48 protein-coding genes (1 of these 48 running past the window's edge) are annotated in these 57,671 nt (G+C 67.9%); 26 read left to right on the top strand and 22 right to left on the bottom strand.

Features of this window, described 5'->3' with window-relative positions:
• The 3 genes in view from BN976_RS28030 to BN976_RS28020 are tightly spaced (at most 43 nt apart) and all read right to left on the bottom strand, a layout consistent with a single transcriptional unit that may run on beyond the window.
• Positions 1 to 1,175, bottom strand: the 5' portion of a protein-coding gene (locus BN976_RS28030; protein WP_036376113.1) for a circularly permuted type 2 ATP-grasp protein. It extends 1,459 nt beyond the left edge of the window; only the first 1,175 of its 2,634 coding nucleotides appear in the window; the start codon lies at positions 1,173 to 1,175; its stop codon lies off the left edge, out of view.
• Positions 1,175 to 4,510, bottom strand: a complete 3,336-nt coding sequence (locus BN976_RS28025; protein WP_036376110.1) for a transglutaminase family protein — start codon at positions 4,508 to 4,510, stop codon at positions 1,175 to 1,177. Before BN976_RS28025 ends, BN976_RS28030 begins: the two co-directional genes overlap by 1 nt.
• Positions 4,511 to 4,553: 43 nt before the next feature.
• On the bottom strand, positions 4,554 to 5,483 hold the full coding sequence (locus BN976_RS28020; RefSeq protein WP_036376107.1) for a DUF389 domain-containing protein: 930 nt from the start codon (positions 5,481 to 5,483) through the stop codon (positions 4,554 to 4,556).
• A 158-nt stretch (positions 5,484 to 5,641) separates the two neighbouring features.
• On the opposite strand from BN976_RS28020, the gene BN976_RS28015 reads away from it, so the two are divergent.
• From BN976_RS28015 to BN976_RS27980, 8 genes are all read left to right on the top strand, one after another.
• A complete protein-coding gene (locus tag BN976_RS28015) occupies positions 5,642 to 6,460 on the top strand; it encodes a DeoR/GlpR family DNA-binding transcription regulator (RefSeq protein ID WP_036376276.1) in 819 nt (272 codons plus the stop codon).
• A complete protein-coding gene (locus tag BN976_RS28010; protein WP_036376104.1) occupies positions 6,457 to 7,947 on the top strand; it encodes an FGGY-family carbohydrate kinase in 1,491 nt (496 codons plus the stop codon). The genes BN976_RS28015 and BN976_RS28010 overlap by 4 nt, the downstream gene beginning before the upstream one ends.
• A 25-nt stretch (positions 7,948 to 7,972) precedes the next feature.
• The gene (locus BN976_RS28005) at positions 7,973 to 9,307 is read left to right on the top strand and encodes an ABC transporter substrate-binding protein (protein WP_036376101.1); all 1,335 of its coding nucleotides are present in this window, start codon (positions 7,973 to 7,975) and stop codon (positions 9,305 to 9,307) included.
• Positions 9,308 to 9,383: 76 nt separating this feature from the next.
• The gene (locus BN976_RS28000; RefSeq protein ID WP_036376273.1) at positions 9,384 to 10,235 is read left to right on the top strand and encodes a carbohydrate ABC transporter permease; all 852 of its coding nucleotides are present in this window, start codon (positions 9,384 to 9,386) and stop codon (positions 10,233 to 10,235) included.
• Positions 10,232 to 11,047 carry a carbohydrate ABC transporter permease gene (locus BN976_RS27995; protein ID WP_011779839.1) on the top strand — a complete coding sequence of 272 codons (816 nt, stop codon included), beginning with the start codon at positions 10,232 to 10,234 and terminating at the stop codon, positions 11,045 to 11,047. The genes BN976_RS28000 and BN976_RS27995 overlap by 4 nt, the downstream gene beginning before the upstream one ends.
• A 22-nt stretch (positions 11,048 to 11,069) precedes the next feature.
• Positions 11,070 to 12,131, top strand: coding sequence for an ABC transporter ATP-binding protein (locus BN976_RS27990; RefSeq protein WP_011779838.1), 1,062 nt, complete (start codon positions 11,070 to 11,072; stop codon positions 12,129 to 12,131).
• Between the two features lie 29 nt (positions 12,132 to 12,160).
• The gene (locus BN976_RS27985; protein WP_011779837.1) at positions 12,161 to 12,931 is read left to right on the top strand and encodes an SDR family NAD(P)-dependent oxidoreductase; all 771 of its coding nucleotides are present in this window, start codon (positions 12,161 to 12,163) and stop codon (positions 12,929 to 12,931) included.
• 49 nt (positions 12,932 to 12,980) lie between these two features.
• The gene (locus BN976_RS27980) at positions 12,981 to 13,799 is read left to right on the top strand and encodes a BtpA/SgcQ family protein (protein ID WP_036376099.1); all 819 of its coding nucleotides are present in this window, start codon (positions 12,981 to 12,983) and stop codon (positions 13,797 to 13,799) included.
• 62 nt (positions 13,800 to 13,861) lie between these two features.
• On the opposite strand, the gene BN976_RS27975 is transcribed toward BN976_RS27980, so the two are convergent.
• Positions 13,862 to 14,350, bottom strand: coding sequence for a winged helix-turn-helix transcriptional regulator (locus tag BN976_RS27975; RefSeq protein ID WP_011779835.1), 489 nt, complete (start codon positions 14,348 to 14,350; stop codon positions 13,862 to 13,864).
• A 95-nt stretch (positions 14,351 to 14,445) separates the two neighbouring features.
• On the opposite strand from BN976_RS27975, the gene BN976_RS27970 reads away from it, so the two are divergent.
• On the top strand, positions 14,446 to 15,630 hold the full coding sequence (locus BN976_RS27970) for a thiolase family protein (RefSeq protein WP_011779834.1): 1,185 nt from the start codon (positions 14,446 to 14,448) through the stop codon (positions 15,628 to 15,630).
• Between the two features lie 74 nt (positions 15,631 to 15,704).
• On the opposite strand, the gene BN976_RS27965 is transcribed toward BN976_RS27970, so the two are convergent.
• Positions 15,705 to 16,154: a nitroreductase family deazaflavin-dependent oxidoreductase gene (locus tag BN976_RS27965; RefSeq protein WP_011779833.1), complete on the bottom strand. Its 450-nt coding sequence runs from the start codon at positions 16,152 to 16,154 to the stop codon at positions 15,705 to 15,707.
• Complete coding sequence (aspS, locus tag BN976_RS27960) at positions 16,151 to 17,926, bottom strand: aspartate--tRNA ligase (RefSeq protein WP_036376270.1); 1,776 nt, start codon at positions 17,924 to 17,926, stop codon at positions 16,151 to 16,153. Before aspS ends, BN976_RS27965 begins: the two co-directional genes overlap by 4 nt.
• Before the next feature lie 126 nt (positions 17,927 to 18,052).
• On the opposite strand from aspS, the gene BN976_RS27955 reads away from it, so the two are divergent.
• On the top strand, positions 18,053 to 18,556 hold the full coding sequence (locus tag BN976_RS27955; protein WP_036376096.1) for an SRPBCC family protein: 504 nt from the start codon (positions 18,053 to 18,055) through the stop codon (positions 18,554 to 18,556).
• Positions 18,557 to 18,668: 112 nt separating this feature from the next.
• On the opposite strand, the gene BN976_RS27950 is transcribed toward BN976_RS27955, so the two are convergent.
• The 3 genes from BN976_RS27950 to BN976_RS27940 form a co-directional block, all read right to left on the bottom strand.
• Positions 18,669 to 18,968 carry a hypothetical protein gene (locus BN976_RS27950; protein ID WP_011779830.1) on the bottom strand — a complete coding sequence of 100 codons (300 nt, stop codon included), beginning with the start codon at positions 18,966 to 18,968 and terminating at the stop codon, positions 18,669 to 18,671.
• A gap of 239 nt (positions 18,969 to 19,207) precedes the next feature.
• Positions 19,208 to 20,362 carry an RNA polymerase sigma factor gene (locus BN976_RS27945; RefSeq protein WP_036376267.1) on the bottom strand — a complete coding sequence of 385 codons (1,155 nt, stop codon included), beginning with the start codon at positions 20,360 to 20,362 and terminating at the stop codon, positions 19,208 to 19,210.
• 8 nt (positions 20,363 to 20,370) lie between these two features.
• Positions 20,371 to 20,778 (bottom strand): YciI family protein, encoded by a 408-nt coding sequence (locus tag BN976_RS27940; RefSeq protein WP_011779828.1) that lies wholly within the window; start codon positions 20,776 to 20,778, stop codon positions 20,371 to 20,373.
• 120 nt (positions 20,779 to 20,898) lie between these two features.
• Here BN976_RS27940 and BN976_RS27935 point away from each other — a divergent pair, with 120 nt between their 5' ends.
• Positions 20,899 to 21,672, top strand: a complete 774-nt coding sequence (locus tag BN976_RS27935; RefSeq protein WP_011779827.1) for an enoyl-CoA hydratase/isomerase family protein — start codon at positions 20,899 to 20,901, stop codon at positions 21,670 to 21,672.
• 4 nt (positions 21,673 to 21,676) lie between these two features.
• Here BN976_RS27935 and BN976_RS27930 read toward each other — a convergent pair whose 3' ends face one another.
• The gene (locus tag BN976_RS27930) at positions 21,677 to 23,164 is read right to left on the bottom strand and encodes a carboxylesterase/lipase family protein (protein ID WP_036376093.1); all 1,488 of its coding nucleotides are present in this window, start codon (positions 23,162 to 23,164) and stop codon (positions 21,677 to 21,679) included.
• A gap of 75 nt (positions 23,165 to 23,239) precedes the next feature.
• Between BN976_RS27930 and ypfJ the strand changes: the two genes are divergently transcribed.
• From ypfJ to BN976_RS27915, 3 genes are read left to right on the top strand one after another with little or no spacing between them, the layout of a single operon-like run.
• On the top strand, positions 23,240 to 24,136 hold the full coding sequence (gene ypfJ, locus BN976_RS27925; RefSeq protein ID WP_036376264.1) for a KPN_02809 family neutral zinc metallopeptidase: 897 nt from the start codon (positions 23,240 to 23,242) through the stop codon (positions 24,134 to 24,136).
• Positions 24,129 to 25,772: a DUF885 domain-containing protein gene (locus BN976_RS27920; protein ID WP_036376090.1), complete on the top strand. Its 1,644-nt coding sequence runs from the start codon at positions 24,129 to 24,131 to the stop codon at positions 25,770 to 25,772. The genes ypfJ and BN976_RS27920 overlap by 8 nt, the downstream gene beginning before the upstream one ends.
• Positions 25,773 to 25,802: 30 nt before the next feature.
• Positions 25,803 to 26,579, top strand: coding sequence for a hypothetical protein (locus tag BN976_RS27915; protein ID WP_036376087.1), 777 nt, complete (start codon positions 25,803 to 25,805; stop codon positions 26,577 to 26,579).
• Here the strand turns inward: BN976_RS27915 and BN976_RS32185 are convergent.
• Together BN976_RS32185 and BN976_RS27905 are read right to left on the bottom strand one after the other, a co-directional pair.
• Entirely contained in the window at positions 26,576 to 28,207 is a 1,632-nt protein-coding gene (locus BN976_RS32185; protein ID WP_051558585.1) for a DUF6777 domain-containing protein, read from the bottom strand. The genes BN976_RS27915 and BN976_RS32185 overlap by 4 nt on opposite strands.
• A 68-nt stretch (positions 28,208 to 28,275) precedes the next feature.
• Positions 28,276 to 29,172, bottom strand: coding sequence for an acyl-CoA thioesterase (locus tag BN976_RS27905; RefSeq protein ID WP_011779821.1), 897 nt, complete (start codon positions 29,170 to 29,172; stop codon positions 28,276 to 28,278).
• 75 nt (positions 29,173 to 29,247) lie between these two features.
• Between BN976_RS27905 and BN976_RS27900 the strand changes: the two genes are divergently transcribed.
• The 4 genes from BN976_RS27900 to BN976_RS27885 all read left to right on the top strand — a co-directional run bounded on the left by BN976_RS27900 (position 29,248) and on the right by BN976_RS27885 (position 33,673).
• Complete coding sequence (locus BN976_RS27900) at positions 29,248 to 29,874, top strand: TetR/AcrR family transcriptional regulator (protein ID WP_036376084.1); 627 nt, start codon at positions 29,248 to 29,250, stop codon at positions 29,872 to 29,874.
• 131 nt (positions 29,875 to 30,005) lie between these two features.
• Positions 30,006 to 31,235 carry an amidohydrolase family protein gene (locus BN976_RS27895; RefSeq protein ID WP_036376081.1) on the top strand — a complete coding sequence of 410 codons (1,230 nt, stop codon included), beginning with the start codon at positions 30,006 to 30,008 and terminating at the stop codon, positions 31,233 to 31,235.
• A gap of 33 nt (positions 31,236 to 31,268) precedes the next feature.
• Positions 31,269 to 32,402: an acyl-CoA dehydrogenase family protein gene (locus BN976_RS27890; protein WP_011779818.1), complete on the top strand. Its 1,134-nt coding sequence runs from the start codon at positions 31,269 to 31,271 to the stop codon at positions 32,400 to 32,402.
• Positions 32,399 to 33,673 carry an acyl-CoA dehydrogenase family protein gene (locus BN976_RS27885; protein ID WP_036376078.1) on the top strand — a complete coding sequence of 425 codons (1,275 nt, stop codon included), beginning with the start codon at positions 32,399 to 32,401 and terminating at the stop codon, positions 33,671 to 33,673. The genes BN976_RS27890 and BN976_RS27885 overlap by 4 nt, the downstream gene beginning before the upstream one ends.
• Positions 33,674 to 33,687: 14 nt before the next feature.
• On the opposite strand, the gene BN976_RS27880 is transcribed toward BN976_RS27885, so the two are convergent.
• On the bottom strand, positions 33,688 to 34,704 hold the full coding sequence (locus BN976_RS27880; protein WP_011779816.1) for an Rv2578c family radical SAM protein: 1,017 nt from the start codon (positions 34,702 to 34,704) through the stop codon (positions 33,688 to 33,690).
• A gap of 139 nt (positions 34,705 to 34,843) precedes the next feature.
• On the opposite strand from BN976_RS27880, the gene helR reads away from it, so the two are divergent.
• Positions 34,844 to 37,048: an RNA polymerase recycling motor ATPase HelR gene (helR, locus tag BN976_RS27875; protein WP_011779815.1), complete on the top strand. Its 2,205-nt coding sequence runs from the start codon at positions 34,844 to 34,846 to the stop codon at positions 37,046 to 37,048.
• Here helR and BN976_RS27870 read toward each other — a convergent pair.
• On the bottom strand, positions 37,039 to 37,464 hold the full coding sequence (locus BN976_RS27870) for an Rv2576c family protein (protein WP_011779814.1): 426 nt from the start codon (positions 37,462 to 37,464) through the stop codon (positions 37,039 to 37,041). The two genes, helR and BN976_RS27870, sit on opposite strands and share 10 nt — an antisense overlap.
• Before the next feature lie 267 nt (positions 37,465 to 37,731).
• Here BN976_RS27870 and urtA point away from each other — a divergent pair, with 267 nt between their 5' ends.
• The 5 genes from urtA to urtE are packed head-to-tail and all read left to right on the top strand — an operon-like array spanning position 37,732 to position 42,520.
• Positions 37,732 to 38,997 carry an urea ABC transporter substrate-binding protein gene (urtA, locus tag BN976_RS27865; protein WP_036376074.1) on the top strand — a complete coding sequence of 422 codons (1,266 nt, stop codon included), beginning with the start codon at positions 37,732 to 37,734 and terminating at the stop codon, positions 38,995 to 38,997.
• 7 nt (positions 38,998 to 39,004) lie between these two features.
• The gene (gene urtB, locus BN976_RS27860; protein WP_036376071.1) at positions 39,005 to 39,889 is read left to right on the top strand and encodes an urea ABC transporter permease subunit UrtB; all 885 of its coding nucleotides are present in this window, start codon (positions 39,005 to 39,007) and stop codon (positions 39,887 to 39,889) included.
• Complete coding sequence (gene urtC / locus BN976_RS27855) at positions 39,886 to 40,998, top strand: urea ABC transporter permease subunit UrtC (RefSeq protein WP_036376068.1); 1,113 nt, start codon at positions 39,886 to 39,888, stop codon at positions 40,996 to 40,998. The genes urtB and urtC overlap by 4 nt, the downstream gene beginning before the upstream one ends.
• Positions 40,995 to 41,828 carry an urea ABC transporter ATP-binding protein UrtD gene (gene urtD, locus BN976_RS27850; RefSeq protein WP_036376065.1) on the top strand — a complete coding sequence of 278 codons (834 nt, stop codon included), beginning with the start codon at positions 40,995 to 40,997 and terminating at the stop codon, positions 41,826 to 41,828. Before urtC ends, urtD begins: the two co-directional genes overlap by 4 nt.
• The gene (gene urtE / locus BN976_RS27845) at positions 41,828 to 42,520 is read left to right on the top strand and encodes an urea ABC transporter ATP-binding subunit UrtE (protein WP_011779809.1); all 693 of its coding nucleotides are present in this window, start codon (positions 41,828 to 41,830) and stop codon (positions 42,518 to 42,520) included. The genes urtD and urtE overlap by 1 nt, the downstream gene beginning before the upstream one ends.
• Before the next feature lie 110 nt (positions 42,521 to 42,630).
• On the opposite strand, the gene BN976_RS27840 is transcribed toward urtE, so the two are convergent.
• The 3 genes from BN976_RS27840 to BN976_RS27830 form a co-directional block, all read right to left on the bottom strand.
• Entirely contained in the window at positions 42,631 to 46,197 is a 3,567-nt protein-coding gene (locus BN976_RS27840) for an Ig-like domain-containing protein (RefSeq protein ID WP_036376063.1), read from the bottom strand.
• 380 nt (positions 46,198 to 46,577) lie between these two features.
• Positions 46,578 to 47,846, bottom strand: coding sequence for a histidine--tRNA ligase (gene hisS, locus BN976_RS27835; protein WP_036376060.1), 1,269 nt, complete (start codon positions 47,844 to 47,846; stop codon positions 46,578 to 46,580).
• On the bottom strand, positions 47,843 to 48,520 hold the full coding sequence (locus tag BN976_RS27830; protein WP_036376057.1) for an MBL fold metallo-hydrolase: 678 nt from the start codon (positions 48,518 to 48,520) through the stop codon (positions 47,843 to 47,845). The genes hisS and BN976_RS27830 overlap by 4 nt, the downstream gene beginning before the upstream one ends.
• Positions 48,521 to 48,638: 118 nt before the next feature.
• Between BN976_RS27830 and BN976_RS27825 the strand changes: the two genes are divergently transcribed.
• Positions 48,639 to 49,529 (top strand): peptidylprolyl isomerase, encoded by an 891-nt coding sequence (locus tag BN976_RS27825; RefSeq protein ID WP_036376055.1) that lies wholly within the window; start codon positions 48,639 to 48,641, stop codon positions 49,527 to 49,529.
• 10 nt (positions 49,530 to 49,539) lie between these two features.
• Positions 49,540 to 50,502: a peptidylprolyl isomerase gene (locus BN976_RS27820; RefSeq protein WP_036376258.1), complete on the top strand. Its 963-nt coding sequence runs from the start codon at positions 49,540 to 49,542 to the stop codon at positions 50,500 to 50,502.
• A gap of 27 nt (positions 50,503 to 50,529) precedes the next feature.
• On the opposite strand, the gene BN976_RS27815 is transcribed toward BN976_RS27820, so the two are convergent.
• The 5 genes from BN976_RS27815 to secD form a co-directional block, all read right to left on the bottom strand.
• A complete protein-coding gene (locus tag BN976_RS27815; protein WP_011779804.1) occupies positions 50,530 to 52,896 on the bottom strand; it encodes a RelA/SpoT family protein in 2,367 nt (788 codons plus the stop codon).
• Positions 52,897 to 52,935: 39 nt separating this feature from the next.
• A complete protein-coding gene (locus BN976_RS27810; RefSeq protein ID WP_086008500.1) occupies positions 52,936 to 53,475 on the bottom strand; it encodes an adenine phosphoribosyltransferase in 540 nt (179 codons plus the stop codon).
• Positions 53,457 to 55,145 carry an ABC transporter substrate-binding protein gene (locus BN976_RS27805; RefSeq protein ID WP_051558584.1) on the bottom strand — a complete coding sequence of 563 codons (1,689 nt, stop codon included), beginning with the start codon at positions 55,143 to 55,145 and terminating at the stop codon, positions 53,457 to 53,459. The genes BN976_RS27810 and BN976_RS27805 overlap by 19 nt, the downstream gene beginning before the upstream one ends.
• Before the next feature lie 6 nt (positions 55,146 to 55,151).
• The gene (gene secF / locus BN976_RS27800) at positions 55,152 to 56,423 is read right to left on the bottom strand and encodes a protein translocase subunit SecF (protein ID WP_036376048.1); all 1,272 of its coding nucleotides are present in this window, start codon (positions 56,421 to 56,423) and stop codon (positions 55,152 to 55,154) included.
• 3 nt (positions 56,424 to 56,426) lie between these two features.
• Positions 56,427 to 57,671: protein translocase subunit SecD (gene secD / locus BN976_RS27795; RefSeq protein ID WP_036376045.1), on the bottom strand; the 1,245-nt coding region annotated here is incomplete at its 5' end.

The raw sequence follows: 57,671 nt of genomic DNA, 5'->3' as shown, positions 1-57,671 counted from the left end.
ATGTCGCTACCGCCCCAGTACAGCGGTGCGGTCGCCAGCAGCGGCGTCTCGCCGAGCAGCATCTCGGCCAACTGGGGCAGAAACCGAAGCAGCCCAGGGCTTTCCAGCACCCCACTGCCCAGGGTGTTGACCACGGTCACCGCGCCGCGGCGCAGCACCTCGACCAGCCCGACCACACCCAGCCGGGAGTCCGGCCTCAGGTCGAGCGGGTCGGCGTAATCGGCGTCGACGCGGCGCAGCACCACATCGACCCGCTTGAGGGTGCCCATCGACCGCATCCAGAGCTTGCCGTCGCGCACCACCAGGTCGGCGCTCTCGACCAGAGGCAGGCCCAACACGCTTGCCAGATACGCCTGATCGAACGCGGTCTCGGAGTGGATGCCCGGGCTCAGCACCACCACCATGGGCTCTTCGGCGGACTCCGGGGCCGCGTCCACGAGGGCGAGCCGGAGCGCCTGCGCCCACGGCGACACGGGTTGCGGGCCGATCTGCTCGTAGAGCTCGGGAATGGCGTGCGCGATCACCCGCCGGTCGGCCAGTGCGTAACCGGCGCCCGACGGGGCCTGCGTCCAGTCGGCGTTGACGACGAAGTCGCCGGAGGAACCACGGCTCACGTCGCAACCGTGCAGGAAGAGCTGGTGACGGCCGGGCACCTCGATTCCGCGCGCGGCGCGCACATACCCGGGATGGGCGAACAGCAGCTGCGGAGGCAGGACTCCGCCGGTGATCGAACGCCGTTCCCCGTACAGGTCGGCCAGGACCGCGTCGAGCAGCCGCGACCGCTGCACCAGGCCCGCTTCCAGCCGGTCCCAGTCGGCCGCGGAGATCACCAGCGGCAGCGCGTCGAGATGCCACGGCCCGGGTACCGCGTCGCCGTCGTCGGTCTGGATGTAGGTGATGCCGTCGTTGTCGACGAGGCCGCGCACCACGGCGCGTAGCCGGTCCAGCCCGTCGCGGCCCCGGTCCCGCACGCAGTCGGCCAGCTCCTGCCACGCCGGCCGCACATTTCCTGCCGCGTCCACGAATTCGTCGTAGCCGGTCGTCGGGCCGCCGAACTGCGGCTGCTCGAACAACACCTGCTGGGCCCGCATGGTGCCGTAGGGCACCAGCGGGTTGTCGACGTCGGTCGATCCGGCACCCGGGGCGGGTGTCGGAGACGGTGCAGGGTGAGCCATTACTGCAGAACGGTACGCACTCGCCGCAGATCCAAGATCCCCGGCGCTCCCACATCGGTGGACTGACGCGCCTGCTTCTCGCGGAGATCCGCCAGATCGACCCCGCCCGGCGTGAAGCCGGTCGCCTCGAAGCGCCTGCCCCGGCGCGATTCGGCCTCGACCGCGTTGACCGGCGGCCGGTCATAGGAGCGGCCGCCGGGATGGGAGACGTGGTAGGTGCAGCCCCCGCGGGAGACCCCCGTCGCGGCGTCGACGAGTTCGAAGCGCAGCGGCCCGTCCACGGTGATCGTCGGATGCAGCGCGCTGGGCGGTTGCCAGGCGCGGTACCGCACGCCACCGACCTGGACGTCGGGGTTGTCGGTGGCCAAAAGCGGCACCGGGAATCCGTTGACCACCACGACGTGGCGCTGCCGATCCGCCCCGATCAGCCGCACCTGCAGGCGTTCCACCGACGAGTCGACGTAGCGGGCGGTGCCTCCGGCGGTCGCCTCCTCCCCCAGCACATTCCACGGCTCGATGGCATCGCGCAGCTCGAGCTCGACACCCCCGAGCACCGCGGTCCCGATGCGCGGGAACCGGAACTCGGTGAACGGATCCAGCCAGCTGGTGTCGAACTCCACACCATGGGCCCGCAGATCGGCGGCAACCTCGGCGATGTCGTGAATCAGGAAGTGCGGCAACAGATACCGGCCATGCAGGTTGGCGCCGTGGCGGATCAGCGGAGCACGCAGCGGCTCCTCCCAGAACCAGGCCACCAGCGCGCGTACCAGAAGCGACTGCACCATCGCCATCTGGTGGTGCGGCGGCATCTCGAAGCCCCGCAGCTCCAGCAGCCCCAGCCGGCCCCGCGCACTGTCGGGGCTGTAGAGCTTGTCGATGCAGAACTCCGCGCGGTGGGTGTTGCCGGTGATGTCGGTGAGCAGATGCCGCAGCGCCCGGTCGGTGACCCAGGCCTTGGCACCGCCCGGCGCCTGTGCGAGCCGGGCGATCTCGGCGAAGGCGATCTCGAGCTCGTAGAGCGATTCGGGCCGGCCCTCGTCGACCCGCGGCGCCTGCGACGTGGTGCCGATGAACCGGCCGGCGAACAGGTACGACAGCGACGGGTGCCGCTGCCAGTAGGTCAGCAGCGACACCAGCAGGTCGGGTCGTCGCAGCAACGGCGAATCGGCGGGGGTGATGCCGCCAAGGGTGATGTGGTTGCCGCCGCCGGTGCCGCCGTGGGAGCCGTCGACGTCGAACGACTCGGTGGACAGCCGGGCCAGCCGGGCTTCGGCGTAGAGCGTTTCGAGTTGCTCGCGCTGCTCGGCGAAGCTTGCCGTCGGCGCGACGTTGACCTCGATGACGCCGGGGTCGGGCGTGATCGTCACCGAGCTCAGCCGGGCGTCGTTGGGTGGTCCGTATCCCTCGATCACGACCGGGCAGTCGATCGCGGCGGCCGCCGCCTCGATCCGCTCGACGAGGTCGACGAAGTGCTCCAATTCCTCGGTGGGTGGCAGGAACACATACAACACGCCGTCGCGGATCTCGCCGACCAGCGCGGTCGTCGGGACCCAGTCGGCGTCCTCGACCGTCGTCGCCATGTCCGGCGCGGCCGTCGTGACGGATCCGGCGGGTGGCAACGGAGGGCGACGTTCGATCGGGTCGGCGTCGAAGGTCGGCCGCGGCGGCTGCCAGCTGATGGAGTGCAGCGGCAACCGCAGGCCCGCCGGCGAATCCCCCTCCAACAGCACGACGCGGCCGCGGCGCAGCGTCCACTGGGCGCCGGCCCATCCGGAGTCGTCGTCGCGGCGGTGCACCGGCAACACGAACGCGGACGGTTCGGTGACGGACGCTTCCAGCCGGGCCAGCAGCTGCGCGCGGCCGTCCGCAGAGTCGACCGCCAGGTCGTCTTCGGCGTCGACCGGTGGCCCCGCGGGTTGCCGCACCGCACCGACCAGCCGGGCCAGCGGATCTTCGTAGGCCGGGCGGACGTGACCGGCGGGCAGGCCCAGCCCGTCGGCGATGACAGCGAGCAGCCGGCGGCCGGCGTCCGGAGTCGGCGTGCGGGTGTCCGACGTCTCCTGCCAGGGGTCGGCGAGAAGGGACTCGTCGGCCCACAGAGGTTCGCCGTCGGTGCGCCAGAACAGTCCGATCTGCCAGCGCGGCAACGGTTCTCCCGGATACCACTTGCCCTGGCTACGCTGCACCAGCCCCTGCGGCGCCCACACCTTCTTCAACCTGGCCGCCAGCGCGGAGGCGCGCTCGCGCTTGTGTGGGCCGTCGGCGTCGGTGGTCCATTCCGGGTCGACCTGGTTGTCGATCGACACGAACGTCGGCTCACCGCCGACCGTCAACCGCACGTCGCCCGCGGTCAGCCGCTCGTCCACGCGCCGGCCGAGCGCGTTGATCGCCGCCCACGACTCCTCGGTGTAGGGCAACGTCACCCTCGGGTCCTCGTGCACCCGGGTGACGACGTTGCTGAACTCCAGGGTGGTCTCGCACGGTTCGGTGGCACCGGTGATCGGCGCCGCCGACTCGGGATGCGGCGTCGCCGACAGTGGGATGTGGCCCTCACCGGCGAACAGCCCCGAGGTCGGGTCGAGTCCGATCCAGCCTGCGCCGGGGATGTAGACCTCGGTCCAGGCGTGCAGGTCGGTGAAGTCGGCGGCGGGCCCCGACGGGCCGTCGAGCGCCTCGATGTCGGAGGTCAGCTGGACGAGGTAGCCCGAGACGAACCGGGCCGCCAACCCGAGCTGCCGCAGGATCGACACCAGCAGCCACGCCGAGTCACGGCACGAACCGATGCCGGTGCGCAGCGTGAAATCCGGTGTCTGCACCCCGGGCTCCATCCGGACCGAATAGCCGACGTCGGCGTTGACGGCACGGTTGAGCGCGACGAGGTAGTCGATGGTGCGGGTGCCGGAGGCGACGGTGAAGTTCTTCACCCACGCCTCGACGAGGTCGCCGGGCCCCGAACCCGGCCCCTCCTCGTCGACCGGACGCAGATACGGCTTCAGATCCTCGGCCAGCGACTCGGGATAGGTGAAGCCCACCTGCTCGGCGTAGTCCTCGATGAAGAAGTCGAACGGGTTGACCACCTTCATGTCGGCGATCAATCCCACGGTGACGGTGAGGCTGCGGGTGCGTGTCGGGAACACCAGCCGGGCCAGAAAGTTGCCGAAGGCGTCCTGCTGCCAGTTGATGAAGTGATCCGCCGGTTCGACCCGCAGGGAATACGCCTCGATCGGGGTCCTGGAATGCGGCGCGGGACGCAAGCGCACGACGTGCGGATACACCTCGACGAGTCGGTCGAATGTGTAGCTGGTGCGATGCTCCAGCGCCACCTTGATCCCCATAGCGGTAGATCCCACCACACCGGACAGCGCCGTGCAGGCTGCGTCAGGTCTGCGCAGATCGCGGGATGACGTTGCCCCGCGGCCGCAACACCAGCACGAGCACCCCCGCCAACACCACGCCCACCAGGTTCACTGCGAGTTGCGCCGCCGACTGCGCCGCCACGTCCCAGTGTCCGAGAATCCCCGCGACGGCCGTGAATCCCGCCGCGGGGACGGTGGTCACCGAGATGAACACGCCGACGAGCGCAGCGGATTTCGACGACATCAGCGACAGCATGCCCGCGGCACCGGCGAGCAGCGCGACGATGAAGGAGACAGGTCCGACCTGGAAGATGAAGTCGACGTCGTGGATGTCGCCGATGGTGTCGAAGCTCAGCCAGCCCACCGCCCGACCCGCCAGGGTGAGCAGTGCGGTGATACCCATCGCGACCGGGAAGCCGATCAGCAACGCGATGGCGGCCCGCCGCGCGAGGTCACCACGCCGCTGCACCAGGGCCACCGACAGCGCGGCCAGCGGCCCGAACTCGGGCCCGAGCACCATCGCGCCGACGACCGTGACCATCGAGTCGGTGACCGCGCCGATGGCGGCCAGCAGACAGGCCAATGTCAGGAACGTCATGAACGTGACCGACAGCGTCGATTCCTCACGGGTCCTGGTGATCAGCTCGTCCCACACCAGCGCATCGGCCGGGTCACCCTCGGCTTCGTCCTCGGCCTTGTGCGCCCGGGTCGACAGCACGGTGTCCAGGGCGGTCAGCGTGATCGCACCGCGGTGCTGCACGTCCAGGTCCTTGAGCTGCTTGACGACGTCGTTGGCGCTCTCCCGCGCGATGTCGGCGGCGATCTCGTCGCCCGCAGGGTCGAGGGCGGCGCCGGGATGGATCACGAGGTGCGTCACCCCGACGTGGCGCTGCAGGACCCGCAGCACGTCGTCACGTATGTCTTCGGGGGCTATCACCCGCAAATGCAGCACCGGCGCACGTTAACCGCGCCACGCACCAGAAATGAACAATCGACCGCTAAATGTGGGCATTGCACACAGTCGTGTTATAGATTCACAGCGTTGGCGCCGAAGTTGACCAAAACCCGGCGACATTGGGACGTTTCTGTGAATTTTCAACAGACAGAGTGTTGGTGGCCGTGGATGTAAGAACCCGCAGGGACCGGATCGAACAACGTGTTCGCTCCGCCCGCGAGATCAACTTCGCCGACCTGGCGGCGGAGTTCGACGTCTCCGAGATGACGATCCGGCGTGACGTCGAGGCGCTGGAAAGCCTCGGCGTGCTCCGGCGCGTGGTCGGCGGCGCGACCGCGGTTCAGGGCAAGGACACCGAGCCGTCGTTCGCGACCCGCGTGGCCGACGCCGCCCAGGAGAAGATCCACATCGCCGACGTGGTGGCCGACCTCATCGGGGTCAACGAGACGCTGATCCTGGACTCGGGCAGCACCGCACTGGCCGTGGCGAATTCACTGAAAGGCCGCGGCCTTGGCCTGACCGTGGTGACGCCGAGCGTCCTCGCCGCGCTGGCCCTGGTCGACGAGCCGGACACCACCGTGGTGCTCACCGGCGGGGAGCTGCGCGCGGGCGAGCTGAGCCTGATCGGGCCGGGCGCCGAGGACACGCTCGCCAACTACAACTGCGACACGTACGTGATGGGTGTGGCAGGTATCGACGGCGACCGCGGGATCTCCGACTATCACCAGGCCGAGAGCCGGGTGAAGCGGACGGCCAGCAGGCGGGCCGACCGCGTGATCGTCGCCGCGGACAAGAGCAAGCTCGGCCGGGTCACCTTCGTCAGCATCGCCACGCTGTCGCAGGTCCAGACCATCGTCAGCGACGGGCCCGCGGACCACCCCGCCCTGGTCGCGGCGCGTGCTGCCGGCGTCGAAGTGATCTGTGTTGCCGGACAGGACGATTCGTCAGCCGAAGCCGCGATGGGGTCGCGATGAGCAGGTACACGATCGGCGTCGACATCGGCACCACCGGCATCAAGACGGTGCTTCTCGACACCACCGCCGGGATCGTGGCCACCGCGAACCGGGAGAACACGCTGCACTCCCCCGGCCCCGGTTTCGCCGAGGCCGACCCCGTGCAGTGGTACCGCAACGTCGTCGAGTCGATCCGCGAGGTGCTCGCCGTCAGCGGCGTGGCACCCGATCAGATCGGCGCGCTGGCCACGTCGGGCATGGTCCCCGCCGTCGTCGCCGTCGACCAGACGGGAACGCCGTTGCGGCGTGCGATACTTCAGAACGACGCTCGCGCCCACCGCGAAGTCGCCGGCCTGGCAGCGAAATTGGCCACAGTCGACCTGGTGACACTGACCGGTTCGGCGCTGACGCAGCAGTCGGTGGCACCCACCACCGTGTGGCTGCGCGACCACGAACCCGACGTCTACGCCCGCACCGCCCACTGGATCGGCTCCTACGACTGGGTGCTGTCGGCGCTGGGCGCCCCGATCCACGTCGAACAGAACTGGGCGCTGGAATCCGGACTGTTCGAGATCGACGGTGACGTCGCAACCGACGTGCTGCAGGCCGCCGCCCTGGACCCGGCCATGCTGGCCCCGGTCCGGCGTCCGGGCACCCAGGTCGGCGAACTCAGCCGCCGGGCCGCCGACGAGACCGGTCTGCGCGCCGGCACCGCACTTGTGGTCGGCGGCGCCGACCACGTGCTGTCGGCGTACGCCGCCGGGGTCAACGATCCCGGTGATGCGCTCGTGAAACTTGGTGGGGCAGGCGACATCCTGGTTGCCAGCGACACCCAGGTCGTCGACGAACGGCTGTACCTCGACGCCCACCCCGTCCCGGGTCACTGGCTGCCCAACGGCTGCATGGCCACCAGCGGCAGCCTGATCCGGTGGTTCCAGGCTTTGATAGGCGGTCCGGAAGCGGTGGAGCTGACCACGCTCGACGCCGAGGCCGCCCTGCGCTCCCCCGCCGAGGTGCTCTGCCTGCCGTACTTTCTCGGCGAGAAGAGCCCGATCCACGACCCGGACCTGCGCGGCGTCTTCGCCGGCATGCATCTCGGGCACACCAGGGCGGACATGTACCGCTCGGTACTGGAGGCCATCGCGTTCGGATTCCGGCACCACGTCGACGTGTTCGCGCAGATCGGGATACCGTTGCGCCGGGTGATGATCACCAACGGCGGCTCCAAATCCACACTGTGGAAACAGATTCACGCCGATGTCCTGGGTCAGGAGATGCATCCCGTGCGCGGCCATCCCGGCGCCTCACTCGGCGCCGCGGTGATCGCCGCGATCGGCGTGGGCGCCCTCGCCGACTGGTCGGACGCCGCGCGGTTCATCACCCTGGACGACCCGTACATCCCCGATCCGGCCCGTCGTGACATCTACGACCAGGCCTACGCCACCTGGCGTGAACTGAGCTCGGCGATGACACCGATCTCCCACGCGATCGCTCGGACCACCCGATGAAATACACGAAAGGATCACTCAGCCAATGAGAATCACGCAATGGCCCACTTCGGGGCGGAGAAGCGGGCGCCCAGGCACCGCGTTCTCCGCCGTGATGGCACTGGTCGCCGTCCTGGCCCTGGTGTTGACCGGGTGCGCAGGCAGCGGCGGGCCCGAACAAGCCGAAGCCACCGGCACCGGCGAGGTCTCCACCGACGTCTCGGGCACCGTGCGGATCCTGATGGAGAACGTGCCGGACACCGACATCGTCAAGTCCATGGTGGCCGACTTCAACAAGGAGTACCCGGGCGTCGAGATCAACATCGAGTCGCTGACGTTCGACCAGATGCGCGACAAACTGGTGTCCTCGTTCCAGTCCTCGTCGCCCACCTACGACCTGATCGTCGTCGACAACCCGTGGATGGTCGACTTCGCCAACGCGAAGTTCCTGCAGCCCCTCGATGCCCGCATCGACAGCACCCCGGACTACGACGCCGCCGACTTCTTCAAGCCGCTCACCGACATCACCACTGTCGACGGAGCCCGCTACGGTGTTCCGTTCTACAACTACGCGCTCGGATACCTTTACAACGCCGACGATCTCGCGGCCGCCAACCAGCAGGTGCCGACGACCCTTGACGAGCTGGTCAGCACCAGCAAGGCGCTCAAGAGCGGCGACCGGGCCGGCATCGCGATGCAGCCGCAGCGTGGCTACAAGATCTTCGAAGAGTGGGGCAACTGGCTGTTCGCCGCGGGCGGATCGATCTACGACGCCGACGGCAAGATCACGCTGAACACGCCGGAAGCCAAGCGGGCACTCGAGGCTTACATCGACACCTACAACACCGCCGCGCCGGCCAACAGCCTGAGCTGGGGCATGGACGAGGCGCAGCGTTCGGTGTCGGCGAACCAGGCCGCGTCGATGATCAACTACAACTGGCAGCTGCCCGCCCTCAACGAACCGGGCTCCGGGCCGGCCGCAGGCAAGATCAAGCTCGCCACCATCCCCGGCGGCAAGCAGGTGCTGGGCTCATGGAGCTGGGCGATCCCGGCCAATTCGGCCACACCCGACGCGGCATGGGCGTTCGTCTCGTGGATCACCGCCAAGCCCAACGATGTCGTGCGCACCGAGAAGGGCGGCGCGGCGATCCGGCAGAGCACACTGCAGGACCCGGCCGTGCTGGGCGGACAGTTCGGCGAGGAGTACTACCGGACCGTCGAGCAGCTGCTCGCCAACGCGGCTCCGCTGACCCAGGGGCCCAGCGGTGAGGAGATGATCCAGGCAGTCGGCACCGAGCTCAACGAAGCGGTCGCCGGCAAGAAGAGCGTCGACGACGCACTGGCCGCCGCACAGGCCGAGGCAGAGAAGATCCAAGGCTAGCCATTTCCCTGCCGTTCCCCCGAAGCCGGAAACCGACCACCCCACGAAAGGAGCGAGACCAACCGTGATGCCCTCTTTGAGATTTCAGCACGGTATGGTCGCCCCCCTCGCCGCCCTCTTCGTCGGGGTGGTCGGTTTCCCCCTCGGTTACGCCGCCTACCTGAGCGTCACCGACTACAAGCTGACCGATCGCGGGGCGCCGAACCTGGTGGGCGCCGACAACTACGTCGCGGCGTTCTCCGACGGCGCCTTCTGGGGTGCGTTCGGCACGACCGCGCTCTATGTGCTGGTGGCCGTCGGCCTCGAGCTGGTGATCGGGCTGGCCATCGCGCTCGCGCTGCAGAAGCAGCGTTGGGCAAAGGATCTCACCCGCTCGATGCTGCTGGCTCCGATGTTCATCACCCCGATCGCGGTCGGGTTGACCTTCCGGTTCCTGCTCAACGACCAACTCGGGGCGATCCCGGCGATGCTGGACGCGATCGGAATCGAGTACGACTTCTTCGGCCCCGGCCGCGCCCTGTTCACCCTCGCGTTCATCGACGTGTGGCAGTGGACGCCGTTCATGGTGCTGCTGCTGCTGGCCGGGCTGGAGTCGATTCCCAAGGAACCGCTCGACGCGGCCCGTCTGGACGGAGCGAGTGGCCTCTACGTGCTGCGGCGCGTCACGCTGCCCCTGCTGGCGCCCGTGCTCGTGGTGGCGATCCTGTTGCGATGCCTGGACGCCATGAAGGTGTTCGAGTACGTGTTCGCCACCACCCGCGGCGGTCCGGGCACCGAAACCGAGACACTGCAGTACTTCATCTACCAGACCGGTATCCAGTTCTTCCGGCTCGGCTCCGCATCCTCGATGGCGTTCATCGTGCTGGTTGTCGTGCTCGCCGTGATCGTGATCGCGTTCCGCCGGATGGAGAGGACGAAATCGCGATGACCCGTTCCTCGGTGGTCACCGTGTTGCGGGTGACCCTGCTCTGGGCTGCGGGCATCTCGGTGCTCTTCCCCATCGTCTGGATCGCGCTGGCGAGCTTGAAAACGCCAGAGCAACTCAACGATCCGTTCCTGATCGCGTTCACGCCGAACTTCGCCAGCTGGCAGAACGTGCTGAGCTCGGGAATCCTCGGGGCCGCCGGACGCAGCGCGCTGGTGGCGCTGGTCACCGTCGGCATCAGCGTGGTCGTCGGCAGCATGGGCGCCTACGCCATCGCCCGCTACCGGGCCGGCGGCACCCTCACCAGGTTCGGCATGCTCGCCGCGCAGGTGCTGCCGCCGGCCGTGCTGGTGTTCCCGTTCTTGACCATGGCCTACGCGCTGCGGCTGACCGACACGCTGATCCCGGTGATCTTCTCGCACCTCAGTTTCGTTCTGCCCGTGGTGACCTGGTTCCTGATCGGCTTCTTCGAGGCTGTGCCCCGCTCGCTGGAGGAGCAGGCCCAGGTGGACGGCCTCACCCGGTTCACGGCGTTCCGGCTGGTGGTTCTGCCGCAGGTCTATCCGGGTATCGGCGCCGCAGCCATCTTCGGTTTCACGCTGTCGTGGAACGATCTGTTCTACGGGCTCATCCTGGCTCCGGGCAAGGCGGCGATCCTGCCGGTGGCCATCGCAGGTTTCAACACATTCCGCGGGGTGCAGATCGGCTCGATGAGCGCGGCGATCCTCATCGCGGTCGTCCCCGTCGTCATCGCGAGCTTCTTCATCCAGCGCAAGCTGGTGCAGGGCATCAGCGGCGGCGCGGTGAAGTTCTAGGCACAGATAGGTTTTTCGCACTATGGCAACGGTTCGCTTCTCCGGCGTCAACAAGGCGTACGGAACCACCTCGGTCGTCAGCGATCTCGACCTCGAGCTGCCCGACGGGTCCTTCACGGTGCTCGTCGGCCCCTCCGGGTGCGGCAAGTCGACGTCGCTTCGGATGCTGGCCGGTCTGGAGACGGTCACCTCCGGCAGCATCACCATCGGCGCCCGCGATGTCACCCACCTGCAGCCCCGGGACCGCGACATCGCGATGGTGTTCCAGAACTACGCGCTCTATCCGCACCTGACGGTCGCGGAGAACATCGCGTTCCCGCTGCGCGCGACCAAGACGCCGCGTCGCGAGGCGCTCACCCGGGCGGCGACCATCGCCGAGTCGCTAGGGCTGGCGAAGCTGTTGGACCGCAAGCCCAAAGACCTCAGCGGTGGTCAGCAGCAGCGCGTCGCGATCGGCCGGGCGATCATCCGGGAGCCCTCGGTATTCCTGTTCGACGAACCGCTGAGCAACCTCGACGCCAAGTTGCGGGTCGAGACACGGACCGAACTGCTGCAGATCCAGCGGCGGCTCGGCATCACATCGGTGTACGTCACGCACGACCAGGAAGAGGCCATGACCCTGTCGGACCGCATGGTCGTGATGCGGGACGGCCGGATCGCCCAGCAGGGCACTCCCCAGGAGGTGTATGCCCGTCCCGCAGACACTTTCGTCGCGGCCTTCGTCGGCAGCCCGAAGATGAACCTGATCGACGGAGCGGTTTCCGGCACGACGTTCACGGTGGGCGACGGTTTCGCCCTGACCGTCGATCAGACGGCCGCCGGCGGACCTGTGACGCTCGGCGTCCGGCCCGACGACCTGCTGCCCACGGTCTCCGACGGCGACGGGGCGGCACGGGTGATCCTCATCGAACATCTGGGCCCCCGGGCCATCGTCACGATCGACGCCCGCGGCACCGAACTCACCAGTGTGGTGGAGACCTCCCGCCTTTCGGGCATCACCGAAGGCACGCCCGTCGACCTGGCCGTCCGCCCCGGCGCCACCCACTTCTTCGACCCCGCCACCGGCAGCCGTCTTTCCGGCTGAATGAAACAGATAGGAAACGAGAGCTACAGATGACGAGAACTGTTGTGGTGACCGGCGCGGGATCCGGTATCGGACGAGCGATCGCCAACACACTGGCGCAACGAAATTGGCGGGTGGTGGTCACCGACGTCAATGCCGCCGCCGCAAGCGAGGTCGCAGCGGCACTGCCGAATCCGCCCGCAGGCCATGAATCCGCACAACTGGACGTCACCTCCCCCGAGAACGCGGCCGCCGTGGCATCCGACGTCTCGGAGCGGCTCGGGCTCGACGCGTGGGTGAGCAACGCCGGCATCTCGTTCATGCACCGCTTCCTCGACGCCCCCATCGAGCGCTACGAGCAGACCATGGACGTGAATCTCAAGGGCGTGTTCGTGTGCGGGCAGGCCGCGGCGCGGGAGATGGTGCGCGCCGGCATTCCCGGGATGATCGTGAACACCGCCTCGATGGCGGGCAAGCAGGGCCGGGTGCCGTTCCTGTCGGACTACGTCGCCTCGAAATTCGGGGTGGTCGGGTTGACCCAGGCGATGGCCTACGAACTCGGCGAGCATGGCATCACAGTCAACTGCGTGTGCCCTGGCTTTGTCGAAACCCCCATGCAGTCAAGGGAATTGCAGTGGGAGGCCGAGCTGCGTGGCACCACCCCCGACGGTGTCCGCGCCATGATGATCGCCGACACGCCGCTGGGTCGCCTTGAGCAGGCCGACGACGTCGCCCGCGCCGTGGCCTTCCTGCTCTCCGACGACGCCCGTTTCATCACCGGCGAAGCGCTCGCCGTCAACGGCGGCGCCTACATGGACTGAGCCGGCAGGCGGCTCACCGATTCACCCGATACAGAAGAAAGGCATTTCAGTGACCACCAACTGGCTCGACGAGGTCTTCGGCGTTGCGAAACCCGTCATCGCCATGCTCCATCTGTCCGCTCTGCCCGGCGATCCCGGCTACGACTCCGCGGGCGGCATCGCGGCCGTCGTCAGCCGTGCCCGCACCGAATTGGAGGCGCTGCAGGGCGGCGGTGTCGACGGGGTCATGATCAGCAACGAGTTCAGCCTGCCGTACCTGACCAAGACCGAACCGATCACCGCGATCACGATGGCCCGGATCATCGGCGAACTGCTCCCCGACATCTCGGTGCCCTTCGGGGTCAACGTGCTGTGGGACGGCCGCGCGTCGATCGACCTGGCCGTGGCCACCGGAGCCAAGTGGGTCCGCGAGATCTTCACCGGGGTGTACGCCAGCGACTTCGGGTTGTGGGACACCAACGTGGGCGAGGTGGCCCGGCACCGGGCGCGGGTAGGCGGTGCCGACGTGAAGCTGTTGTTCAACATCGTCCCGGAGTCGGCCCAGTACCTTGCCGATCGCGACCTGGCGTCGATCACCCGCACCACCGTCTTCGCGACGCTGCCCGACGCGATCTGCGTGTCGGGCGCGACGGCGGGCGCTCCCACCGACACCGAGGCGTTGCGGATCGTGAAGGCGGCCGCGGGCGAGGTGCCGGTGTTCGTCAACACCGGAGTGCGCGCCGAGAACGTCGCAGCCCAACTCAGTGTGGCCGACGGTGCGGTAGTCGGCACCTACTTCAAGAAGGACGGGCTGTTCGCCAATGCCGTCGAGAAGTCCAGGGTGGAGGCCCTGATGGGAGCCGCCAAGGAGTTCCGCGCACAGCGGTGACGGCGTCCCGGTGCTCCCCTGCGCCACACCGGCGCCGGGGAGTACCGCGGCCGATGTTGGCGTCAGCCGGATTCCGGGCGCTTCTGCGGCACCAGTCGCATTCCGAGCTCCTCGAGTGGGACGGAATGCCCGTTGTCGCAGACAATTTCGACATGCGCGTCCGCGCCACACGGCACATGCGTCAAGCGCAGCCTGCCGTTGTTGGGCAGGTGACTGCGGCCCCATTCGAACATCGCCCACACCACGGGCATGAAGTCGACGCCGGCCTGGGTGAGCACGTACTCGTCACGCGCCCGCTGTCCGGGTTCGCGGTAGGGCTGCTTGGTCAACAAGCCCGCCTCCACCAGTTCGCTCAGCCGCGCCGACGTCGCCGCCTTGGTGATACCGACCCGCTTGGCGAAGTCATCGAAGCGCGTGGTGCCGTAATAAGCCTCACGCATGATCAGCATCGCCGACTTCTGCCCGGCAACGGCCATCGTCTTCTCGATCGGGCACTCACCAACTGCCGACCAGGCGTCGCGGTCGACCAGCGGGCCCTGCAGCACCGGCATGGGAATCCCATCCCCTTCTGAGTTGTTCTGACTATACCCAGGTGCTATATCTGGGTTCATACCAAGATACTCAGCGGTGAGCGTCAGGAGGAACAATGACCGGATATACGGATCGGGATGCCGTCATCGTGGCGGCGGTGCGAACCCCCGTCGGCAAGGGCAAAGCCAACGGCGCCCTGCATGACGTGCTCCCCGCAGACCTGCTGGCGCACAGCCTGCGCGAGGTCGTCACCCGCGCCGGGGTGGACCCCGCCGAGGTCGACGACGTCATCGCCGGTGCCGTCACCCAGGTCGGCGACCAGGCCGTCAACATCGCGCGCAACGCGCTGCTGGGCGCCGGATTCCCGGAAAGCGTGCCGGGCACCACCGTCGACCGCCAGTGCGGCAGCAGCCAGCAGGCCATCAGCTTCGCCGCCCAGGGCGTTCTGGCCGGCGCCTACGACATCGTGATCGCAGCGGGTGTGGAGTCGATGAGCCGGGTCCCGATGGGATCCTCGGTGCTGCCGGGCAGCAACCCGTTCGGCACAGGGATGGCCGAGCGCTACCCCGAGGGCCTTGTCGCCCAGGGCGTCAGCGCCGAGCTGATCGCCGCCAAGTGGAACCTGTCCCGCACGCAACTCGACGAGTTCTCGGCCGAGAGCCACCAGAAGGCGGCGCGCGCCACCAAGGACGGGCTCTTCGACCATGAGCTCGCACCCATCGCAGGCCTTTCCACCGACGAGATCATCCGCCCCGACACGACAGTCGAGACTCTGGCCGGGCTGCGGCCCGCGTTCTACAACGAGGCGATCGGCGCGCGGTTTCCACAGATCGGCTGGAACATCACCCCCGGTAACTCGTCACCGCTGTCGGACGGCAGCGCCGCGGTGCTGATCACCAGCGGTGCGGCGGCGCGGCGGCTGGGACTGCGCCCGCTGGCACGCATCCACACCACGGTCGCGGTCGGTTCCGACCCGCTGTACATGCTGACCGGCGTGATCCCGGCGACCGAGAAGGTGCTGGCACGCTCCGGGCTGTCGTTGTCGGACATCGACCTGTTCGAGGTCAACGAGGCGTTCGCGCCGGTGGTGCTGGCGTGGGCAAGAGACACCGGCGCAGATCTCGCGAGGACCAACGTCCACGGCGGCGCGATCGCGATCGGCCATCCGCTGGGTGCCAGCGGTGCGCGCATCATGACCACGCTCGTCAACGCGCTGGAGCAGCGCGACGGGCGCTACGCGCTGCAGACGATGTGCGAAGGCGGCGGCATGGCCAACGCCACCATCATCGAACGCCTGTAAACCCCTCGGCCGAAATTGCATTCCAGCAGCGAAAGATCGAGAAAACGCCTGCTGGAATGCAATTTCGGCGGTGTTCAGGCGCGGGTCAGCTCGAACAGCGGGATCGCCCGGTCGGTCTTGGCCTGGTACTCGGCGAACACCGGCGCGATCGCCACGATCTTCGGGTACGTCGCGTCGCGCTCGTCGTCGGGCAGCTCGCGGACGTCGACGTCGTAGGCGTCGGTGCCGACCTCGATGTAGGCCTTCCGGTGTGCGCGCAGGTTGTGCACCCAGGCGGGATGTTTCGGGGCGCCCGCGTAGGAGCCGACAATCAGCATTTTGTCGTCGATGGTCAGGTAGGCCAGCGGTGACAGCCGCGAGGTCCCCGACTTCGCTCCCGTGGTGTGCAGCAGCAGCAACGTGGCGCCCTCGAACGGGCCTCCGACCTTGCCGCCGTTGGCGCGGAATTCCTCGACGATGTTGCGGTTGAATTCATCCAACGCCGCGGTGTCGGCGACGAGCTTGTCCTTGTCCAGTTCGGTCATGCCTTGTCCAGCTTCTCCGGCTTGGCGTCTATTCCGGATTCCTTACGCTGCAGCGCGGTGATCGGCGCGGGAGCGTCGGTCAGCGGGTCGACGCCGCCGCCGGACTTCGGGAACGCGATCACCTCACGGATCGAGTCCAGCCCGGCGAGCAGCGCCACGATCCGATCCCAGCCGAACGCGATACCGCCGTGCGGCGGGGCGCCGAAGGTGAACGCGTCCAACAGGAATCCGAACTTGTCGCGGGCCTCGTCGTGGTCGATGCCCATCATCGCGAACACCCGTTCCTGGATGTCGCTGCGGTGGATACGGATCGACCCGCCGCCGATCTCGTTGCCGTTGCAGACGATGTCGTAGGCGTCGGCCATCGCCGATCCCGGGTCGGTGTCGAACGTGGCCTCCGACTCGGGTTTCGGCGCGGTGAAGGCGTGGTGCGCCGCCGTCCAGGCCCCGGAGCCCACGGCGACGTCCCCGGACGCGGTGGCGTCGTCGGCCGGCTCGAACAGCGGCCAGTCCACCACCCACGTGAACGCCCACGCCGACGGATCGATCAGGTCGAGACGCTTGGCCACCTCGATGCGGGTGGCACCCAGCAGCGCCCGTGCCGCCTTCGCCGAGCCTGCGGAGAAGAACACACAGTCCCCGGGGTTGGCGCCGACGTGGGCGGCCAGCCCGTCCCGCTCGGCGTCGGACAGGTTCTTGGCGACCGGGCCGCCGAGCTCGCCGTCCTCGCCGACCAGCACATAGGCCAGCCCCTTGTGACCGCGCTGCTTGGCGAACTCCTGCCACCCGTCCAGGGTGCGGCGCGGCTGCGACGCCCCACCGGGCATCACCACCGCGCCGACGTAGGGCGCCTGGAACACCCGGAACGGGGTGTCCATGAAGTAGTCGGTGCACTCCACGAGCTCCAGGCCGAACCGCATGTCGGGCTTGTCGGAACCGAATCGGCGCATCGCGTCGGCGTGGCTGATCCTCGGCAACGGCAGGGGCAGGTCGTAGCCGATCAGCGCCCAGATCGCCTTGAGAATCTGCTCGGAGACCGCGATCACATCGTCGGCGTCGACGAAGCTCATCTCCATGTCCAGCTGGGTGAACTCCGGCTGCCGGTCGGCGCGGAAGTCCTCGTCGCGGTAGCACCGCGCGATCTGGTAGTACCGCTCCATGCCGGCCACCATCAGCAGCTGCTTGAACAGCTGCGGGCTCTGCGGCAACGCGTAGAACGAACCGGGCTGCAGGCGGGCGGGCACCAGGAAGTCGCGGGCCCCCTCGGGCGTGGAGCGGGTCAGCGTGGGTGTCTCGATCTCGACGAAATCGTGCTCGGCAAGGACACTGCGTGCGGCCGCGTTCACCTTGGAGCGCAACCGGATTGCGTTGCCTGGCACCTCGCGGCGCAGATCGAGATAGCGGTACTTCAGCCGGGCTTCCTCGCCCGCGGTCTCGTCGAGTTGGAACGGCAGCGCGGCGCTCTCCCCCAGTACCGTCAGCGATGTCGCGCTGACCTCCACCTCGCCGGTGGCGATCTCCGGGTTGGCGTTGCCTTCGGGGCGTATCTCCACGACGCCGGTGACCGCGACGCAGAACTCCGAGCGCAGCCGGTGGGCCTGGGCCAGCACCTCGCCCTCCCGGAACACGACCTGCGAGGTGCCGGAAGCGTCTCGCAGGTCGATGAAGATGACGCCGCCGTGGTCGCGACGGCGCGCCACCCAGCCGGCCAGCGTCACCGTCTGACCGGCATCGGCGGGGCGCAATGAACCGGCGGTGCGGGTGCGCAGCACGAAGTACTCCTGTTCGCGGGGGATAGTCAACGGGTCAGTCTAGTGGGGACCGGTCAGCAGCCCGGCGAGCACGGTTGCCGGCTCCGTTCACCTCCGCCCGCGACCAACCACCATGACCTACTGTGTATGGTCATGCACCCGTGTGAGCGCGTCGGTCTGGACTTCGTCGACACCGCCCCGTACCGCTTCGTAAGCACCGTCGACCTGGCCATCACGCCGGAACAGCTCTTCGAGGTACTCGCCGATGAGACGTCGTGGCCGCACTGGGCCAGCGTGATCACCAAGGTCACCTGGACCAGCCCCGAACCGCGCGGTGTCGGAACCACCCGCACGGTCGACATGCGCGGCGGGATCACCGGGGCCGAGGAGTTCCTGGCGTGGGAACCGTTCACCCGCATGGCTTTCCGCTTCAACGAGTCGAGCACCGGGAGCATCTCGGCCTTCGCCGAGGACTACCACGTGGTGCCCACCGCCGGCGGCTGCCACCTCACCTGGATCATGGCGCTCAAACCCAACGGGCCGGCCGGACGGTTCGGGCTGGCCGCCGGAAAGCCCGTGATGGGGTGGCTGTTCCAGCGCTTCCTGCACAACCTGCGCCGCTACACCGACGAGCGGTTCGCCACGCGCTGACTTTTGCATTCCACGCGGTCTTTTCCACTCCATGGATGCAATCTCGGCAAGGGCGTGCGCTCAGCGACAGGGCCACCTCCTGATGGGAGGTGGCCCCGTGGCGGTCTGGCGCTTACTTGACGTCGACGTAGTAGAGGCTGCCGGTGACAGTGTTCTGGTAGGTCCGGTCGTTGAAGTCGTCGCGGACGGTGGAGCGGATGTCGCCGCCCTTGTGGATGCCGACGACGCTGGCCTGGCTCAGCGGGGTACCGGAGAGCCGGTTGACCACGACACGGTGGCCCTGGGCCTCCAGCTGGCTGATCGTCGCGTCGGCATTGCCACCGGTGGGGGCGGCAACGGCGGGGGCGGCCAGACCGAGCACGGCGGCGCCCAGGCCGGCGGCGAAAGCGGTGGCGATGGTGACGTTCTTCATGATCGTGCTTCTCTCTTCGGTGGTGGTCTGTTGTGGTGTTCTGATCGGTTAAACCTGCACTTCAGCGGCTTCATTTCAGCTGGCAGAAATTGACCGCCCCTTGGCAGGAAATCCGTCGGGCCCACCGGTATGACCGAATCAAACCGTCGATCCGTCGGCGCCGGAATCCCAGCTATCTGGTGTGTCGGATGCCGGGCCTGCGCGGCGTTGTCGCCGACCGGCCTGGGCAGCACCGAGGTTCAGTCGCTGTCGTGCGGAAGCGCCTGGCGCAGCGTCGCCGCCCGCAGCGTGAGGTGGTTGCGCTCCGCGACGTTGTACGCCTGCGCCGCGGCTTCTGCGTAAAGCGCTGCGGCCGCCTCGGTGTCACCGGCTTTTTCACACAGGTAGGCCTTCGAGGCGGTGTAGCGCGGAAGCGTCGGGTCGAGATTGGCGAGCGCGGTCAGCCCGGCCCGCGGTCCGTCGGCCTCGCCGACGGCGACCGCGCGGTTGAGCCGCACCACGGGACTGTCGGTGAGCCGGACGAGCTCGTCGTACCACTCGACGATCTGCACCCAGTCGGTCTCCTCGGCCGTCTGCGCGTCCGCGTGCAGTGCCGCGATCGCGGCTTGCGCCTGATATTCGCCCAGCCGGTCACGTGCGAGCGCGGCCTGCAGGACGGTAACCCCCTCGGCGATGAGATCGGTCCGCCACAGCCCGCGGTTCTGCTCGGCGAGCGGCACCAGGCTGCCGTCGCCCCGCATCCGGGCCGGGCGTCTGGCGTGATAAAGCAGGAACAACGCGAGCAGCCCTGAAACCTCCGGGTCGTCGACGACCGCGGCGAGCTGCCTGGCCAGCCGGATCGCCTCGGCTGCCAGGTCGACGTCGCCGCTGTAGCCCTCGTTGAACACCAGGTACAGCACGCGCAGCACGGTGCGCACGTCGCCCGGCCGGTCCAGCCGCACGTCGCTGACCGTGCGCTTCGCGCGGCTGATGCGTTGCGCCATCGTCGATTCCGGTACCAGATAGGCCTGCGCGATCTGGCGGGTGGTCAGACCGCCGACGGCCCGCAGCGTCAGCGCGACGGCCGAGGACGGGGTCAGGCTGGGATGCGCGCACAGAAAATAGAGGTACAGCGTGTCGTCGGCGTGCTCGGCCGGTCCGGGCGGCGGCTCATCGAAGCTCTTGAGTTCCCGGTCGCGCCGCGCGGCGTCGGCGCGGACCAGGTCGACGAAGCGCCGCCACGCGGTGGTGATCAGCCAGCCCCTGGGGTCGTCGGGGTGCCGTCGCGGCCACGTCTGCACCGCGCGGATCAACGCCTCCTGAACCGCGTCCTCGGCGGTCGCGAAGTCGGCACCGCGATGGACAAGGGCAGCGAGGACACCGGGAATCAGGTCCCGCAGCGCCGTCTCGTCCACCGCCGTGCTCACTCGTGAAGAGTCCCCGATGCGGTCATGAGCGGGCGCACTTCAAGCCACTCGTGGATCGGCCGCCCGCCCGCTCCGGGCGCCGCCGACAGCTCACCGGCCAGTTCGACGGCGCGCTCGTAGGAGTCGACGTCGACGATCATGAAGCCGGCGATCAGGTCCTTGGTCTCCGCGAACGGTCCGTCGGTGATCGGTGGCTTACCGTCGCCGTCGGACCGAACCCAGGCGCCCTCGGCCGCCAGAGCCTGGCTGGCGACGAACTCGCCGCTGTCCCTGAGGCGGTCCGCGAAGTCCTCCATGTACCGGACGTGCGCCTCGATCTCCGCGGGCGTCCACCGATCCATCGGTACGTCGTTGACTGCCGCCGGCGCACCCCGGTAGTGCTTGAGGAACAGGTACTTCGCCATGAATTTCTCCCTCCTGATTGGCGACGCTAGTTGGTCGCTCATCCCTGGGACGGAGCCGTCACGGCATTCTCGACATCGGCGCGGAGTCTGTGTGCGCCGCGACGGCGTTAGGGTCCAGCAATGAGCCTCGTCACCTACGAGTTGGACGACCACGTCGCCACGATCACCCTCAACCGCCCGGATGCGCGCAACGCCATCAACGGCGCGCTACGGCGGGACCTCAACGCGGCATGGAACCGGTTCCGTGACGACGAGGATGCCTGGGTCGGCATCCTGACCGCCAACGGTGACGTCTTCTGCGCCGGTGGCGACCTCAAGGACGGCGAGGGCTCCGTAGGCACCTTCGGTGGCACGTTCTGGGAGAAGCCGACGATCAATTCGTTCGAGAGCGGGATGGAGCTGTTCAAGCCGACGATCGCTGCCGTCCACGGACCGTGTATCGGCTACGGACTGACCGGGGTTCTGTTCTGCGACTTCGTCATTGCCAGCACGGAGGCCAGTTTTGCGTATCCGGAGGTGTCGCTCGGGGTGCCCACCATCGTCGGGGCGATTCGGCTCCCGGAGCGGGTGCGGTGGGCCGATGCCATGGAATTGCTGCTGACGGGCAGGCCCATCACCGCCGAGCGCGCCAAGGAGATCGGTTTGGTGTGGCGGCTGGTCGAGCCGGATCGGCTGCAATCGGAGGCGCAGTCGTGGGCGCGGACGCTCACCGAGGCGGCGCCGCTGGCGCAACGCGCGACCAAAGAGGTGGCGTCGCGCACGGCGAACATGGGGTGGATCGAATCCGTGCGCTTCGGGGAGACGATGCGCAAAGTCGCAGGCGCCACGGAGGACGTGGCCGAAGGCATTGCGGCGTGGCGGGAGAAGCGCACACCGAAGTGGCGCGCCCGCTGATCCTCTAGTACACGGCCGCCCAGGCCTGCCTCCGGTCCCGGTCGGGGTCGGACGCCATCACGTCGCGGGTCGATGCGATCAGCCGGGTCAGCCGCTCCCCTGTCTCGTAGAGCGGCCAGTGCTCGTCGTCGACGTCCTCGCTGCCACGGGCGAAGTCCAGCCAGGCCCGCTGCATCCGGCGCCCGACACCGGGCTGGATGCGCCGGCCCAGCGGGTGCAGCTTGCGCCCGACGAACGACTCGTAGCTGTGATGGATGTGCACGATCTCGCTGCCGTGCGTCGCGCCGAGCCCGAGCATGCGCAGGCTCCACCCGAAATGGTCGAAACGGTACATCCGGGTAGGCGCCTGCGCGCTGTAGGCATCGGCGAATGCCCAGGTAGGTCCGCCGAACATGGCATCCGAGCCGAGCGCAACCAGCGCGCTGCGCCTGGGATATCCCGGGTATGCCTGCAGCACAAGCTGTTTGGCGTCGGGTGCGACACGCTGGAAGTACCCGTCGATGGAGGCTTTCGTGGTCGGCAGCATCGGCGGCTTGGTCCACGCGAACATCGAGGCCTCATGGCTGTTGGTGCCGATGATCAACGGCACACCCGAAGTCCGGCCCTCACGTGCGGCCGCCACCGGATGCTGCGGCAGCAGCTCGGTGCCGTATGTGAGCCCGTAGGCCAGCGTCGGCGTGTTCGCGGCGCTCTTGAGCTGCAGGATGCCGGCGGCACGGCGCAGCTGACGCTGCGGCAGCGCCTTCACCTCGCCTGCACCGACGCCCAGACGGCGCAGGAACTCGTGGGCGTTGGCGGCGCGGTACTCGCGGTCGGCGACCAGCGGCAGCGCCGGGCTCTGCGCGATGGCCCGGTGAAAAAGGCGCTGCGCCGACGGGGCGGCCATCAGGGCCAGCACCGACGTCGCTCCTGCGGACTCGCCGAACACCGTCACCCGACCGGGATCACCGCCGAACGCGGAGATGTTGTCGCGCACCCAGCGCAGCGCCGCGATCTGGTCACGCAGGGCCAGGTTGTCGTCGAACCCGTCGCCGAGATCGCTCAGCTCCAACCCCCCGAACACCCCGATCCGGTAGGTGACGTTGACGACGACGACGTCGCCGTTGGCCGCCAGCCGGGAGCCGTTGTACAGCTGGAACTGCCCGGCGCCGTACACGAAGGCGCCGCCGGGGATCCACACCATCACCGGCAACGAGGCCGCGGTGTCCGGCGACCACACGGTCAGCGTCAGGCAGGCTTCGTCGCGCACCTTCGGATCGTCGCGTCCGCCGCCCACGAAGGACTTCGACTGCGGTGGCAACGGCCCGTGTTCGCGCGCCTCGCGCACGCCCGGCCACGGCGCCATGGGCTCAGGGGCCAGGAAGCGACGCTGCCCCGTCGGCTGTTCGGCGTAGGGGATTCCCCGCCACACCCCGATGCCCGCCTCGACCTCACCACGCAGGTCGCCTGACGGGGTACTCAGCACGGCGGGCTCTCCGGCGACGACGGCCACGAGTCAAATCGTAGTGTGCGAAGCTGGACCGGCACCGGTGTCAGGTGGCCGGCCGAATCAGACGGAGGTGGCGCGATGACCTTCAACGAAGGCATGCGGATCGACACCAGCACCACATCGACCAGCAGCGGCGGTGGCCGCGGTCCCGGCCGCGGCATCGCCGTCGGAGGTGGCCTCGGCGGCCTGCTGATCGTGGTGGTGGCGTTGTTCCTCGGCGTCGACCCCAGCACGGTGCTGCCGCAGCAACCCCCGATGGACACCCAGGGGGTGGAGGCACCGGGCTTCGACCTGAGCCAGTGCCAAACCGGCAAGGACGCCAACGAAATCGTCCAGTGCCGGGTGGTGGCGACCGGCAATTCCCTCGACGGGGTGTGGGAGCAGTTGATGCCCGGCTACGCCCGGCCACAGATCGAACTGTTCACCAGTGGAGTCGAAACCGAGGGATGCGGCTTCGCCAGCAGCGACGTCGGGCCGTTCTACTGCCCCGTCGACAAGACCGCCTACTTCGACACCGGCTTCTTCGACGTGCTGAAGACCCAGTTCGGGTCCAGCGGCGGACCGCTCGCCGAGGAGTACGTGGTCGCCCACGAGTTCGGTCACCACATTCAGAACCTCGAAGGCGTGCTCGGACGCGCCCAACAGGATCCGACCGGTCCCACCGGCGGCGGTGTGCGCACCGAACTGCAGGCCGACTGCTACGCCGGGATCTGGGCGCACTATGCGTCGATCACCAAACAGGAGGGCACCGACGTGCCATTCCTGGAACCGTTGAGCGACAAGGACATCGCCGACGCCCTGTCGGCCGCCTCGGCAGTCGGCGACGACCGGATCCAGGAGGCGGCGACGGGCCGGGTCAGCCCCGAGTCGTGGACGCACGGGTCTTCGACACAGCGGCAGAAGTGGTTCACCACCGGGTACCAGACCGGCGACCCGGCGCGGTGCGACACTTTCGCCACCAACAACCTTGGCTAGGGCGACCACGGCCGTCGACGCCGTCGCCGAGCGCTACCTGGAGATCTCAGCGGCCCTCGACCCCTGCGCGGCAACGGAATCCGGTATCGCCGGCTACGACGACCAGATCACCGACTACTCCCCCGACGGGGTCAAGGAGCGCGCCGACGCCGCCCGCGCGGCGCTGCGCGACCTCGACGACACCGATCCCGCCGACGCTGTCGACGTGGTGACCGTCGCGGCGATGCGCGAACGTCTCGGCGTGCTTTTGGAGATGCACGACGGCGGCCTCGATCTCGGTGAGCTGAACGTGATCGCCTCGCCGCTGCAGACGATGCGCGATGTGTTCGACCTGATGCCCACCGACACCGAGGACGATTGGGCCACCATCGACCGCAGGCTGGCGCAGATCCCGCGGCGGGTCGCGGGCTATGCCGACGCACTGCGCGCTTCCGCCGTGAAAGGAGCAGCACCGGCGGCCAGACAGGTCCGGCGCGGCATCCAGCAGGCGGGCCAGAACGCCGAACTGTTCCTCAGCTTGGTGGACGGCGCCGTGCCGGACAATCCCACGCTGCAGGCGCAACTGCACCGGCATGCCGAGGACGCGGCCACCGCGTACGCCTCGCTGGGCACCGTACTCAGGGACGAGATCGGCCCGCACGCACGCGACACCGACGGGTGCGGGCGCGCGGCGTACACCGTCATGTCGCGGTTCTTCCTCGGCGCCACTGTCGATCTCGACGAGGCCTACCACTGGGCGCTGAGCCAGCTGGACAGCATCGTGGCCGAACAGGATGCGATCGCCGATCGTCTCTATCCGGGCGCGTCGGCGGCCGAGGCGCTGCGCAGGCTCGACGGCGAGCCGCGGTACCTGCTCCACGGCACCGACGCGCTGCAGCACTGGATGCAGGAGTTGTCCGACCGCGCCGTCGATGCGTTGGCCGACAAGCACTTCGACATCGCCGAGCCGTTGCGCCGGTTGGAGTGCCGGATCGCACCGACCCACACCGGCGGGATCTACTACACCGGCCCCTCGGAGGACCTGTCCCGCCCCGGACGGATGTGGTGGTCGGTGCCCCGCGGCGTCACCACGTTCCACACCTGGCAGGAGACCACCACGGTGTTCCACGAAGGCGTCCCGGGGCACCACCTGCAGATCGGTCGCGCGGTGGTGCTGGCCGATCAGCTCAACCGCTGGCGCCGGTTGGGTTGCTGGGTGTCCGGCCACGGTGAAGGCTGGGCGCTCTACGCCGAACGCCTGATGGCGGAGCTGGGATGGCTCGAAGACGCCGGCAACAGAATGGGAATGCTTGACGCCCAACGATTCCGGGCGGCCCGCGTGGTCATCGACATCGGCGTGCACTGCGGGCTGGTCGCACCCGACGGCGGCGTCTGGGATGCCGACCGGGCCTGGACGTTCCTGCAGTCGCACAGCGCGATGGCCGAGGAGAATCTGCGCTTCGAACTGGACCGCTACCTCGGATGGCCGGGGCAGGCGCCGTCGTACGCGATCGGCCAGCGGATCTGGCAGCAGTTGCGCGACGACATGGTCGCCCGTGGGGCGCCGCTGAAGGATTTTCACAGCAGGGCACTGGATCTGGGCGGCCTGCCGCTGGATGTGCTGCAGTCGGCATTGCTGGAAGCCGCCGAGGACTAGACTGACGTCCCCGTCACCATGGGAGCGAGCATGAACAGGACCTGCCGCGCCGTTGCGGTCTCCGCGCTCACCGCGGCCCTGGTGGCCTGCCATCACGACAGCCCCGTCCGCGCCGAGGCGCCGGATCTGGGGTGCCGTCAGGTGACATCGGCGATTGACGGTATGTACGACAATCTGCCGTTCCCGCCGCACTTCTCGGAGCGCAATCCCGGCAAACGCGGTGGTGAGTTCGACGCGAACCGGGTTCTCGGCGCCCTGCCCCACGTCGCGATGAGAGACGGCTACACGCTGGATTACGTGTACCACCAGGATGGGATGGGCGGTTACCCGCTGCTCTACGCCCGCCCGGCCGTTCAGCAGCCGTACGCCGACGAAAGCGAGTACCAAGCCGCCCCGGACCAACCGGACTATCTGAGTTTCATCACGCCGCAGGACAGCGCCCAGGGTTATCTGGAATACGCCATTCTGGCCCAATCGGCCAACCAGTTCTATCTGGACTGGCACGCCAACTACAACGATTGGCAGGTGGTGTGCAGCAGCGACGATATCGAGGACGTGATCCGCTCACTGGAGGACGGGGGCCCCGGCCGACCGATAACCGACGCCCAGAAGCAGGCCGCCCGGGCGATCGTCGATCCCGAGCCCTCGGTGGTGCTCGACGACACCACGGCGAAGGTCACCATGCTGGTGTTCACCAAATGGGGTGGCTTCTACCGCCGTACGTTGACGATCAATCGCTCCGACCACGCGATCGTCGACGAACGCGATCAGCCGCTGGTCGAATACGACTGCGGCATAGCGTTTTAGGGCCCGGTCGCGGCATCGACGATCCGGCCCCCGACCACGGTCCAGAACGGCTGAAGCTCGCCGCTGCCGGCGGGGAACGGAGTGCGGTACTGCGCCGCCAACCGCACTGCGTAGACACCGTCACCGCGCGACCCGATGTCGAGTACCCGCACACAGCTCACGTGCCGCGACATCAGGTCGGCAAAGGCCTGTTCCGACCCGTAGCGTGACCGCAGACCTTCGCCCATCAGTCCCCACGCGGTCGCGTAATACCCGTCGTTCAGCGCGCGGAAGTAGTCGACGAGCAGTCGCTCCTCGGGGGTCGTCGGGCTGAACGACTCGCCTGAGGACCCGCACTCGGGTTCGGTGGCCGTCGGAGGTCCGGTCGTCGGACCACGGCCGTCGACCAGCACCACGAAGGTGACGATCCAGTTCGTCGGACCTTGTGGGACCAATTCCGCCACGAAGATCGCGTTGTTCGACATCGTGCACGCATAGCCCTGGATGTTGGCGGGCAGCATTCCCTTGTTGCCCGCTTCACAGCTTTCGATCGCCAGGGTGCCGGCGAAAGAGTCGGACAGGCGCCACAGATAGTCGATGGCCACGGGCGAACCGCACAGGGCGGCGCCCGCACGGTCGTTGTCACGGCGGAAGCCCAGCAGTCGGTTCACCGCGCCCTCGTACGTGTCGGCGCAGAAGGCGGGGCCCCCGCCGCCTGTGGTGCCGCCACCGCCGTCATGTGGTCTGTCCTCGGACCCGTCGGTCCCGGTGGGCCGGTCAAACCAGTCGCCGGTCAACAGGTCGACGAGGATGAAGAGGTCGATGTCGATATCGGTCTCGTTGTGCACCACGACCGTCTGTTCGAGTTCGAAACCCGGCCAGGTCTGTCCCCGGTAGCGCACGTCGCCTTCGATGGCGTCGGGCGGCCGTAACGGGTTGCCGCACATGCACCGCACCCGGGGGATGCCGTATTGGTCGACGAGCACGGCCGTGCCCGCCTGCAGAACGGACTGAAACCCGGTCGCGGCGCCGTCGACAAAGCCGTGATTGGTCACCCGGGTGTCGTGGCGCAGCACGACCGGGGTGAGCCCGCGAAGGTATTCGGGGATCTGGTCCGTCCCGATGCCGAGGACGCCGGCGAACGCGGCCGCCTTATCCGGATTGGCCTGCAGGAATGCGATCTGCCGCTCGCGGTCACATGACGCCTCGTTGAGGGTGCCGCCGTAAAGGCCGGCGGTGTTCGCCTCGACGGTGCCGACCACGGTCTGGCCTTCGAAGGAGCTGGTCGGGGTGGCGGCTGTCGTCGTCGGGGCGCTGGTGGTGATTGTCGTCGAGGTGCCCGTCCCCGCGGCCGTCGAGTCGGTGAACGGGTTGACACCGGTCGACATCGCGGATTCGAGGAAGAGTTCCCCGGTCTTCTGCGAAGAGCGGGTGAGAAACAGGGTGAGGCCGATCGCAAGGCCGACCACCACGAGCACCGCGATCCCGGCGAACAGGAGGTTTCGCGTCTTGCGCCGGTCAGGGCCGCCAGCAGCTAGCGCCGGCGACTGCTGCGCGGCACCCCCGTCGACCGGATGCGCGCAGTACGGGCAGAAGTGCGTCCCCGGCTCGACGGACTTGCCGCACGCGGAGCAGAAATGGTCCGTCATGAGGACTCAACCTAGGAACTGCCACCACGGCCGAACAGGGGCTTATGTCACATCGCGAACTAGCTCGGCTACAGCCGGGACTGGTGCTTGATAGAGGTGTCGGTGGTACGCAGTGGCCGGATCAGCGCATCCTGGGTGAACGACGCGATGAGCTCACCCTCCTCGGTGTGCACCGTTCCACGCACGTAGGACATCCCGGCGCCCACCTGCGTGCTCTCGTGGCTGTACAGCAGCCAGCCGTCCCAGCGCACCGGCTCGTGGAAACTGACCGACACCGTCATCGGGGCGGTCGAGACGGTGAGGTGGGCCTGCGCGGTCCCGATGCCCTCGTGCGCCCGCATCGTCGTCGAAATACCAAGGTGGCCAGTGAAATACGCGATGAGCGCCTTGGCCAGGTCATCGCGCGACGGGATCGGGTCGTAGTGCAGCCACGCGTAAAGCTCCGGCGGGCCGACCTCGTCGGGGCTGTTCACGTCGACCACGTCGACCAGGCGGAGCTCCCGCCCGGCCATCGGCATCGGCGACGCGTTCGCCTCTGCGGGCCCCGCCACGTCCGGCTTGGGGAGGTGGTGCCGGATCACGTCGTCGGTGGGCACGTCGGCGAGCACCGTCGTGGTGATGCACCGCTTGCCGTTCTGCTTGGCGGTGACGACCGCCGACGCGGTGGAGCGGCCTTCGCTGATCACGTCGATCTCCAGCTCGACCGGCCCGGCACCGACCATCACCGCCCTGGCGAACACCGAATACACCGACCGTATCGACTTGTCGGGAAATCGCTTGGCGGCAGCGACAATCGACTGTGCCAGCACCTGCGTGCCCTCGACCACCTGACGCTCGTCCTCGCCGGCGGGGCCGGTCTGCGCAGTGAAAGTGTCCTCGCCCGCGGGCTCTGCGTCGAACAGGTCGAGCAGCCCCTGGACCGTCCACTGCACCGATCCCGCCGTCTGCGCCGATTCTGTCGTCATCTGCACAACCCCTCCGTTAGGTGACCGTCGGTGGAACAGTAACCGAGGTTCGCCGAAAGCGGTAACGTCATTACCATGTCCGCGAAAGCTCAGCCGAGTCCCACGGCACAGCGGGATGGCGCCCAACAGGAGTCCCGCGCCAGCCGTTTCATGCGCTCCGCGCTGGACATCCTCGGCGAGACCGGCCGGACCGACTTCACCGTCCTTGAGGTCGTCGAGCGATCCAAGACCTCGTTGAGGGCGTTCTATCAGCACTTCGCCACCAAGGACGAACTGCTGCTGGCCCTCGTCGAGAGGGTCATGGTCGACGCGACCGAACGCTGGCGCGCCGAGACCGACCGGATGACCAGTGATGACGCCCTGCGTCTGCTGATCGAACGCATCAGCGCCCCGGCCGAATCCAGCACACAGGACAGCATCAATCGCGGCCTGACCTACTACAACGACCATCTGCTGGAGACCAGGCCGAAGGAGTTCGCCAAGGTGCTCGCTCCGCTGCACCGACTGGTCGCCGACATTCTTCGTCGCGGCATCGACGAGGGCACGTTCCGGGCCGATCTGGACGTCAACACCGACGCCGCGATCCTGATGCACACCGTGCTCGGGGCATTGCGCCTGCGCGACCTGGGCGCCGAGCTCAACGGCGTACCCATCGTCGGGGATCACGTGCACACGTTCTGCGTGCGCGGTCTCACGGGCTAACGCCCTGAACTGGCAAAAGACTCTTGCCACGGCCCTGGCATCGTTACACCGGTGCGTGGTAATGTCATTACCATCCACGCGGTAATACCATTACCGTTATATGCAAATACGTCATGTCAGGAGCCCACATCATGCCGTCACGCATCCTCGAGTATCCGGTATTCGATGCCGACAACCACTTCTACGAACCCAAGGAAGCGCTGACCAAGTTCCTCCCGGACAAGCGCAAGGGCGTGATCGACTACATCGACGTTCACGGCCGCACCAAGATCATGGTGCGCAACCACATCAGCGACTACATCCCGAACCCGACCTTCGAGGTGGTCGCCCGGCCCGGCGCCCAGGAGGAGTATTTCCGCCACGGCAGCGGCGGCAAGAGCTTCCGTGAGGTGATGGGCAAGCCGATGAAGGCGATTCCCGCCTTCCGCAACCCCGAGGCCCGCCTCGAGGTGATGGACGGTCTCGGCCTGGACTACACCCTGATGTTCCCGACCCTGGCCTCGTTGGTCGAGGAGCGGCTCAAAGACGACCCGGAGTTGATCCACGACATCATCCATGCGCTCAACGAATGGATGTACGAGACATGGCAGTTCGACTACGAGGGCCGGATCTTCTCGACGCCGGTGATCACGCTGCCGATCGTCGACCGTGCTCTCGAGGAACTGGAGTGGTGCCTCGAGCGTGGCGCCAAGACGGTGCTGGTGCGACCTGCCCCCGTGCCCGGGTTCCGCGGCACCCGCTCGTTCGGCACCGAGGAGTTCGACCCGTTCTGGGATGCCTGCGTCAAGGCCGGCATCCCGGTGGCGATGCACGCCTCCGACAGCGGCTATGCCCAGTACCTCAACGACTGGGAGCCGGCGGACGAATTCCTGCCGTTCCGCCCGACGGCGTTCCGGATGGTGGCGATGGGCAAGCGCCCGATCGAGGACACCATGGCCGCGCTGGTCTGCCACGGCGCGTTCACCCGCAACCCGGATCTACGCATCCTGTCCATCGAGAACGGCGCGTCGTGGGTGCCCTACCTGTTCTATCAGTTCAAGGACGTGTATTCGAAGATGCCGCAGGAGTTTCCGGAGGACCCAATCGAGGCGTTCCGGCGCTGTGTGTACGTGGCACCGTTCTGGGAGGACGACTTCAAGAAGATGGCCGACCTGTGCGGCATCGACCGGGTGATCTTCGGGTCCGACTGGCCGCACCCCGAAGGTCTGGCTGATCCCATCAACCTGGTCGCCGACCTGGAGGCGCACGGCCTCGACCAGGAGGGGGTGCGAAAGGTGATGGGCAAGAACATGGTCGACCTGTTCAGGGTCGAGAACAAGGTGGTCTACAAACCCGACGTGCCCGCCCTCGTCATCGCCTGAGACCAACGACATCGAAGAGGCTGAACCTATTTCATGACAACCGCCAATCCGGAACAGCTGCTGTTCGCCTCTACCACCCAGACCTTCCTGGAGAAGCAGGCCTCCCTGACCCATGTCCGCGGGCTGCACGCATCCGGTGTCTCGTTTCAGCCGGAATGGTGGCAGCGCGCGGCCGAACTGGGCTGGGCCAGCCTGCTGGTACCTGAAGAACTCGGCGGTGGAAGCGTCTCCGGGGACGGGGTTGCGGATCTGGCGATGGTGGCCGAGCAGATCGGCCACACCGTCGCGCCAGGCCCGCTGCACCCGGTCAGCATCGTGCTGGCCGGACTCGTCGAGGCGCCCGGCGGGCATGAACAGACCATCGAGGCGCTCGTTTCCGGCGAGCTTGTCGCGTCGTGGGCGGTATACGAGCCCGCCCGGCCGTTCGCACCGCTACTCGCCGCGACGAAGGCCACCCGCACCGACGGCGGCTACCGCCTCGACGGCGTCAAGGACCGGGTGGAGGCCGGCGCCGACTGCGGTGCCGTGCTGGTGGTCGCCGAACTCGACGGCGCCGTCCGACAGTTCCTGGTGCCGACGGACATTCCGGGCGTCACGGTGACGGCTCAGGACTCGGTCGACCTCGTCAAGCGCTACGCCCGGGTGCGATTCGACGGCGTCGAGGTCGGCGAATCCGCGGCAGTGGGAACCGCCGAGCAGACTCCGGACATCGTCGAGCGGCAGCGCCAGATCGCGCTGGTGCTGCAGTGCGCCGAGATCGTCGGCGTCCTCGATGCGGTCCTCGCGATGACCAATCAGTGGTTGTTCGACCGGCACAGCTTCGGCCGCCCGCTGGCGTCGTATCAGGCGCTCAAACACCGCGCCGCCGACATGAAGATGTGGTTCGAGGCCGCGCGGGCCACCACCGCGGGCGCCGTCCGCGCGGTGGCCGACCGCTCCCCCGACGCGCCGAAACTGGTCAGCGTCGCCAAAGCCTATGTGGCAGAACGTGCACCGGTGATGCTGCAGGACTGTGTGCAGTTGCACGGCGGTATCGGTGTCACCTGGGAGCACGACCTGCACCTGTTTCTGCGCCGGGTGGCGCTGTACCGGGCGATGTTCGGCTCCCCGGAGGACCACCACCGCGCCGTGTACGCGCTCAGCAGTGAGACGGAGGCGAACGCATGACCGACACCATGACGTCCACCGAGACCACCGAGTCGGTCGCCGATTTCGCCGCCCGCGCGCGGACCTGGCTGGCCGAGAACATGCCGTCCATCGACCCCGACGACCCGCCGTTCTCGGTCCGCGCCGAGCAGTCCTCCTGGGACCGGGCCAAGGAGCTGCAGAAGCGGTTGTACGAGGGCGGTTTCGCCGGCATCTGTTTCCCGCGCGAGTACGGCGGACTCGGACTGGACCACGCGTACCAGAAGGCGTTCAACGCCGAATGCCGCTGCTACGAGATGCCCCTGATCCTCAACGTCCCGACCTTCACCATCTGCGCGGCGACCATTCTGGACATGGGCAGCGAAGCCCAGAAGAGGGACCGCATCTCGGCCGCGATCCGCGGTGACGAGATTCTGTGCCAGCTGCTGTCCGAGCCCAGCGGCGGGTCCGACCTCGCCGGGGTGATCACCCGCGCCGAGCGCAACGGCGACAAATGGATCATCAACGGCGCCAAGACCTGGAGCACCAGCGCTTTCGCCGCCGACTACGGGCTCTTGCTGGCGCGTACCGACTGGACCGTGCCCAAACACGAAGGCCTGACGATGTTCCTGGTGCCGCTGAACGCGCCGGGTATCACCATGCGCCGCATCAAAGAGGTCAACGGCAACGAGGAGTTCTGCGAGGAATTCTTCGACGGCCTTGAGCTCGGTGACGACGCGGTGGTGGGCGAGGTCAACAAGGGCTGGGAGGTCGCCACCCGGCAGCTTCACCACGAGCGCCGCGCCGTCGGCGGTGGTTCGGAGTTCGCCAGCGGCACCGCCGCCGAGAACGCCAGCGAGATGCCGCCCGACCATGTCGGCCTCGCCCGGGCCACCGGGCAGGACGGCGACCCGAGGGTGCAGGACCTTGCCGGCCGGGCGCTGGTGCGTCGAATCGTCAAGGAGCAGCTCATCGATCACGTATTCCGCAGCATCGGCAACGGGTCACTGCCACCGAACGCGGGCACGCTGATCCGGCTGTTTCACGCCGAGACCACCGAACTCGAAGTCGACACCGCGTTGGCGATCGCCGGCACGGCAGGCGTAGTCGACGAGGGCTCCGACGATGCGCCGGGCCTGACCGGACTGATGGACGTGGGGGTGCGTTATCTGTCGCGCCAGACCGGATCCCTGGGCGGTGGATCGTCGGAGATGGCGCGCAACGTCATCAGTGAGCGCATCCTCGGCTTCCCCCGGGAACTCGCCGCCGACAAAGGAATTCCGTTCAATCAGGTCAAGCGCAACAAGAGCTGAGCCTGTAGCCGCCGTCAGAACAGAGTGGCCTGCAATGAACCGGCCGTGACCGGGACCACGCTCGGCGCCGGTGCGGCCATCCGCGGTGCGGCCGCCAGCCGGTGCCTGGCCATCAGCGGCGCGACCGTGCGCGCCAACTCGGCCCGGTATTCGGGCGGCAGGTAGGCCCCCCGCCGGTAGAGCCGGCGGTACTCGCCGACCAGGTCGGGGTAGGTGCGGGCCAGCCAGTCCATGAACCAGCCACGCGTGCTACCCCGCAGGTGCAGCCCGAACACCGTCGCACTGGTCGCTCCTGCCGCCGCGATCCGCCCGAGGAGGTCGTCGAGATGGTCGCGGGAGTCGGTCAGCCCCGGGAGCACCGGCGCCACCATCACATGGCAGCTCAGACCCGCCGACCGGATCGCCGAGATCAGGCCCAGCCGCGCCTCGGGCGAGGGCGTGCCGGGTTCGACCAGGCTGTGCAACTCGGCGTCCCCCACGGCGAGTGACACCGCGACGCTGACGTCGACCCTGCGCGCCGCCTCGGTGAGCAGCGGCAGATCCCGGCGCAGCAGCGTGCCCTTGGTGAGAATCGAGAACGGCGTCCCGAAATCGGTGAGCGCGCCGATGATGCCGGGCATCAGGGCGTAGCGGCCCTCGGCACGCTGATACGGGTCCGTATTCGTGCCAAGCGCAACGGTCTCCCGTGTCCACGACGGCCGCCGCAACTCGCGGCGCAACACGTCGGCGACGTTGGTCTTGACCACCACCTGGGTGTCGAAGTCGCGCCCGCTGTCGAAATCCAGGTACTCGTGGGTGGGCCGGGCGAAACAGTAGCGGCAGGCGTGAGAGCAGCCGCGGTAGCCGTTGACCGTGTACCGAAAGGGCAGCATCGACGCGGCCGGAATCTTGTTCAACGCCGATTTGCACAGCACCTCGTGAAAGGTGATGCCGTCGAACTGTGGGGTACGGACGCTGCGGATCAGACCGATACGCTGGAGCCCGGGCAACGCGCCGTCGTCGACGTCGATGCCTTGGCCAGCCCAGCGCATACCCTATGCGAACATACGTTCGATACAGTGTCAAGCACCGGCGTTCGCCCGTTCCACCATACCGCTGGGATGGGGGCTTGCGGCAAGGCCGGGGTGATGGCGCAGAATCGCTCTCTCGGCGCAGAACCTTAAGGGGCACATGTCAACTCACCACTCCACCCACTATCAGGCAGAGCTGCAGTCCGAACGCGGGTACGTGGACGGGCTGTATGCCCGGCTGGATGCGGAGCGGACCCGGGTGAAGGACCGGTACGCCGCCGCGCTGCGCAGTCCCGTCGATGCGCAGAACGGCGCGACCCTGGTGGCCCGCGACGCCGAGGTGCGCGCGACGGCCGCACAGATGGACAGGCTCAACGTCGCCGACGCCGGTCTGTGCTTCGGCCGGCTGGACAGCCTCACCGGCGAACGTCTCTACATCGGGCGCATCGGCGTGCTCGACGACGACCACGAGCCGTTGCTGCTGGACTGGCGGGCCCCCGCCGCCCGCGCGTTCTATGTCGCCACCGGCGCCAACCCGGAGAACATGCGCCGGCGCCGACAGTTTCACAGCCTCGGGCGCCGCCTCCTGCGTTTCACCGACGAGGTGTTCGGCCGGCCCGTGGCAGACGACGCCGGAGAACAGCCGGGCAGCTCCAGCGATGTCGCCCTGCTGGCGGCCGTCAACGCGCCGCGCGGCGACGGCATGCGCGACATCGTCGCCACGATCCAGGCCGAGCAGGACGCCATCATCCGGCTGGACCATCCCGGGGTGCTGGTAATCGAGGGCGGCCCCGGCACCGGGAAGACGGTGGTGGCCCTGCACCGCGTCGCGTACCTGCTCTACACGCAGCGCAAGCGGATGGAGAGCCACGGCGTGCTGGTGGTCGGTCCGAACGCGGCGTTCCTGCGCCACATCGGTCGCGTGCTGCCGTCTCTGGGCGAGACCAATGTGGTGTTCATGACCACCGGTGACCTGGTGCCCGGTCTGCACGTCACCGCCGAGGACACCCCCGCGGCCGCCGCGATCAAGGGCTCGCTGGCGATGCTCGACGTACTCAAGGCCGCGGTCGCCGATCGCCAGCGCGCGCCGCAGGATCCACTGCCCATCGACCTCTCCGACGTCTCGGTGAGCATCGGCGCCGACATCGCCCAGTGGGCGATCCAGGAGGCGCGGGCCGGCGACCAGCCACACAACGACGCCCGCGCGGTGTTCGTCGACGTCATCACCTGGGCGCTCACCGAAAGGGCGATCGCCAAGATCGGCCGCGGATGGCTCACCCGCGACGATCGGGCCGCCTGGGAACACCTGCGCGCAGATCTGCTCGACGAACTCGAAGACCACACCGCATTCAAAGCGGCGATCGACCAGCTGTGGCCCAAGCTGACACCGGAAGTACTTCTCGCAGAGCTCTATTCGTCACCGGAGCGGCTGCGGGCAGCCGGCGCCGACCCGGCGCTGTATCGCACCGACGGTGCCGCGTGGACCATTTCCGATGTTCCGCTGCTCGACGAACTCGTCGATCTGCTCGGTCGCGACAAGTCCGCCGAGGAAGCCGCGGAGCGGGAACGCCGGGAGGAGGCAGCCTACGCCGCAGGCGTACTCGACCTGATGGTCGACCGCGAGGACCTGATGGAGGACGAGGATCTGCTGCTGGCCCGTGACGTCATCGGCGCCGAGGACCTGGCCGAACGCTTCCTCGAGCGCGACACCCGGGAAGTGGCCGAACGTGCTGCCGCAGACCGGGAATGGACGTACGGGCACGTCGTCGTCGACGAGGCCCAGGAGCTCTCCGAGATGGACTGGCGGGTGCTGATGAGGCGCTGCCCGAGCCGGTCGTTCACGATGGTCGGAGATCTCGCGCAACGCCGGTCACCGGCCGGGGCCGCCTCGTGGGCCGCGGTGCTCGAGCCGTACGTGCCCGATCGCTGGATGTACCGGACACTGACGGTGAACTACCGCACCCCGGCCGAGATCATGGCTGTCGCCGCCGACGTACTCGCCGAGTTCGCTCCCGGGGCGCGGCCGCCGGAGTCGGTGCGGTCGACGGGCGTGGTGCCGTGGGCACGCAAGGTCAGCGACGACGAATTGCCGTCAGCCATCGAGAATTTCATCCGCGAGGAAGCCGACCGGGAGGGCACCCATGTCGTCATCGGACCGGCCGACGTACCGGGTGCGGTGATACCGACCGAGACCAAAGGCCTGGAGTTCGACGCCGTGTTGGTGGTGCATCCGGAGCGGATTCTCGCCGAAGGGTCACGCGGGGCGGCAGACCTCTACGTCGCCCTGACCCGCGCGACACAACGCCTCGGCGTGCTGCATCGGGACCCGCTGCCGCAGGCCCTGACCGGCCTGAATCACCACTGACCGAGCTGGCACCGCACGTTGTAGGGATCGTTGTGCTCGGTGAGCACCTGCCCGTCGACGGCGATGTCACAGTGCGCGTTCGGGGCCGCCTGCCCGCCGCGGGTGGTGCTGCTCACCTGGAGGATCGCCCAATTCGGGTCCGCCATCGTGGTTTCGAAAACCCACGGCACACCCGGCGCCAGGTTGACCTTCTCCCGCTTGGCGAACGCGTAGGCGTCGGCGTTGAAGGCCTCCATACTCGGCGGCTGGCTGGTCAGGTAGAAGAGGTCGAACTCGTAGGCACCGGCCGAGGTGAGGGTGTACCGGACCTGATGGCCGTCCTGAGCGCCCGCCATCGCCGGACTGATCATTCCCATGGCGGCCACCAGCGCTGCTGCCCCGACTGCCGCTCCTAGCTTGGCTGTAGCTGTTCGCATGTCCGTCACATCGCCGGACGGTACCGGATCGTTACGTCCGCCCCGGTCCTGCCACCGCCCCGTCGGTTAATGGCAAACCAACGGTGGGTTGCGTCAACAGGTTAACTTGGCTGTCACACACAGACATTTGGCAGAAACACAGGCGCTCTAACGTCCGGATTCGACACCGGGGCGGTGTCGAAACCTCGCGTTCTGAAGCGTTGTGAAGTACTCCGACTCGGCGCCTCATCAGCGGATGAGTGCTGCCGACTGCCAGAAAGGCCATTCATGGACCAACCTCGACGCCACCGTGTGAAACGAACCGCGCTGACCGCAGGAAGCGTCGTGGCTGCCGCGAGCCTGCTGCTGGCCGGCTGTGGCAGCAAGGCGAGCGAGACAGATTCAGCAAATGCCGAATCCTGCGTGGACACCTCCGGTTCCACCATCAAGGTCGGCGCACTGAACTCACTGTCGGGCACCATGGCGATTTCCGAGGTGACTGTCCGCAACGCGATCGATCTGGCCGTCGAGCAGATCAACGCCTCCGGCGGAGTGATGGGCAAGCAGATCCAGCTCGTCGGTGAGGATGGCGCGTCAGAGCCCACGGTGTTCGCCGAGAAGGCCGAGAAGCTGATCAGCAGCGACTGCGTGGCCGCGGTGTTCGGCGGGTGGACCTCGTCGAGCCGCAAGGCCATGCTTCCGGTGTTCGAGAGCGCGAACTCGCTGCTGTACTACCCCGTGCAGTACGAGGGCCTGGAGTCCTCCCCCAACATCTTCTACACCGGCGCGACCACCAACCAGCAGATCGTGCCTGCGCTGGACTACCTCAAGGAGAAGGGCATCAAGTCGCTCTACCTGGTCGGTAGCGACTACGTCTTCCCGCAGACCGCCAACCGCATCATCAAGGCGTACGCGGCGGCCAACGGCATCGAGATCAAGGGTGAGGACTACACCCCGCTGGGTTCGACGGACTTCTCCACGATCGTCAACAAGGTGCGCACCGCCGACGCCGACGCGGTGTTCAACACCCTCAACGGCGACTCCAACGTGGCGTTCTTCCGCGAGTACCGCAACGTCGGCCTGACCCCGCAGGACATGCCGGTGGTGTCGGTGTCCATCGCCGAGGAAGAGGTCGGCGGCATCGGTGTGCAGAACATCACCGGTCAGCTGACGGCGTGGAACTACTACCAGACCATCGACACGCCGGTGAACAACGAGTTCGTCAAGGCCTACAAGGACAAGTACGGCGCCGACAAGCCGACCTCCGACCCGATGGAAGCCGCCTACGTGTCGGTCTACCTGTGGAAGAACACCGTCGAGAAGGCACAGTCGTTCGACGTGAAGGAGATCCAGGACAACGCCGGGGGCGTCACCTTCGACGCGCCGGAGGGTCTGGTCACCATCGACGGCGAGAACCACCACATCACCAAGACCGCCCGCATCGGCGAGATCCGGCCCGACGGCCTGATCTACACGGTGTGGGAGTCGCCCGGCCCGATCGAGCCGGACCCGTACCTGAAGTCCTACGAGTGGGCCGCCGGACTGTCCGGCTGACCACCCTATGGATGTCGTAATCGGACAGCTGGCAACAGGATTGAGCCTCGGCTCGATCCTGTTGCTGGCCGCTCTCGGGCTGGCACTGACCTTCGGCCAGATGGGCGTCATCAACATGGCGCACGGCGAGTTCATCATGGCCGGCTGCTACACCGCCTACGTGGTGCAGCAGCTCGTCTCCAGCGCCGGTGTCTCGCTGATCATCTCGCTCGTCGTCGGGTTCTTCATCGGCGGTGCCATGGGCGCGCTGCTGGAGGTGACGCTGATCCAGCGGATGTACGACCGGCCGCTGGACACGCTTCTGGTGACCTTCGGCGTCGGGCTGATCCTGCAGCAGGTGGCCCGTGACATCTTCGGCGCTCCCGCGGTCAACGTCGTGGCACCGGAATGGTTGTCCGGCGGCGTGGAGATCCTCGGTGCCGTCGTGCCGAAGACCCGCATCTTCATCCTGGTGCTCGCCGTCGTGTGCGTCGCGGTGCTCGCGGTCGTGCTCAAGGTCAGTCCGATGGGCCGGCGCATCCGCGCGGTGGTGCAGAACCGCGATCTCGCCGAGACCAGTGGTATCTCGTCCCGCAGGACCGACATCACCACGTTCTTCATCGGTTCCGGTCTGGCCTCCGTCGCCGGGGTCGCGTTGACGTTGATCGGCTCCACCAGCCCGACCATCGGGCAGAGCTACCTGATCGACGCGTTCCTGGTGGTCGTCGTCGGCGGCCTCGGGCAGATCAAGGGCACCGTGATCGCGGCGTTCACCCTCGGTTTCCTGAACTCGTTCATCGAGTACAACACCACCGCGTCGCTGGCGAAGGTGATCGTGTTCGTGATCATCGTGATCTTCCTGCAGGTGCGTCCGCAGGGCTTGTTCACAGTTCGGACAAGGAGTCTCGTATGAGGACCCTCCTCGGCCGCTGGCAGACCTGGGCCGGGTTCGGTGCGGCCGCGCTGGTGTTGTTCGTGGTGGCGCCGGCGGTGCTGTCCGATTTCCGGCTCAGCCTGCTGGGCAAGTTCCTGTGCTTTGCGATCGTCGCCGTCGGTATCGGCCTGGCCTGGGGCCGGGGCGGCATGCTGGTGCTGGGCCAGGGCGTGTTCTTCGGGCTCGGCGGCTACATGATGGCGATGCACCTCAAGATCACCGACGCGCAGCTGCGCGGCGACGAGGTGCCCGACTTCATGCAGATCCAGGGCATACGCGAATTGCCGGGATACTGGGCGCCTTTCGCCTCACCGCTGGTGACGCTGATCGCCATCGTCGTGGTTCCCACCGGCATCGCCGCCGCGCTCGGGCTCGGCGTGTTCAAGCGCAAGGTCAAAGGCGCCTACTTCGCGATCCTGTCGCAGGCGCTGGCCGCGGCGCTGGCCATCCTGCTGGTCGGCCAGACCAGCCTCGGCGGGTCCAACGGGCTCAACAGGTTCCGCACGTTCTTCGGGTTCGCGCTCAACGACCCGGTGAACCGGCGGATGCTCTACTTCATCGCCGCGGTGGTGCTGCTGGTCGTCGTCGCCGTGGTGCGCCAGCTCATGCAGAGCCGGTACGGCGAGCTGCTGGTCGCCGTCCGCGACGGTGAGGAGCGGGTGCGTTTCCTGGGCTACGACCCGGCCAACATCAAGGTGGTGGCCTACGCGGTGGCGGCGTTGTTCGCCAGCATCGCCGGCGCGCTGTTCGCCCCGATCGTCGGGTTCATCGCGCCGTCTCAGGTCGGCATCCTGCCCTCCATCGCGTTCCTCATCGGCGTCGCGATCGGCGGACGCACCACGCTGCTGGGGCCCGTACTGGGCGCCATCGGGGTGGCCTGGGCGCAAACCCTGTTCTCCGAACGCTTCCCGTCGGAGTGGACCTACGCCCAGGGCCTGTTGTTCATCGTCGTCGTCGGGTTCTTCCCGGCCGGCCTGGCCGGTCTCGGGGTGCTGCTCAAACGGCGCCGCAAGGCCGGGACCGAACCGCCGCCGGAGAAGGCCCCCGACACCGATCCCGACACGGAGAAGGTGGGGGCCGGCTCATGACCGAGGTCGAAGCGAGCACCGCGGGCAAGGAACCCGTCGAAGGCGGCAACGCCGGAATGGGCACCCAGTATCTCGAAGTGCGGGGCCTGACGGTCGATTTCGACGGCTTCAAGGCCGTCAGCGACGTCGACCTCACGCTGTTCCAGGGCGACCTGCGATTCCTGATCGGGCCGAACGGCGCGGGCAAGACGACCGTCATCGACGCGATCACCGGTCTCGTCCCCGCCACCGGATCGGTGAACAAGTCCGGTGTCGAGCTGCTCGGCAAGAAGGTGCACCAGATCGCCCGCCGCGGGGTGGGCCGAACGTTCCAGACCGCCAGCGTGTTCGAGCAGCTCACCGTGCTGCAGAACCTCGACATCGCCGCCGGCGCCGGCCGGTCGGTGTGGACGCTGCTGCGGCGGCGCAACGGCGTGCTCCCGGCGATCGAACAGGCGCTGCACACGATCGGGTTGACGCATCTGGCCGACAAGCCCGCCGGGGTACTCGCCCACGGACAGAAGCAGTGGCTGGAGATCGGCATGCTGCTGGTGCAGAACGCCGACGTGCTGCTGCTCGACGAACCGGTGGCGGGCATGAGCGCCGAGGAACGTGAGGAGACCGGAAACCTGTTGCGGCGCATCGGTGCCGAACGCACCGTCGTCGTCGTCGAGCACGACATGGACTTCATGCGGGCGTTCGCGACGTCGGTGACCGTGCTCGCCCGCGGGCAGGTGATCGCGGAGGGCTCGGTCACCGAGGTGCAGGCCAACCCGAAGGTGCAGGAGGTCTATCTGGGCACCGCCGCCGCCGGCGCCGACGGCATCGAACTCGTCGAGGAGAACTCCTGATGCTGCAATTGGTCGACGTCCGCACCGGCTACGGCCGCAGCGAGGTCATTCACGGCGTCAGCATCGAGGTCCCCACCGACGGTGTCGCGGCGGTGATGGGCCACAACGGTGCCGGCAAGACCACGCTGCTGCGGGCCGCGGTCGGACTGCTCAAATGCACGTCGGGCAAGGTGCTGTTCGACGGCGACGACATCACCAAGCTGCGGCCCAGCGCGCGGGTGGCCCGCGGTCTGGCGTATGTGCCACAGGGCCAGCAGTCGTTCGGCCAGCTGACGACCGCCGAGAACCTGCAGGTCGTGGCCGACGGCCGCAAGAACGGCAAGGCGCTGATCGACGAGCAACTCGACCTGTTCCCGGCGCTCAAGGAGCTGCTGGGCAGACGAGCAGGGCTGCTCTCGGGTGGTCAGCGGCAGCAGCTGGCCATCGCCCGCGCGCTGATCACCACCCCGAAATGCCTGATCCTCGACGAGCCGACCGAGGGCATCCAGCCGTCGGTGGTGCACGAGATCGAAGAGGCCATCACCGCGCTGACCGCTCGCGGCGACCTCGGCGTGCTGCTCGTCGAGCAGCACATCGGCTTCGCGCTGGAAGCGTCGCAGTGCTACTACATCCTGGAGGCCGGCCGGGTGACCTCCAGCGGCACAGGCGGCTCGGCGTCGGAGGCCGACGTCCGCGCCGCGATGGCGATTTAGCCCTACCCCGCGAGCGTGCGTGTCTGCGGGCAACACGCCATCACTTTCTCGGCGAATGCGCACGCTCGCAGCGGGATTCGACACGTCTCGGCGAGCAGCCGTTGCGCAAGCTAGTTCCCGAAAGTCCTGGTTGTGTTGTTCCACTGGACCCACGCACGCGCGAAGTAGCTGGTGTCCACCACGCCGTTCGTGACCCGGTAGTGGCCGTCGTAGACGGTGTAGATCTGGATACCAGTTTGCTGGGTACCGAGACCGTTGCTGTTGCCCGTCCAGCTGAATGTGTGCTGATTACCCGCGTTGATGGTGACCGATCCCCGTGCAAGCGTGTACCAAGGGTCGCCGTTGCCGTTGTTCGAGGTGTTCAAGCTACCGCTCAGGTCGTCGCCGTCCGGGTCCGTCGTCGTCGCCGTCACAGTACAGGTGCCGAAGCCACACGCCGGGCTGTTGGTGCCGATCGTGGGATTGGCGTTGATCGCGTAGATCGGCACCTTCACCGTGACCTGCGCCGTGCCGCCGAATCCGTCTGAGACGGTCGCGGTGAAGGCATCCTCCCACGCCGCGAGCGCGACACCGTTGTAGGTGCTCCCCGCGGCCCCGATCCTGGCCACCGCGTGACGCTGCGCCACAGTGAGGTTGCTCGTGTACGTGAACGTGCCGTCGGCGGCGAAGGTGATGGTGGCACCCCGCGACGAGGTGGCGGTCGTCCACACCGGAGCGTCGCCGTCCGGATCGGAGTAGGTCAGCTTTCCGGTGCTGGTCTGCGTAGTTCCCGACAGCGTGCCGACCGTCGGCTGCGTGGTCAAGACCACCGTCGGACCGGCGTTCGACACCGTCGGCGCGACGGCCATCCGCAGGGTGACCTGGCGGCCGTCGGCATCGGTGGCAATCACCGTGACGAAGTCGTCGGGCGTCGTGCCGTGACCCAGCCCCGAGTCGCGCACATACGTAAAGGCGCCGGTGGTCGGGTCGAAGGACGTGACGCTGCCCTTCGTCGGGGAGCTACCCAGCGTGTAGCTGACGAACGCCCCAGGTTTGTTGGTCGAGTTCGGCACCGTCCCGGTGACGACGTTCTGCGTCGAGGTGTTGACGTTCGCCGGGGTGATGCTGGTGGTGTTGGTCACGGTGACCGTGACGATCGTATTGCCGTGGTGGCCGTCGTTGATCCGTACCTGGAAGCTCTGCGTGGCGCCGGCCGTCCCATTCGACACGTAGGTGAAATCACCGTTCTCGCTGAGGGTGACGATGCCTCCGTTACCGGAGCCGTTCTTGGTGTAGGCGGAGTTGCCGCTCATACCGTTGACCGAAGACTCGACCAGGTAATACTTCAACGTGTCACCGTCGGCGTCGTTGCCGGTGATCCTGCCCTTCAGCACGCCCAACGCGTCGGTGTTCTGGCCCGTGATACCGCTGTAGGTCGGGGCGGCGTTCGTCCCGTCGATGATCTCGATTCCCACCCGGATGTTGATGGGGACGCCGTCGGCGGAGTACGCCTCCACGGTGACCCAGTCGAACCTCTCTTCCGGGTCCTCCGCGGTGGAGCGGTGGAAAAACGCCGCGTTCTGGAACTTGGGGTCCCATATTGCCGGCGGGGTGTAGGTGAAACCGCCTCCGACGGTGTTGATGGTCACCAACGCATTGCCCTCGGTGGTATACGTCTTGCCGAGCGTGCCGTCGGCACGGAATTCGATCGTGCCGCCGTCTGGATCGACCGCATGGAACGTTCCGGCCGCGTACATACCCAAACCGTTGGTGTAGTGCCAGCTGTCGTACGTCGTCCAGGTGGTGAAAGTCGTCAGCGCAGCCATCTCCTGGAACCGCTTGTATATCCCGACCAGCGCCACGTAGACCGTCAGCGTGTACGGATTCACCTGGGCCTCAGTCCACGTGGGAAGCGTGACGTCCCAGGCCCGTTCCGGGTCGCCGAACGCGCCGGGGTCGCTTCCGAGCTGAGCGAGTGCAACCTTGGTCATCAGCGCGTTTTGATCATTGAGGTCCGACGCGGTGACGGTGGCCCCGGTGGTCGCCTTGATGACGTCGATCTCGATCTGGACCGGATCGTAGATGCCGTTGAGCATGTCTTTCAGAACCGTCGCCGTCCCCACCACGGCGGCACCCATGATCTTGTACGGCGAAATGATGTCGAAAGTGCCCGCACCGTCGGCGATGGTGAACGGCGGAATCACCCGGTTCAGGAAGTCGCCCATCGCATTGAGCTTGTCGGTGAAGGTGGCGCCCGAAACCGACGGGATGAAGAAGAGACTGACGATGCTGACCATATCCGGAAGCCACCGCGCCTGACTGCCCACCGGCGCGTTCGCATAGAGGCCGTCGAGTTGGTTGTTGGCGAGGTCGAGCGTCTGGTCGGTTTGGTAATTGGTCACGTCGACGAAGTTGCGCGGCGTGCCGGGCCAGCCAACGAGTCGGCTCACCGCCCGCTGCAACACGCTCAAGAAGTGCTGCTGCGACCCCACCGGGGCCGCCGCCGCCGCAGCCAGGGCCGGTTCCACCGCGGCCAGGGCCGGTTCCGCCGCGGCGAGGGTCGACATGCGCGCGGTCGCACTGGGAAACGCATCATCGGCGTACAGCGTCCCGGCGACGGGAGCGCCGACGACCGGGACCATGCCGATGAGATCGCGTCCGAGATCCCGGAGTTCGTCGGCAACCTCGGCGCCGTCCCCCTGCAGCACTGCAACACCCAACGCAACGAGGTTGCCCAGGAAACTGACGCCGTATACCGCCGTTCCCACGACCGGGATCCACCCGATCGACGTGCCGAGCTGGGCGAGCGAGTTTTCACTGACCAGTTCGACCAGCGCGGCGACCGCCTTGCGCTGGGTGGCTCGTGCTTGTTGATCCTGACGGCCGGCGAGCCACAACCCTTGGATCAACTCGTCGATCGAGGTCAGCGGTGAGGAACCGTCACCGCCGGTCTGGGTTATGCCGATCGCCTTCAGCAACTCTTTGACCATGGCGATGACGGCCGTCTGTGCCGGGTCGACTTCGACCGCGGACTCTGCTGTGGCATTCCCGTCATCCGAAGCGTCCGCGCCGGTGCTGCTTGGCGATTCGGTGGTGACCGGATCGGCGCTGTCCTCGGCCGTATCCGCCGACCCCGACTCCGGGAGGGCGGACGATTCGGTCGCTTCGGGCTCGGGCGCACTCGACTCGGTCGACGGCGCGGGCGTAGCCGGATCTTGAGACGGCTCCGCGGGTTCCTGATCGTCGGCGGGCGTGTCCGGCGACGTGTCCTCGTCGGGCTCTTCGGTTGGTTCAGGCTCCGACTCGTCGTCGACGGGTTCGGCACCGTCGTTCGCCGGGTCGTCGTTCGTCGGGTCATCACCATCAGGGTCGACGGCATCGTCGACGTCCTCGGTGTCGTCCTGGGTGTCATCCGCGGGCGCCTCGTCGGGGTCGCTGCCCTCGTCCTCGACGGAAGTCACCGTGCCCGCGCCGGGTTCAACGGTGTTGCCGCCATCGCCGGTATCGCCGGTCCCCGCACTGCTGTCCTGGGAGTTCGACGCGTCGCCCGGCGCCGCCGAGGCCACACCCTGACCGCTGATGAGCGCCGCGGCCAACCCGAAGCCGACGGCACCAACGCCGAGCCAAGGGGTACGCGTCGAGGGCTTACGGTGGCGGCCCGACGTCCGTCGCGGCTTCCGTGGGCTGGCGGCGGCCAACGCAGCTCCTTTGCTCAATCACAGCCGGCCGAGTCGACTCCGTGCTCGTCCCAGACACCGCAGCAAAGCGGGCTGGACACCAAAGCCCGAAGTCGAACAGCCGAATCTCCAAAGCGTCATGCCATCGGACGCGACTCGCGCCGCCCCCCAGGGGCAGCGCGTGCATCGCTAGCTAAATTAACACATACGGCAATTTATTCGCCAACAGATTCGCGCTCAACTTGCTAGGCGTGCGCTCAGCAGTCCTTCCGACCTCGCAGGCAGACCTCGGACAGTCGGTGCGTCATCCGAAAAGGTGACACTGCGTACCAGATGACTTTCCACGTGCCAGCTACACTCTCGCCTCGTTTCTGACGAGCTCGCGGCGCCGGCGGCGCTGATCAGCTCAGGCGGGAAAGGACCTCTGCGACAACGCTTTCCACCGCGACGTCGACCTGCTCGCCGGTGGCCATGCTCTTCATCCCGACGGTGCCGGCCTCCAGGTCACGGTCACCGGCGACCAGCGCGATCGACGCGCCGGAACGGTCGGCGCCCTTCATCGCGCCCTTGAGGCTGCGGTCGCCGTAGGCCACGTCGACACGGACACCGGCGGCCCGCAGTTGCGCCGCAAGCACGGCGAGCCGCACCTTCGCGTCGCCGCCGAGCGGCACCGCGTACACGTCGACTCGGGCGGTCTCCCCGGCGGACTTGCCCTCGGCGCGCAACGCCAGCAGCGTGCGGTCCACACCGAGCCCGAACCCGATGCCGGACAGGTCCCGCCCGCCGAGCTGATGCATCAGCCCGTCGTAGCGGCCGCCGCCGCCGATGCCGGACTGGGCGCCCAGACCGTCGTGCACGAACTCGAACGTCGTCTTGGTGTAGTAGTCCAGGCCGCGCACCATCCGCGGATTGATCACATACGGCACCGACAGCGCATCCAGGTGCGCCAGCACCGTGTCGAAATGCTGCTTGGCCGCATCCGAGAGGTGGTCGAGCATCACCGGCGCGTCGGCGGTCATCTCCTTCATGTGCGGACGCTTGTCGTCGAGCACCCGCAGCGGGTTGATCTCGGCGCGGCGCCGGGTCTCTTCGTCGAGGTCGAGTTTGAACAGGAACTCCTGCAGAAGCTCCCGGTACTGCGGCCGGCAGCTGTCGTCGCCCAACGACGTGATCTCCAACCGGAAACCGTCCAGCCCGAGCGAGCGGAACCCGGCGTCGGCCACCGCGATCACCTCGGCGTCGAGCGCGGGGTCGTCGACGCCGATCGCCTCCACCCCGACCTGCTGCAGCTGCCGATACCGGCCGGCCTGCGGTCGCTCGTAGCGGAAGAACGGCCCAGAATAGCACAACTTGACCGGCAGCTGCCCGCGGTCGAGGCCGTGCTCGATGACCGCGCGCATCACGCCCGCGGTGCCCTCCGGCCGTAGCGTCACCGACCGGTCGCCGCGGTCGGCGAAGGTGTACATCTCCTTGGAGACCACGTCGGTGGACTCCCCCACCCCGCGCGCGAACAGCGCGGTGTCCTCGAAGATCGGCAACTCGATGTCGCCGTAGCCGGCGCGGCGGGCCGCAGCGAGCAGACCGTTGCGCACGGCGACGAACTCTGCCGATGCGGGCGGCAGGTAGTCGGGGACGCCTTTGGGCGCCTTGAACGAGGAGAGCTCAGTCACGGGGTCAGACCTTCGAGGAATGGGTTGGTGTGGCGTTCGATGCCGATGGTGCTCCGTTCGCCGTGCCCCGGTAATACCAGGGTGTCGTCGTCGAGCACCAACAGTTTTGTCACGAGGGATTCCATCAGGTCGCGGCCGCTGCCGCCGGGCAGGTCGGTGCGGCCCACCGACGAACGGAACAGCGTGTCACCGGTGAAGGCCACCTGCTCGGTTCCCTGCTCGACACGGAAGACGACCGAGCCTTGCGTGTGCCCCGGGGTGTGGTCGACGGCGACGGCGATCCCGCCCAGCTCGATCTTGTCGCCGTCACGGTCGAGCTCGAGCACCTGCCTGGGCTCGCGGAACATGGCGCCGACGGCGGAGCGCGCCAGGCCGCCGAGAAATCCCCGCCCGAAACCCTTGATCGGATCGGTGAGCATATGTCGGTCGGCGGGATGGATGAACGTCGGGCAGCCGTAGGTGTCGGCGACCTTCTGCGCCGACCACATGTGGTCGAGGTGCCCGTGCGTGAGCAGCACCGCGGCCGGGGTGAGCCGGTTGTCGTCCAGGATCTGCCGCAGCGGCCCCATGGCCCGCTGACCGGGGTCGACGACGATGGCGTCGGCGCCCTGCCGCGGGGCCAGCACGTAGCAGTTGCACGCCAACATGCCGGCCGGGAATCCGGTGATCAACACGCCTTCCAGCTTCCCATGCCCAGGTCGCGGCCCTGTTCAGGAGGGTCGCGCCATGGCCGCCCAGCGTCAGCTGGCACACTCGGTGCCGACCGGATCTACTGCGAGGAGGACACCGGCCGTGCCGACGAACGAACAACGGCGTGCGACAGCCAAACGCAAGCTTGAGCGTCAACTCGAGAATCGGGCCGAGCGTGAACGCAAGCGCCGCCTCTACACGATCGTCGGGTCGGCGGTGGCCGCGGTGGTCGTCATCGCCGCCGTGGTCGCCACAATCGTGATCACCAACCGCGACTCGGGCACGCAGACCGCGTCCACCGCGACCTCGACGACGCAGACGTCGTCGCCGTTCGACGTGCCACCGCCCACGGAGGCGGGTGCGTTGCCGGAGTTCGTCGCGGCGGAGGGGCTCGGCAGCGACTGCCAGTACCCGAAGTCCGCCGAGGCGGCCAGCAAGTCGAACAACCCGCCGCGCAGCGGCAAGGTGCCGACCGACCCGGCGCTGGTCAGCGCCAGCATGGCGACCGACCAGGGCAACATCGGTCTGCAGCTGGACAACGGCAAGTCGCCGTGCACCGTCAACAGCTTCGCCAGCCTGGCGCAGCAGGGGTTCTTCAACGACACGCCGTGCCATCGGCTCACCACCAGCGACTCGCTCGGGGTGCTGCAGTGCGGCGACCCGACCGGCGAGGGCACCGGAGGCCCTGGCTACGAGTTCGCCAACGAGTACCCGACCGACCAGTACCAGCCCGACGACCCGGCACTCGGAGCGCCCGTCGTCTATCCGCGCGGCACGTTGGCGATGGCCAACGCGGGACCTGGCACCAACGGCAGCCAGTTCTTCCTGGTCTACAAGGACTCGCAGTTGCCGCCGCAGTACACGGTGTTCGGGACGATCGACGAGACCGGGTTGCAGACGCTGGACAAGATCGCGGCCGCGGGGGTTGCCGGCGGCGGTCCCGACGGCGCGCCGCAACTGGCCACCACGGTGAAGTCGATTCAGCTGGACTGACGGCGCGGTGGTGCACGGCCCGTACAGCCAGTACCCGGGTTACCCGCCACCGCGGGCCACCAACTCGCTGGCGATCGCGTCATTGGTGTGCGCGTTCGTCTTCGCGCCACTGGGCATCGTGTTCGGCCACATGTCGCTCTCGCAGATCAAGAAGACCGGCGAGGAGGGACGCGGGCTGGCGATCGCCGGGCTCGTGATCAGTTACCTGGTGACGGTGGCGACCGTCGTGATCGTGGTGGTCAGCGTGGTGATGGTGGTGCTGCTGGCGCGCCAGCTCGAAGAGTTCGACGAGGCCGACGATTTCCGGGGCCACGCCCTCGATGCGCCGACGGGTCCGCCGCTGCCGCCGTTCGATCCGCCTGCGACGCTGGGCGCCAACTGCCAGTATCCGGCCACCACCGAGCCGCCGAGCAGGCCGGTGGCACCACCGCGCCAGGGCCAGGTGTCGAAGACGCCTGAATTCGTGCCGGTGAGTGTCGTCACCAATCGCGGGGACATCACGCTGATGCTCGACAACGCAAAAGCGCCGTGCACGGTGCACAACTTCACCAGCCTGGCTGGGCAGCGCTACTTCGACGGCACCCGCTGCCACCGGCTCACCACCGCCCCCGCCATGCGGGTGCTGCAATGCGGGGATCCGACCGCAACCGGTGCCGGCGGGCCGGGATACCGGTTCCCCAACGAGTATCCGACCAACCAGTACCGGCTTTCCGATCCGGCGCAGAACGCCGAGGTGGTGTACCCGCGTGGCACCCTGGCCATGGCGAACGTCGGTCCTGGCACCAACGGCAGCCAGTTCTTCCTGGTCTACGGCGACTCGATGCTGCCGCCCAGATACACGGTTTTCGGCACCATAGACCCGAAAGGCCTTGCGGTGCTTGACCGCGTCGCGGTAGGCGGGGTGATGGGCGGGGCAACCGACGGCCCACCCTCGGACGCGGTGACGATCGAGTCGGTCAAGACCTCCGGCTAGCTGGGGCGCCCCTGCTCGCGTTGGAGCTCAGGCCGCGGACGTGACGCGGTAGACGTCGTAGACGCCTTCCACGTTGCGCACCACGTTGAGGACGTGGCCGAGGTGCTTGGGGTCGCCCATCTCAAAGGTGAACCGGCTGATCGCGACCCGGTCGTTGGACGTGGTCACCGACGCCGACAGGATGTTGACCTTCTCGTCGGCGAGCACGCGGGTCACATCCGACAGCAGCCGGTGCCGGTCGAGCGCCTCGACCTGGATGGCGACCAGGAACACCGACGACGGTGACGGTGCCCACTGCACTTCGATGATGCGTTCCGACTGATCTTGCAGCGACGCGGCGTTGGTGCAGTCGGTGCGGTGCACGCTGACCCCGCCGCCGCGCGTGACGAAGCCCATGATGTTGTCGCCCGGCACCGGCGTGCAGCACTTGGCGAGCTTGCACAACACCCCCGGCGCGCCCGGCACGGCGACCCCGACGTCGTCGCTGGTGCGCTGCCGCACCGGCATGGTCGCCGGTGTGGAGCGCTCGGCGATCTCGTCGGCCGCTTCGTCGTCACCGCCGAGCTGGGCCACCAACCGCTGCACGACGTGCCGTGCGGACACGTGCCCCTCGCCGACCGCGGTGTAGAGAGCGGACACGTCGGCGTACCGCAGTTCGCGGGCCAGCGCGGCCATCGTCTCTGCATTCATCAAGCGCTGCAACGGAAGTCCACCACGGCGCACCTCGCGGGCGATCGCCTCCTTGCCGGAGTCCAGCGCCTCCTCGCGCCGCTCCTTGGCGAACCACTGCCGGATCTTGGCCTTGGCACGCGGGGACACGACGAAGGTCTGCCAGTCCCGCGACGGACCCGCGTTGGGTGCCTTGGATGTGAAAACCTCGACCACTTCCCCGTTTTCGAGCTTGCGCTCCAGGGCAACAAGGCGGCCGTTGACGCGGGCCCCGATACAGCGGTGCCCCACCTCGGTGTGCACCGCGTAGGCGAAGTCCACCGGCGTGGAGCCGGTGGGAAGCGTGATCACATCCCCCTTCGGGGTGAACACGAAGATCTCCTGCACCGCAAGGTCGTAGCGCAGCGACTCCAGGAACTCGCCCGGGTCGGCGGCCTCCCGCTGCCAGTCGAGCAGCTGCCGCATCCATGCCATGTCGTCGATCTCGGTGGCAGCGTGGCTGGGCGGTACCCCGTTGCGGCCCTTGGCTTCCTTGTAGCGCCAGTGCGCGGCAATGCCGTACTCGGCGGTCTTGTGCATGTCGATCGTGCGGATCTGCACTTCCAGCGGCTTACCCTCGGGACCGACGACCGTGGTGTGCAGGGACTGGTAGACGCCGAACCGCGGCTGGGCGATGTAGTCCTTGAACCGTCCGGCGATGGGTTGCCACAGCGAGTGCACCACGCCGACCGCGGCGTAGCAGTCGCGGACCTCGTCGCACAGGATGCGCACCCCGACCAGGTCGTGGATGTCGTCGAAGTCGCGGCCCTTGACGATCATCTTCTGATAGATCGACCAGTAGTGCTTGGGCCTGCCCTCGACGGTGGCGTTGATCTTCGACGCGTTGAGGGTGGCGGTGATCTCGGCGCGCACCTTGGCCAGGTAGGTGTCCCGCGAGGGCGCCCGGTCGGCGACCAGCCGTACGATCTCCTCGTACTTCTTCGGGTGCAGGATCGCGAAGGACAGGTCCTCCAGCTCCCACTTGACCGTCGCCATTCCGAGCCGATGCGCAAGCGGCGCAATGACTTCCAGCGTCTCGCGGGCCTTGCGCGCCTGCTTCTCCGGCGGCAGGAAGCGCATGGTGCGCATGTTGTGAAGCCGGTCGGCGACCTTGATCACCAGCACCCGCGGGTCCCGCGCCATCGCGATGATCATCTTGCGGATGGTCTCGCCCTCGGCCGCGGTGCCCAACGCCACCTTGTCGAGCTTGGTGACGCCGTCGACCAGGTGACCGACCTCGGTGCCGAACTCCTGGGTCAGCGCCTCAAGGGTGTAGCCGGTGTCCTCGACGGTGTCGTGCAGCAGCGCGGCGATCAGCGTGGTGGTGTCCATGCCGAGCTCGGCCAGGATGTTCGCCACCGCCAGCGGGTGGGTGATGTAGGGGTCCCCGGACTTGCGCAGCTGGTCGGCGTGGCGCTGCTCGGCGACCTCGTACGCCTTCTGCAACAGCGTCAGGTCGGCCTTGGGGTAGATCTCGCGGTGCACCGCGACCAGCGGCTCGAGCACCGGGTTGATGGTGCTGCGCTGCGAGGTCATCCGGCGGGCCAGCCGGGCCCGCACCCGGCGCGACGCGCTGGTCGGCGGCTTGGGGAGCTCCATCGGCTGGGTTTCCGGGGTGGCGACCGGCGGCGGCGGTGACTGCACGGCCTGGCCTGCGACGGGTTCCGTCCTCACCTTGTCGGCCATGCGCACCTCCTCCGTCTGTGCTCTTCGCAGGATATCCGCTCAGGCGGTGTAGAGGCTGGTGACCTCGAGCGGTTCGAGCGCGGCGCGCCCGCCGAGTGCGGCGAGCTCCATCATCACCACCGCGCCCGTGACGTTGGCGCCGGCGCGGGTGAGCAACTGGTGGGTGGCCGCCAGCGTCCCGCCGGTGGCCAGCACGTCGTCGATGACCACCACCGAGCGCCCGGCCAGTTCGATGCCCTCGGCGGGCACTTCGAGCGTCGCCGTGCCGTATTCGAGCGTGTAGGTCGCGCCGATGACCGGAGGCGGCAACTTGCCGCCCTTACGCACCGCGAGCACACCGATGCCCAGCGTGACCGCGACGGCGCCCCCGAGCAGGAAGCCGCGGGCGTCCACCCCAGCCACCAAGTCCGCGCCGCGCGCGGCGTCGGCGATCGCCTTGCTGACCTCCGCCAGCCCCCGCGCGTCGGCGAGCACCGGGGTCAGGTCCTTGAAGTGGACGCCCGGTTCGGGGAAGTCGGGGACCTCCCGCATCAGCGACCTGATGACGTCGGCGATGTCCGTCACTGGCTCAGCTTCCAACGGTCCATGTTCCACCCCGCGCCCCATCGCGTCGGATTACCGCTCACCGCATACATCTTCGTCGAGGTGAGCAGGGTTCGCTGCTGACGGTACAGCGGCAACGTCGGCATATCGCCCCACAGGATCGGACCCGCCTCACCGAGGAGCCGGGCGAGTTCCTTCGGGTCCGAGGTGACAGCCATCGTCGCGATGATCGCGTCGATGCGTTCGTTGCGGTAGCGCGGCAAGTTGTTGCCGTTGCCGCTGTGCAGCGTGTAGGCGTCCATCGCCGAGGAACCCGACGACCCGCTGCCCGCCGCTCCCCCGGTGCCCGCGATCAGCACGTCGATCTCGTTGTCCCGCAACGACAGCGGACCGATGCCCTCCGCGGCGGCGTCTTCGACGGTGATGCCCGCGGGGGCACATGCCTTCGCGATCGTCCCCACGGTCGCGGCGAGCCGGGCGTTGGGTGTCTGGTAGCCGATCCGCACGGTCAGCGGCGCTCCGTTGAGCGCGGCGCGGGCCGCATCGGGGTTGGCCACCGCGAACTCGTTGACCTGCGGCGTGGACTCCGCGGCGCCGTAGGCGTCCTCGGTGGCGGCGTTGAGCCGCGCATTGGCCACCGGCAGCTCCGCGCTGCGGGCGATCACGTCACGCGGAGTGCACAGTGCGAGCGCCCTGCGCGCCGGAACCGCCGCCAGCGGACCCTGTGGGGCGAAGATGAGCTGTTCGATGCCGGCCGACGGAGAGTCGGTGCGCACATAGTCGTCGGGCAGGTTGAGCGTGCCCGACGATCCGGTCGCGATGTCGACGACGTCGTAGGCGCCCTCGTTGACGCGGTCCTGCATGTCGGCGCTGCTCGGCCACACGGTGATCCTGCCGGTGACCGGTGCGGTCCCCCACCATTTGTCGTTGGCCACCAGCACCACGGCCCCGTCCTCGGTGACGGAGTCCAGCTTGTAGGGACCCGAGGACGGGAACTTCTTCAGATCGAGGTCGGGGGCGAGATTCCAGGTGGTGTTCCAGACCTGCGCGATGCGCTCGACAACGGGACTGTCGTTGGTCTGCAGCGCTGTCGTCACGCCGCCCTCACCGAGGCCGAGCACGTCGGCGACGACGTGCGACGGCATCATCGACGTGGCCGCGAACAGCTGGCCGTAGTCGGTGAACCCGCGGTCCGGCGCGAACGACACCCGCGCCTTCTTCTGCCCCGGGGCGCAGTCGATGGTCGCGATGTCGGCGTAACCCGCGCGGCTGGCCGCGTCGAACCACGGGTACCGGCCCGACTGCGAGGCCCACGCCAGCACCATGTCGTCGCAGGTGATCGGCTTGCCGTCAGAGTACACGGCCTCGGCCTTGATCTCGTAGTCGAGGATCAGCGGGCTCCGGCCGACCACCGAGATGGTGCCGAAGTCGTGATCGCCGACGATCTGACCGTCCGGCCCGTGATAGTTGAATCCGGTCAGCACGCGGGCGAACGCCTGCGGGCCCGCCGAGGCTGCGCCGACGACCGTGTTGGTGTTGTAGGTGACCAGCGTTCCGTCGACGGCGTAGTCGACCGCGTCGGCGGTGTCGTCCGCGCACGAGGACAGCCCGAGCCCGCCGATGAGGGCGAGCACCGCTGTCAGCGCGGTCGCACGACGGCGCACACGTGGTTCCCCATGGGCTCGCAGGCGCCAACGGCCGGCCATCGGCTCCTACCGATTCCGCGGGGTGCGCTTACCCGACGGTCGCCCGGTCCTGCTGCTGGTGGGCCGTACCGGACGCGCGCCGGGCACAGGTTTGTCCGGGAGGGGCGCCGGAGGCGTGGCCGCGACCGCGGCAGGCTCGGCGTCACCGTCAACGGCGGTGTCGTCGTCGCTGATCTCGACCCCGCCGGCCCGGGCCGCCGCGGTCTTGCGGCGGTTGAGCACCCGGCGGGTGTGCTTGCTCACCAGTTCTGTGCGTTCCCGCAGGCTCACCAGCAGCGGCGTGGCGAAGAAGATCGACGAGTAGGTGCCGACGATCACGCCGACCAGCTGGACGAGCGCCAGGTCCATCAGCGTGCCGACGCCGAGCAGCCAGACCGCGATCACCATCAGCGCGATGATCGGCAGCACCGAGATCAAGCTGGTGTTGATCGACCGCATGAACGTCTGGTTGACGGCCAGGTTGGCCTGTTCGGCGAACGTCCGGCGGGTGGTGTGCTCGAAGCCGTCGGTGTTCTCCTCCACCTTGTCGAACACGATGACCGTGTCGTAGAGCGAGAAGCCCAGGATCGTCAGCAGGCCGATCACCGTCGCCGGAGTGACCTCGAACCCGACGAGCGCGTACACACCGGCGGTGACCAGGAGGTCGAACACCAGTGTCGCGAGCGCCGCGATCGCCATGTACCGCTCGTAGCGCACCGTGATGTAGATGGCCGCCAGCACCAGGAACACCGCCAACGCGATGAGCGCCTTCTGGGTGATCTGACCGCCCCAGGTCTCCGACACCGCCGAATCGCTGACGGCCTGCTCGCTCGGCTGGCCGTCCGCGCCCTTCGGCTGGAATGCGTCGAACAGCGCCTTGCGCAGCTCCACGATCTGGTCGTTGTCCAGTGTCTCCGACCGGATCTGGAACGTCGCCGAATCGCCGCTGCCGACGACCACGACCGCTTCCGGCGGCGTCCCGATGGTGTCGGTGAACACCGTCTCGACCTGCGAGGTGGTGGCCTGGGCGTCACTGCGCGGCAGCGACACCTTGGTGCCGCCCTCGAAGTCGATGCCGAAGGTGAAGCCGCGCAACAACATCGCGCCCAGTGACACCAGGATGATCACCGCGCTGACGGTGTACCAGAGCTTGCGCTTGCCCATGACTTCGAAGGCGCCGGTGCCGGTGTAGAGCCGGACGAAGAAGCCGTGCTTGGGCGCTCCCGCCGCGGCGGACTCCAGATCAGCGGCCTCGACCGCAGCGGTCTCGTCGGCGTCTGTGCGGTTACGTGTCGCCATGGTCTAACCCCGTCCCGCCGCGCTCGCGGCCGCTCGACGTTCGCGTGCGATCTGCTGGACGGCCCCGAGCCCGTTGAGCGACGGCTTGGCCCACAGGGTCGACTTGGACGCCATGTACACCAGCGGCCAGGTCACCAGGAACACGACGACGATGTCGAGGATGGTGGTCAGCCCCAGGGTGAACGCGAAGCCCTTCACCTGGCCGACGGCGAGGAAGTACAGCACCGCAGCGGCCAGCAAGGTGACCGCGTTGCCGGACACGATCGTCTTTCGGGCCCTGGCCCAGCCTCGGGGCACCGCCGACCGGAACGACCGTCCCTCCCGGATCTCGTCCTTGATGCGCTCGAAGAACACCACGAACGAGTCCGCGGTCATGCCGATACCGATGATCAGACCGGCGATACCGGCCAGGTCCAGCGTGTAGCTGATGTATCTGCCGAGCAGCACCAGGATCGCGAACACCATGGCGCCCGAGGCGGTCAGGGACAGCGCGATCAGCACTCCGAGCACCCGGTAGTAGAGCAGTGAGTACAGCAGCACGGCCACCAGGCCGACCACGCCGGCGATCAGGCCGGCCCGCAGCGACGACAGACCCAACGTCGCGGAGACGGTCTCGGCCTCGGAGGATTCGAAGGACAGCGGCAGCGAGCCGTATTTCAGGACGTTGGCCAACTCGCGCGCGGTCGTCTGGGTGAACTGCCCGGTGATCTGGGTCCGTCCGCCGGGGATGGCCTCCTGGATGACGGGAGCGCTGACCACCTGGGAGTCCAGGACGAACGCGGTCTGGGTGCCCACGTTGGCGGCGGTGAAGTCCGCCCACACCTTGGCGGCGTCGCTCTTGAACTCCACGTCGACGACGTACTCACCGGCCTGCTGATTCAAGCCCGACGAGGCGTTGGCGATCTGCTCGCCGCTGATGATCGACTTGTCCAGCAGGTAGACCTCGTTGCCGTCCTGCGAGCAGGTCACCAGCGGCAGATTCGGGTCGTCGTTTCCGGCGAGCACATCCTCCTGACCACAGCGGGTGGCCTGGAACTGCAGCGCGAGGATCTGGATCGCCTGCTCGGTACTCTGCCGCAACCGCTTCTCGTCCTGGATGCGGGTCGCCAGCGGGACATCCTGGTCTGCGGGCGGTGCTGTGCCCGGCGGCGGGGTCGGGCCGGGCGCCGGTGACGGACCGGGCGGTGGCGTGGGAGCCGGCTGCTGGGGGAACGGCCGCGGCTGGGGAGCAGGTGTGTCGGAGGCCGG

Origin of the sequence: Mycolicibacterium austroafricanum (genome assembly GCF_000612725.1) — a bacterium.
Taxonomy (GTDB): Bacteria; Actinomycetota; Actinomycetes; order Mycobacteriales; family Mycobacteriaceae; genus Mycobacterium; species Mycobacterium austroafricanum.
This window is presented reverse-complemented; position numbering and strand designations above follow the sequence as displayed.

Excerpts from the sequence above, each read along its gene's own strand:
- BN976_RS27905 (WP_011779821.1), bottom strand. The coding sequence starts at position 29,172 with ATGACGACAGAATCGGCGCAGACGGCGGGATCGGTGCAGTGGACGGTC.
- BN976_RS27900 (WP_036376084.1), top strand. The coding sequence starts at position 29,248 with ATGTCCGCGAAAGCTCAGCCGAGTCCCACGGCACAGCGGGATGGCGCC.
- urtE (WP_011779809.1), top strand. The coding sequence starts at position 41,828 with ATGCTGCAATTGGTCGACGTCCGCACCGGCTACGGCCGCAGCGAGGTC.
- BN976_RS27990 (WP_011779838.1), top strand. The coding sequence starts at position 11,070 with ATGGCAACGGTTCGCTTCTCCGGCGTCAACAAGGCGTACGGAACCACC.
- urtA (WP_036376074.1), top strand. The coding sequence starts at position 37,732 with ATGGACCAACCTCGACGCCACCGTGTGAAACGAACCGCGCTGACCGCA.
- BN976_RS27950 (WP_011779830.1), bottom strand. The coding sequence starts at position 18,968 with ATGAAGAACGTCACCATCGCCACCGCTTTCGCCGCCGGCCTGGGCGCC.
- BN976_RS27815 (WP_011779804.1), bottom strand. The coding sequence starts at position 52,896 with ATGGCCGACAAGGTGAGGACGGAACCCGTCGCAGGCCAGGCCGTGCAG.
- urtC (WP_036376068.1), top strand. The coding sequence starts at position 39,886 with ATGAGGACCCTCCTCGGCCGCTGGCAGACCTGGGCCGGGTTCGGTGCG.
- BN976_RS27870 (WP_011779814.1), bottom strand. The coding sequence starts at position 37,464 with ATGCGAACAGCTACAGCCAAGCTAGGAGCGGCAGTCGGGGCAGCAGCG.
- BN976_RS27975 (WP_011779835.1), bottom strand. The coding sequence starts at position 14,350 with ATGCCGGTGCTGCAGGGCCCGCTGGTCGACCGCGACGCCTGGTCGGCA.
- BN976_RS27890 (WP_011779818.1), top strand. The coding sequence starts at position 31,269 with ATGACAACCGCCAATCCGGAACAGCTGCTGTTCGCCTCTACCACCCAG.
- ypfJ (WP_036376264.1), top strand. The coding sequence starts at position 23,240 with ATGACCTTCAACGAAGGCATGCGGATCGACACCAGCACCACATCGACC.
- BN976_RS28025 (WP_036376110.1), bottom strand. The coding sequence starts at position 4,510 with ATGGGGATCAAGGTGGCGCTGGAGCATCGCACCAGCTACACATTCGAC.
- BN976_RS27965 (WP_011779833.1), bottom strand. The coding sequence starts at position 16,154 with ATGACCGAACTGGACAAGGACAAGCTCGTCGCCGACACCGCGGCGTTG.
- BN976_RS32185 (WP_051558585.1), bottom strand. The coding sequence starts at position 28,207 with ATGACGGACCATTTCTGCTCCGCGTGCGGCAAGTCCGTCGAGCCGGGG.
- BN976_RS27805 (WP_051558584.1), bottom strand. The coding sequence starts at position 55,145 with ATGGCCGGCCGTTGGCGCCTGCGAGCCCATGGGGAACCACGTGTGCGC.
- BN976_RS27940 (WP_011779828.1), bottom strand. The coding sequence starts at position 20,778 with ATGGCGAAGTACCTGTTCCTCAAGCACTACCGGGGTGCGCCGGCGGCA.
- BN976_RS27880 (WP_011779816.1), bottom strand. The coding sequence starts at position 34,704 with ATGCGCTGGGCTGGCCAAGGCATCGACGTCGACGACGGCGCGTTGCCC.
- BN976_RS27985 (WP_011779837.1), top strand. The coding sequence starts at position 12,161 with ATGACGAGAACTGTTGTGGTGACCGGCGCGGGATCCGGTATCGGACGA.
- BN976_RS27995 (WP_011779839.1), top strand. The coding sequence starts at position 10,232 with ATGACCCGTTCCTCGGTGGTCACCGTGTTGCGGGTGACCCTGCTCTGG.
- BN976_RS27935 (WP_011779827.1), top strand. The coding sequence starts at position 20,899 with ATGAGCCTCGTCACCTACGAGTTGGACGACCACGTCGCCACGATCACC.
- secF (WP_036376048.1), bottom strand. The coding sequence starts at position 56,423 with ATGGCGACACGTAACCGCACAGACGCCGACGAGACCGCTGCGGTCGAG.
- BN976_RS27955 (WP_036376096.1), top strand. The coding sequence starts at position 18,053 with ATGGTCATGCACCCGTGTGAGCGCGTCGGTCTGGACTTCGTCGACACC.
- BN976_RS27885 (WP_036376078.1), top strand. The coding sequence starts at position 32,399 with ATGACCGACACCATGACGTCCACCGAGACCACCGAGTCGGTCGCCGAT.
- urtD (WP_036376065.1), top strand. The coding sequence starts at position 40,995 with ATGACCGAGGTCGAAGCGAGCACCGCGGGCAAGGAACCCGTCGAAGGC.
- BN976_RS27915 (WP_036376087.1), top strand. The coding sequence starts at position 25,803 with ATGAACAGGACCTGCCGCGCCGTTGCGGTCTCCGCGCTCACCGCGGCC.
- urtB (WP_036376071.1), top strand. The coding sequence starts at position 39,005 with ATGGATGTCGTAATCGGACAGCTGGCAACAGGATTGAGCCTCGGCTCG.
- BN976_RS28005 (WP_036376101.1), top strand. The coding sequence starts at position 7,973 with ATGAGAATCACGCAATGGCCCACTTCGGGGCGGAGAAGCGGGCGCCCA.
- helR (WP_011779815.1), top strand. The coding sequence starts at position 34,844 with ATGTCAACTCACCACTCCACCCACTATCAGGCAGAGCTGCAGTCCGAA.
- BN976_RS27895 (WP_036376081.1), top strand. The coding sequence starts at position 30,006 with ATGCCGTCACGCATCCTCGAGTATCCGGTATTCGATGCCGACAACCAC.
- BN976_RS28010 (WP_036376104.1), top strand. The coding sequence starts at position 6,457 with ATGAGCAGGTACACGATCGGCGTCGACATCGGCACCACCGGCATCAAG.
- BN976_RS27970 (WP_011779834.1), top strand. The coding sequence starts at position 14,446 with ATGACCGGATATACGGATCGGGATGCCGTCATCGTGGCGGCGGTGCGA.